Source organism: Exiguobacterium sp. UBA5002 (assembly GCF_002396765.1).
Taxonomy (GTDB): Bacteria; Bacillota; Bacilli; order Exiguobacteriales; family Exiguobacteriaceae; genus Exiguobacterium_A.
Map to the genome: position 1 here is coordinate 17,260 of NZ_DGYQ01000016.1, position 54,910 is coordinate 72,169.

General features: G+C 47.8%; 57 protein-coding genes and 2 pseudogenes. 34 read left to right on the forward strand and 25 right to left on the reverse strand.

Annotated elements, in window-relative coordinates; genetic code table 11:
* Positions 1–102 (reverse strand): annotated as a pseudogene (locus tag B4C70_RS03175) (general stress protein); the annotation flags it as partial.
* Between the two features lie 163 nt (positions 103–265).
* Between B4C70_RS03175 and B4C70_RS03180 the strand changes: the two are divergent.
* On the forward strand, positions 266–1,276 hold the full coding sequence (locus B4C70_RS03180; protein WP_035408770.1) for an LLM class flavin-dependent oxidoreductase: 1,011 nt from the start codon (positions 266–268) through the stop codon (positions 1,274–1,276).
* A gap of 19 nt (positions 1,277–1,295) precedes the next feature.
* On the opposite strand, the gene B4C70_RS03185 is transcribed toward B4C70_RS03180, so the two are convergent.
* Positions 1,296–2,567, reverse strand: coding sequence for an MFS transporter (locus B4C70_RS03185; protein ID WP_290776925.1), 1,272 nt, complete (start codon positions 2,565–2,567; stop codon positions 1,296–1,298).
* A 117-nt stretch (positions 2,568–2,684) separates the two neighbouring features.
* On the opposite strand from B4C70_RS03185, the gene B4C70_RS03190 reads away from it, so the two are divergent.
* Positions 2,685–3,875, forward strand: coding sequence for a helix-turn-helix domain-containing protein (locus B4C70_RS03190; protein ID WP_290776926.1), 1,191 nt, complete (start codon positions 2,685–2,687; stop codon positions 3,873–3,875).
* 29 nt (positions 3,876–3,904) lie between these two features.
* Here B4C70_RS03190 and B4C70_RS03195 read toward each other — a convergent pair whose 3' ends face one another.
* Complete coding sequence (locus B4C70_RS03195; protein ID WP_290776927.1) at positions 3,905–4,084, reverse strand: hypothetical protein; 180 nt, start codon at positions 4,082–4,084, stop codon at positions 3,905–3,907.
* 89 nt (positions 4,085–4,173) lie between these two features.
* The gene (locus tag B4C70_RS03200) at positions 4,174–5,607 is read right to left on the reverse strand and encodes a C40 family peptidase (protein ID WP_290776928.1); all 1,434 of its coding nucleotides are present in this window, start codon (positions 5,605–5,607) and stop codon (positions 4,174–4,176) included.
* A 194-nt stretch (positions 5,608–5,801) separates the two neighbouring features.
* Here B4C70_RS03200 and B4C70_RS03205 point away from each other — a divergent pair.
* Positions 5,802–7,514, forward strand: a pseudogene (locus tag B4C70_RS03205) (ABC transporter ATP-binding protein).
* Positions 7,515–7,638: 124 nt separating this feature from the next.
* Entirely contained in the window at positions 7,639–8,499 is an 861-nt protein-coding gene (locus tag B4C70_RS03210; RefSeq protein ID WP_290776929.1) for a DUF4003 family protein, read from the forward strand.
* An 80-nt stretch (positions 8,500–8,579) separates the two neighbouring features.
* On the opposite strand, the gene B4C70_RS03215 is transcribed toward B4C70_RS03210, so the two are convergent.
* The gene (locus tag B4C70_RS03215) at positions 8,580–9,827 is read right to left on the reverse strand and encodes a lysine N(6)-hydroxylase/L-ornithine N(5)-oxygenase family protein (RefSeq protein WP_290776930.1); all 1,248 of its coding nucleotides are present in this window, start codon (positions 9,825–9,827) and stop codon (positions 8,580–8,582) included.
* Positions 9,828–9,903: 76 nt separating this feature from the next.
* Entirely contained in the window at positions 9,904–11,034 is a 1,131-nt protein-coding gene (locus B4C70_RS03220) for a S1C family serine protease (RefSeq protein ID WP_035408750.1), read from the reverse strand.
* Positions 11,035–11,239: 205 nt separating this feature from the next.
* Between B4C70_RS03220 and B4C70_RS03225 the strand changes: the two genes are divergently transcribed.
* Complete coding sequence (locus tag B4C70_RS03225; protein WP_035408747.1) at positions 11,240–11,590, forward strand: DoxX family protein; 351 nt, start codon at positions 11,240–11,242, stop codon at positions 11,588–11,590.
* Positions 11,591–11,628: 38 nt separating this feature from the next.
* On the opposite strand, the gene B4C70_RS03230 is transcribed toward B4C70_RS03225, so the two are convergent.
* Positions 11,629–12,393: an SGNH/GDSL hydrolase family protein gene (locus B4C70_RS03230; RefSeq protein WP_290755500.1), complete on the reverse strand. Its 765-nt coding sequence runs from the start codon at positions 12,391–12,393 to the stop codon at positions 11,629–11,631.
* A gap of 126 nt (positions 12,394–12,519) precedes the next feature.
* On the opposite strand from B4C70_RS03230, the gene B4C70_RS03235 reads away from it, so the two are divergent.
* Positions 12,520–13,440 (forward strand): ABC transporter ATP-binding protein, encoded by a 921-nt coding sequence (locus B4C70_RS03235; protein WP_290776931.1) that lies wholly within the window; start codon positions 12,520–12,522, stop codon positions 13,438–13,440.
* Complete coding sequence (locus tag B4C70_RS03240) at positions 13,433–14,431, forward strand: ABC transporter permease (protein WP_290776932.1); 999 nt, start codon at positions 13,433–13,435, stop codon at positions 14,429–14,431. Before B4C70_RS03235 ends, B4C70_RS03240 begins: the two co-directional genes overlap by 8 nt.
* A 35-nt stretch (positions 14,432–14,466) precedes the next feature.
* Here the strand turns inward: B4C70_RS03240 and B4C70_RS03245 are convergent, their stop codons facing one another.
* On the reverse strand, positions 14,467–14,994 hold the full coding sequence (locus B4C70_RS03245; protein WP_290776933.1) for a hypothetical protein: 528 nt from the start codon (positions 14,992–14,994) through the stop codon (positions 14,467–14,469).
* Between the two features lie 508 nt (positions 14,995–15,502).
* Between B4C70_RS03245 and miaA the strand changes: the two genes are divergently transcribed.
* Both miaA and hfq read left to right on the forward strand, forming a co-directional pair.
* Positions 15,503–16,429, forward strand: coding sequence for a tRNA (adenosine(37)-N6)-dimethylallyltransferase MiaA (gene miaA, locus B4C70_RS03250; RefSeq protein ID WP_290755507.1), 927 nt, complete (start codon positions 15,503–15,505; stop codon positions 16,427–16,429).
* 48 nt (positions 16,430–16,477) lie between these two features.
* Entirely contained in the window at positions 16,478–16,726 is a 249-nt protein-coding gene (hfq, locus tag B4C70_RS03255) for an RNA chaperone Hfq (protein ID WP_023467753.1), read from the forward strand.
* 149 nt (positions 16,727–16,875) lie between these two features.
* Here the strand turns inward: hfq and B4C70_RS03260 are convergent, their stop codons facing one another.
* Positions 16,876–17,847, reverse strand: coding sequence for a tyrosine-type recombinase/integrase (locus tag B4C70_RS03260; RefSeq protein ID WP_290776934.1), 972 nt, complete (start codon positions 17,845–17,847; stop codon positions 16,876–16,878).
* A gap of 139 nt (positions 17,848–17,986) precedes the next feature.
* On the opposite strand from B4C70_RS03260, the gene hflX reads away from it, so the two are divergent.
* The 6 genes from hflX to B4C70_RS03290 all read left to right on the forward strand — a co-directional run bounded on the left by hflX (position 17,987) and on the right by B4C70_RS03290 (position 23,043).
* Positions 17,987–19,228, forward strand: a complete 1,242-nt coding sequence (hflX, locus tag B4C70_RS03265) for a GTPase HflX (RefSeq protein WP_034785946.1) — start codon at positions 17,987–17,989, stop codon at positions 19,226–19,228.
* 2 nt (positions 19,229–19,230) lie between these two features.
* On the forward strand, positions 19,231–20,508 hold the full coding sequence (locus B4C70_RS03270; protein WP_035408732.1) for an aminotransferase class I/II-fold pyridoxal phosphate-dependent enzyme: 1,278 nt from the start codon (positions 19,231–19,233) through the stop codon (positions 20,506–20,508).
* Between the two features lie 141 nt (positions 20,509–20,649).
* Positions 20,650–21,048, forward strand: a complete 399-nt coding sequence (locus tag B4C70_RS03275) for a MerR family transcriptional regulator (RefSeq protein ID WP_023467758.1) — start codon at positions 20,650–20,652, stop codon at positions 21,046–21,048.
* A gap of 45 nt (positions 21,049–21,093) precedes the next feature.
* Complete coding sequence (gene glnA, locus B4C70_RS03280; RefSeq protein WP_290776935.1) at positions 21,094–22,440, forward strand: type I glutamate--ammonia ligase; 1,347 nt, start codon at positions 21,094–21,096, stop codon at positions 22,438–22,440.
* 116 nt (positions 22,441–22,556) lie between these two features.
* The gene (locus B4C70_RS03285) at positions 22,557–22,793 is read left to right on the forward strand and encodes a (4Fe-4S)-binding protein (protein ID WP_290776936.1); all 237 of its coding nucleotides are present in this window, start codon (positions 22,557–22,559) and stop codon (positions 22,791–22,793) included.
* Positions 22,768–23,043: a GNAT family N-acetyltransferase gene (locus tag B4C70_RS03290; RefSeq protein WP_035398130.1), complete on the forward strand. Its 276-nt coding sequence runs from the start codon at positions 22,768–22,770 to the stop codon at positions 23,041–23,043. The genes B4C70_RS03285 and B4C70_RS03290 overlap by 26 nt, the downstream gene beginning before the upstream one ends.
* A 313-nt stretch (positions 23,044–23,356) precedes the next feature.
* Here the strand turns inward: B4C70_RS03290 and B4C70_RS03295 are convergent, their stop codons facing one another.
* The gene (locus tag B4C70_RS03295) at positions 23,357–23,683 is read right to left on the reverse strand and encodes an AzlD domain-containing protein (protein ID WP_035408727.1); all 327 of its coding nucleotides are present in this window, start codon (positions 23,681–23,683) and stop codon (positions 23,357–23,359) included.
* On the reverse strand, positions 23,662–24,363 hold the full coding sequence (locus B4C70_RS03300) for an AzlC family ABC transporter permease (protein ID WP_035408725.1): 702 nt from the start codon (positions 24,361–24,363) through the stop codon (positions 23,662–23,664). Before B4C70_RS03300 ends, B4C70_RS03295 begins: the two co-directional genes overlap by 22 nt.
* A gap of 154 nt (positions 24,364–24,517) precedes the next feature.
* Between B4C70_RS03300 and dhaK the strand changes: the two genes are divergently transcribed.
* Genes dhaK through dhaM form a run of 3 tightly spaced genes read left to right on the forward strand, consistent with a single transcriptional unit; the run spans position 24,518 to position 26,474 of the window.
* On the forward strand, positions 24,518–25,486 hold the full coding sequence (gene dhaK, locus B4C70_RS03305) for a dihydroxyacetone kinase subunit DhaK (protein ID WP_035408722.1): 969 nt from the start codon (positions 24,518–24,520) through the stop codon (positions 25,484–25,486).
* A gap of 24 nt (positions 25,487–25,510) precedes the next feature.
* Positions 25,511–26,113, forward strand: a complete 603-nt coding sequence (gene dhaL / locus B4C70_RS03310; RefSeq protein ID WP_214855366.1) for a dihydroxyacetone kinase subunit DhaL — start codon at positions 25,511–25,513, stop codon at positions 26,111–26,113.
* The gene (gene dhaM / locus B4C70_RS03315) at positions 26,106–26,474 is read left to right on the forward strand and encodes a dihydroxyacetone kinase phosphoryl donor subunit DhaM (protein ID WP_035408716.1); all 369 of its coding nucleotides are present in this window, start codon (positions 26,106–26,108) and stop codon (positions 26,472–26,474) included. Before dhaL ends, dhaM begins: the two co-directional genes overlap by 8 nt.
* An 87-nt stretch (positions 26,475–26,561) precedes the next feature.
* Here dhaM and B4C70_RS03320 read toward each other — a convergent pair whose 3' ends face one another.
* The 5 genes from B4C70_RS03320 to lexA form a co-directional block, all read right to left on the reverse strand.
* Positions 26,562–26,882 (reverse strand): hypothetical protein, encoded by a 321-nt coding sequence (locus B4C70_RS03320; protein ID WP_290776937.1) that lies wholly within the window; start codon positions 26,880–26,882, stop codon positions 26,562–26,564.
* A gap of 78 nt (positions 26,883–26,960) precedes the next feature.
* Entirely contained in the window at positions 26,961–28,463 is a 1,503-nt protein-coding gene (gene glpK / locus B4C70_RS03325; protein ID WP_214855371.1) for a glycerol kinase GlpK, read from the reverse strand.
* Positions 28,464–28,506: 43 nt separating this feature from the next.
* Complete coding sequence (locus B4C70_RS03330; RefSeq protein ID WP_035408708.1) at positions 28,507–29,208, reverse strand: MIP/aquaporin family protein; 702 nt, start codon at positions 29,206–29,208, stop codon at positions 28,507–28,509.
* A 186-nt stretch (positions 29,209–29,394) separates the two neighbouring features.
* Positions 29,395–29,865 (reverse strand): metal-binding protein, encoded by a 471-nt coding sequence (locus B4C70_RS03335; RefSeq protein WP_035408706.1) that lies wholly within the window; start codon positions 29,863–29,865, stop codon positions 29,395–29,397.
* A gap of 31 nt (positions 29,866–29,896) precedes the next feature.
* Positions 29,897–30,511, reverse strand: coding sequence for a transcriptional repressor LexA (gene lexA / locus B4C70_RS03340; RefSeq protein WP_023467770.1), 615 nt, complete (start codon positions 30,509–30,511; stop codon positions 29,897–29,899).
* Positions 30,512–30,719: 208 nt separating this feature from the next.
* On the opposite strand from lexA, the gene yneA reads away from it, so the two are divergent.
* From yneA to B4C70_RS03375, 7 genes are all read left to right on the forward strand, one after another.
* The gene (yneA, locus tag B4C70_RS03345; protein WP_231925710.1) at positions 30,720–31,010 is read left to right on the forward strand and encodes a cell division suppressor protein YneA; all 291 of its coding nucleotides are present in this window, start codon (positions 30,720–30,722) and stop codon (positions 31,008–31,010) included.
* A 45-nt stretch (positions 31,011–31,055) separates the two neighbouring features.
* Positions 31,056–31,709, forward strand: coding sequence for a YneB family resolvase-like protein (locus tag B4C70_RS03350; RefSeq protein WP_290776938.1), 654 nt, complete (start codon positions 31,056–31,058; stop codon positions 31,707–31,709).
* A 113-nt stretch (positions 31,710–31,822) separates the two neighbouring features.
* Positions 31,823–32,059, forward strand: coding sequence for a DUF896 domain-containing protein (locus tag B4C70_RS03355; RefSeq protein ID WP_035398122.1), 237 nt, complete (start codon positions 31,823–31,825; stop codon positions 32,057–32,059).
* A 256-nt stretch (positions 32,060–32,315) separates the two neighbouring features.
* Positions 32,316–34,304, forward strand: coding sequence for a transketolase (gene tkt, locus B4C70_RS03360; protein ID WP_290776939.1), 1,989 nt, complete (start codon positions 32,316–32,318; stop codon positions 34,302–34,304).
* 124 nt (positions 34,305–34,428) lie between these two features.
* The gene (locus B4C70_RS03365) at positions 34,429–34,659 is read left to right on the forward strand and encodes a YneF family protein (RefSeq protein WP_012370001.1); all 231 of its coding nucleotides are present in this window, start codon (positions 34,429–34,431) and stop codon (positions 34,657–34,659) included.
* A gap of 120 nt (positions 34,660–34,779) precedes the next feature.
* Positions 34,780–36,531 carry an ABC transporter transmembrane domain-containing protein gene (locus B4C70_RS03370; RefSeq protein WP_214728014.1) on the forward strand — a complete coding sequence of 584 codons (1,752 nt, stop codon included), beginning with the start codon at positions 34,780–34,782 and terminating at the stop codon, positions 36,529–36,531.
* Positions 36,528–38,291, forward strand: coding sequence for an ABC transporter ATP-binding protein (locus B4C70_RS03375; protein WP_058705250.1), 1,764 nt, complete (start codon positions 36,528–36,530; stop codon positions 38,289–38,291). Before B4C70_RS03370 ends, B4C70_RS03375 begins: the two co-directional genes overlap by 4 nt.
* A gap of 56 nt (positions 38,292–38,347) precedes the next feature.
* Here B4C70_RS03375 and B4C70_RS03380 read toward each other — a convergent pair whose 3' ends face one another.
* The 3 genes from B4C70_RS03380 to B4C70_RS03390 form a co-directional block, all read right to left on the reverse strand.
* The gene (locus tag B4C70_RS03380) at positions 38,348–39,244 is read right to left on the reverse strand and encodes an SH3 domain-containing protein (RefSeq protein WP_290776940.1); all 897 of its coding nucleotides are present in this window, start codon (positions 39,242–39,244) and stop codon (positions 38,348–38,350) included.
* 303 nt (positions 39,245–39,547) lie between these two features.
* A complete protein-coding gene (locus B4C70_RS03385; RefSeq protein ID WP_290776941.1) occupies positions 39,548–39,967 on the reverse strand; it encodes a hypothetical protein in 420 nt (139 codons plus the stop codon).
* A 73-nt stretch (positions 39,968–40,040) separates the two neighbouring features.
* A complete protein-coding gene (locus B4C70_RS03390) occupies positions 40,041–40,235 on the reverse strand; it encodes an aspartyl-phosphate phosphatase Spo0E family protein (protein WP_023467779.1) in 195 nt (64 codons plus the stop codon).
* Positions 40,236–40,457: 222 nt separating this feature from the next.
* Between B4C70_RS03390 and B4C70_RS03395 the strand changes: the two genes are divergently transcribed.
* Together B4C70_RS03395 and B4C70_RS03400 are read left to right on the forward strand one after the other, a co-directional pair.
* Positions 40,458–41,156, forward strand: coding sequence for a cytochrome c biogenesis CcdA family protein (locus B4C70_RS03395; protein ID WP_023467780.1), 699 nt, complete (start codon positions 40,458–40,460; stop codon positions 41,154–41,156).
* A 16-nt stretch (positions 41,157–41,172) separates the two neighbouring features.
* Positions 41,173–41,652 (forward strand): CcdC family protein, encoded by a 480-nt coding sequence (locus B4C70_RS03400; protein WP_149427051.1) that lies wholly within the window; start codon positions 41,173–41,175, stop codon positions 41,650–41,652.
* Positions 41,653–41,693: 41 nt separating this feature from the next.
* Here the strand turns inward: B4C70_RS03400 and B4C70_RS03405 are convergent, their stop codons facing one another.
* Positions 41,694–42,119, reverse strand: a complete 426-nt coding sequence (locus B4C70_RS03405; RefSeq protein ID WP_290776942.1) for a DUF2621 family protein — start codon at positions 42,117–42,119, stop codon at positions 41,694–41,696.
* Between the two features lie 91 nt (positions 42,120–42,210).
* Here B4C70_RS03405 and B4C70_RS03410 point away from each other — a divergent pair, with 91 nt between their 5' ends.
* Positions 42,211–42,534: a hypothetical protein gene (locus B4C70_RS03410; protein ID WP_023467783.1), complete on the forward strand. Its 324-nt coding sequence runs from the start codon at positions 42,211–42,213 to the stop codon at positions 42,532–42,534.
* A gap of 43 nt (positions 42,535–42,577) precedes the next feature.
* On the opposite strand, the gene B4C70_RS03415 is transcribed toward B4C70_RS03410, so the two are convergent.
* The 3 genes from B4C70_RS03415 to B4C70_RS03425 all read right to left on the reverse strand — a co-directional run bounded on the left by B4C70_RS03415 (position 42,578) and on the right by B4C70_RS03425 (position 45,455).
* Positions 42,578–43,882, reverse strand: coding sequence for an LD-carboxypeptidase (locus B4C70_RS03415; RefSeq protein WP_290776943.1), 1,305 nt, complete (start codon positions 43,880–43,882; stop codon positions 42,578–42,580).
* A 26-nt stretch (positions 43,883–43,908) separates the two neighbouring features.
* Positions 43,909–44,922 carry a hypothetical protein gene (locus B4C70_RS03420; RefSeq protein ID WP_290776944.1) on the reverse strand — a complete coding sequence of 338 codons (1,014 nt, stop codon included), beginning with the start codon at positions 44,920–44,922 and terminating at the stop codon, positions 43,909–43,911.
* A gap of 122 nt (positions 44,923–45,044) precedes the next feature.
* Positions 45,045–45,455, reverse strand: coding sequence for an RrF2 family transcriptional regulator (locus tag B4C70_RS03425; RefSeq protein WP_290776945.1), 411 nt, complete (start codon positions 45,453–45,455; stop codon positions 45,045–45,047).
* 140 nt (positions 45,456–45,595) lie between these two features.
* On the opposite strand from B4C70_RS03425, the gene B4C70_RS03430 reads away from it, so the two are divergent.
* Entirely contained in the window at positions 45,596–46,393 is a 798-nt protein-coding gene (locus tag B4C70_RS03430; protein WP_290776946.1) for a hypothetical protein, read from the forward strand.
* A 56-nt stretch (positions 46,394–46,449) separates the two neighbouring features.
* On the opposite strand, the gene B4C70_RS03435 is transcribed toward B4C70_RS03430, so the two are convergent.
* A complete protein-coding gene (locus tag B4C70_RS03435) occupies positions 46,450–47,694 on the reverse strand; it encodes an MDR family MFS transporter (protein ID WP_290776947.1) in 1,245 nt (414 codons plus the stop codon).
* 402 nt (positions 47,695–48,096) lie between these two features.
* Here B4C70_RS03435 and B4C70_RS03440 point away from each other — a divergent pair, with 402 nt between their 5' ends.
* The 3 genes from B4C70_RS03440 (at position 48,097) to B4C70_RS03450 (ending at position 51,473) form a co-directional block, all read left to right on the forward strand.
* A complete protein-coding gene (locus tag B4C70_RS03440; protein WP_035408673.1) occupies positions 48,097–49,677 on the forward strand; it encodes a peptide chain release factor 3 in 1,581 nt (526 codons plus the stop codon).
* Between the two features lie 125 nt (positions 49,678–49,802).
* The gene (locus B4C70_RS03445; RefSeq protein ID WP_035398102.1) at positions 49,803–50,264 is read left to right on the forward strand and encodes a general stress protein; all 462 of its coding nucleotides are present in this window, start codon (positions 49,803–49,805) and stop codon (positions 50,262–50,264) included.
* 120 nt (positions 50,265–50,384) lie between these two features.
* Positions 50,385–51,473, forward strand: coding sequence for an MBL fold metallo-hydrolase (locus tag B4C70_RS03450; RefSeq protein ID WP_290776948.1), 1,089 nt, complete (start codon positions 50,385–50,387; stop codon positions 51,471–51,473).
* A 165-nt stretch (positions 51,474–51,638) separates the two neighbouring features.
* Here the strand turns inward: B4C70_RS03450 and B4C70_RS03455 are convergent, their stop codons facing one another.
* Positions 51,639–52,877, reverse strand: coding sequence for a purine/pyrimidine permease (locus B4C70_RS03455; RefSeq protein ID WP_149427056.1), 1,239 nt, complete (start codon positions 52,875–52,877; stop codon positions 51,639–51,641).
* Positions 52,878–52,984: 107 nt separating this feature from the next.
* Between B4C70_RS03455 and B4C70_RS03460 the strand changes: the two genes are divergently transcribed.
* Positions 52,985–53,806 (forward strand): LysR family transcriptional regulator, encoded by an 822-nt coding sequence (locus tag B4C70_RS03460; protein ID WP_290776949.1) that lies wholly within the window; start codon positions 52,985–52,987, stop codon positions 53,804–53,806.
* Positions 53,807–53,837: 31 nt separating this feature from the next.
* On the forward strand, positions 53,838–54,910 hold a 1,073-nt coding region (locus tag B4C70_RS03465), incomplete at its 3' end, for an RtcB family protein (RefSeq protein WP_290776950.1).

Below are 54,910 nucleotides of genomic sequence, written 5' to 3' on the forward strand. Positions count from 1 at the left end.
GAGTCCTTCTGCTGAAATCGTCGTCAGCATCGCTGTCTCGATTTTATCGATCAGTTTCTTGACCGTTTCGACTGCTTCTTGATTCGTAGTATGGGTTGACATGTAGCTCCACCTCATTCGTTAGATTTTTATGCTCACGTAAGGATTGTTCCCTGAATTTTAAAATAAAAACGTCCCCATGACAGAAAGAAGCAGTTTCGTTGCACGGTACAACGTGGAGGCGTACAGTGTAAGTACGCATTCGAAAGAAAAAGGAGAGACATATATGAAACTTAGTATTTTAGACCAATCCCCGGTCTCTAAAGGACAATCCCCATCTGATGCCTTACACGAAACGGTCGAGCTCGCGAAAATCGCGGACGAACTCGGTTATCATCGCCTGTGGGTATCCGAGCACCACTTTGCAAAAACACTAGCCGGTTCGAGTCCGGAAGTCTTGATCGCGTATATGGCAGCCGTGACAAAACAGATTCGCCTTGGTTCAGGCGGTGTTATGTTGCCACATTACAGTGCCTACAAAGTTGCGGAGAACTTCCGTGTCCTCGAAGGACTTGCTCCGAACCGGATTGATCTCGGTCTCGGTCGGGCACCGGGCGGTATGCCGCTTGCGACGCGTGCGTTACAAGAAGGTTCGTCGCCACGGTTTGGTGGAGCTGATTATGGTGAGCAACTTGATGATCTCGTTGATTACTTGAAAGACGGGGCACCTGCCGGACATCGGTTCGCGGGACTCGTCGCAACACCAGAAGTCGATACGACACCAGAAGGCTGGTTGCTCGGATCAAGTGGTGGTAGTGCCTTGAACGCCGCACAACGCGGATTCGGATTTGCCTTTGCTCACTTCATCAATGGACAGGGTGGTCAGGAAGTAATGGATTACTATCGTCATAATTTCATGGCGACGTCGTTTAATGAGACACCACAAACACTCGTTTCGATCTTCGTGACATGTGCCGAAACGACGGAAGAAGCAGAACGTTTGGCGTCAAGCCTTGATTTATCTCTGCTCTTACTCGAAAAAGGGGTCTCGTCAACAGGAACGCCGACACCGGAAGAAGCAGCAGCGTATCCGTATACGTTCCAAGATCAGTTCCGGATTGCTGAAAATCGGAAACGGATGATCGTCGGTAACCCGGAATCCGTTGCGAAACAATTACAAGAGCTTGCCGATTCATATGGAACGGACGAAGTGATGATTGCTTCGATGATCGCAGACAAACAAGCAAAACAACAATCATTAAAATTAATCATGGACGCTGTCAAAGCGACAGTCTGATTTATACGCACGTCCTTTCTCACGAAGTGAGGGAGGACGTGTTTTTTGCGTCTACTACTGGAATGCGTTCGGATACGATGTCTTTACGCAATCGGAAGAATCCGAATAACGCTGCACCGAACAAGCCGACTGTACCGACTGCAAGTAGCACGATGATAGACACATGATCACTCAGTAAACCAAATAATAGGGTACCAATCGGCATCATCGCCATGGCGACCGATTCCAGGACACCGATGACACGTCCGAGGTAAGCTGGATCGGTCTGTTTTTGAACGATGAGCTGTAGTGGGATGTTCATCCGTAAGACGAGCATGCCGTCGATGAACAATAGAATCATGAAAAAAGGTAATAGTAGAGCAGATGGAACATAGCCGAGTAGGGCAAGTGCAGGAAGCGCATAACAAGAGGCGATTAAAAAGAGCGACTCGAATATCGTCCGTAACGGACGTTTCACGGTAAAGCGAGGTAAGGCAAGAAGCAACGAAGCGACAAGAAGACCAGCACCCAGTGCGGACTCGACTAATCCAAACCGAAATGGCGTGAATTGCAGTCGATCGAGCAAAACGATTGGTAACAAGATTTCGAAAGCGACAAAAAAGAAGTTCAGGACGATCGCCATCAGGACGAGTGTCGTCAATACCGGTTGACGGAACAGATAGCGGTAGCCTTCTTTAAACTCCGAGACGAAAGACGGAGTATTAGTAGTAGCCAGAGGAGAGGTATCCACTGCAAGAAAGCGGAGACGGCTATTCCACCAGGCGGCAGAAGCAAACAGGAGAAACGGTAAGATCAAGAATTGCGTGATGGAGACTGTGGCGATAAGTAATCCCGCAACGAGTGGTGTAGTGATCGTTGAGGTCGATTGAATCGTCGAGAAAAGCGCGTTCCCGCGTTGTAACTCCTCTTCTGCTACGAGTCGCGGTAACGAGCTTGATAAGGTGACGGACAGGAACGTCGACAGGCTCGTCAAGAGCACACTCGCGACGATGTAATGAATAGTATGTAACGGAGCTTGTAGCGAATAGAGCAAGAGTCCAAATAAGACGAGTGCACTTAGACTCTCGGTCGTGACGATGATGCGTTTCCGATTCCAGCGATCAGCAAGGACACCAGCAATCGGTGAGAGCAAAATCCGTGGCACTGATCCTGCAAGCAGGACGAGAGCAAACTGAAAACCAGACGATGTTTCCCGTAAGACGGTCAGTCCGGCGACGAACGTGAATAGACTAGCCGCAAATAACGAACAAAACTTTCCGAATAAGACACGCTTTAAATTAAATGACATCATGTTCACTCCTTTAGAGTTAAATTTTATTGAACTTTAGTGTAGAATAAAGGAGTGGAAGAAAAATGTAAAGATAAAGTTCAATATAATTTAACTTTTATGATAAAAGGAGTGACCAGTGTGTTAGGGGAACGTATCAAACAGATCCGAAAACAGAAAAAAATGACGCAAACGGATGTTGCGACCGGTATCATCACGAAGTCGATGCTCAGTATGGTTGAGAATGGGAAGGCGACACCGTCTGTACCCGCATTACAGGCGATTGCTAGGCGATTACAGGTGACAGTCGAAGAATTAATGCTCGATCCGCGAGATGTTCAGATGCGGGAACTCATCGAAACAATCCGTTCACGGCATACCCCATATTTTTCAGACGAAAAAATTCAGGAACTTCTAGAACCTTACTTGGTTCCGGAAACGACTTCCTATTGGCAAGGGCAGGTCTACCATAAATACGGCGATGCCCTCCGAGCGTCTGACCCGGAGCTTGGTTTGACATATTACGAGAAAGCAGAGCGAATTTTTCAACTGCTCGGTCGTCAAGATGAGCAGTTGCTCGTTCAGATCTCGACAGTCTATTTTTTATTCAATCTCAAACGGACGAAGGAAGCGTACGAGCTGATCGAAGCAATGGATGTACCACGCGAGATTCCGCTGGCGCCGAAAACCTATTTAAATTTCCAAATCCTTCGTGCGCTACGGGCGAGTTTGTTTGATGATCATTACGCAGAAGCGATTGCCTTATTGCGTGAAGGGGTTCAGTACATGCGGGAGAAGGATGTCTATTATCATGTCATTTCGTTTCAACGTTTTCTTGGACTGTTTTTGTATCTGGAAGGAGAAATCGAACAATCACGGCAAGAGTTTGATCGATTGGAGCAGTTTTTTGCCTTTAGTGAAACGACTGCCGTCGGACGGATCGAAGTCGATTTGACGAAAGGACTCATCGCGATTTTTGAAAACGATACGAACGGCATGCAAATGGTGTGGGAAAGACTCGTCACTGTGGCGATCGATGATGCGAAACATTACATCGGACAACTCGAAGTCCATCTCCTTGTCAACGGCATCGAATTACCGAATCAGACGCTGCAGCAGAGCGTCGATAAGATATGGGAGATGCAAGATGCGTGGCTTGCCGCAAGTGGATTCGACCAAGCGATGATGTTACAGACGCTTGTACTAGCGATGCAACGAGGGATTGGTCAGGAACGGCTGGAGGATGTCTTGCGATTGAAGGATAACCTTCAAAGTGAACGCCTCAAAGGCGATCTTGAGCGAGAGATACAAGCGTTCGTTAATGTTCAATGACGAAAAAACAGGCATGAAGCGAGTGCGCTTCATGCCTGTTCGTGTGAAGATGTCGTTCTTCTGAAAATCAATAAGACGCATGCGGCGACGGAAACGATAAAGTGATCGATATAGACGTCTCCCGTCTGGATATAATGCAAGAGCATCGAGCCACCAAAAATCAATAAGGCAGGAAAGAGAAGTCGGACATAAAGTGTTTTGTAAGACATGCGGACACATCCTTTCCATATCCAGTATATCCAAAAGAGAAGCGGTAAGACAAAAAAACATCCACCCCAAGGGATGGATGAAAAATGTCTTAAAGTGATTTAAAGCCTAACAGTTTTTGTGTCCAGTACCGTTCTGAAAGACGACTGATGCCGAGTGATGGTGTGTTCGCATGGATGAACTGATCGTTGTTCAACATGATGCCGATATGCGTCGGACCAGCGGCATACGTGTTTTCGAAGAAGATGATATCGCCGCGTGCCGGTTGACGCAGTTTCGAGAGCTTCGCCCCAAGATACCGGTCATCATTCCAGTAACCGTTGACGTTCGTCCGTCCGACAGAATAGCCAGCGGCATTCAACGTGTAGTTGATGAAGCCAGAGCAGTCGAAGCCACCGTTGACTGGATTACTAGATCCCCAAACGTATGGTGTTCCGAGATATTGTTGCCCAATCGAAATCGCACGTTCCATCAATGTCGAACCGGGAACGGTCGTCACAGGTGGTGTCGTCGGAGTGACCGGAGGCGTCGTCGTGACGGATCCCGTCGTGATGTAACTCTTCGCGACGTAGTAGAGACCCGTTCCGATCTTGATCTGGTACCAGCCGCTATCTTTACCTGTCGTTTCACCCGTGACATTGACTGTCGAACCGTGTCCGACTTGTGTGAAAACTTTAGACGACGTCGAAGGCAACGTACGGACATTCAGACCGGTTGGGGCGTTGACGCGATACGTCTTCGAGGCATCAACTGGTGTCAAAGAGACTCCAGGCGTCGTCGGCGTTGTTGGTGGTGATGCTTTTGTTGAAGCTTTGACATAGGTCGAAGCGACATATGCTTCTTTTCCGTCAAGCTTGACTTGGTACCATGAATCAACGGCGCCTGTGACATCAAGAACCGTCTGATGCGGTAATGTCTTGTAGATTTTTGCGTTCGTCGCTGCAGCAGTCCGTGCGTTCAAGCCTTCCTTCGCATTAACCGTGTAGACTTTTGATCGATCAACCGCTTTAACGACTTTTTTGACGGGAGTCGTTGCGGGTGGTTTTGAATCTGTCGTGACGTTCGACGTCTTTTTGCTGACTAACGTCGCATGGACATAGGCCGTTTGTTTCTTATATGTGATTTGGTACCAATCACCTGATTGTTTCTGAACAGTCAAGACAGTATTCTTTGCCAGTTTTCCGAGTGATTTCGAACTCGTCGTTGCTTTTTGCCGGACGTTGACGGCATCGGTGTTCGTTATGTAGGTCGTAGTTGTCGGAGCCTTTTCCGTCGTTGCTTTGACGTATGCTGAAGTAATGAAAGCTGGTTTCGACTGATAGCGGATTTCATACCAGCTGTTGACTTTCTTGACAGCTGTCAGCTTCGTACCTTTTTTTAGCGTCGTGATGACCTTCGCGGAAGTCGAGGCAGCCGTGCGAATGTTGACGTTATCCGTCAAAGTCAGTGTCGTTGACGCGGCTGAAACCGGAATTGTGGTACCGACCAAAGCGAGCGTCGTGAGGGCGAGAACGGTCTTTTTCACGTGACATAGCTCCTTCCAAGAGATAGGTAAAAATCGTTGTTACCATTTTGTCATAAAAAGTGCTGATTCCCCTGAATTAAAAATATAATTTTTGTCTGGAAAACTGTAATACCGTTTTTCAAAAAATGAACAGGTAGAAGGAGTATTTTCAAAAAAGTTCAAGTACACTAGAAGTACTCGGAAGGAGGCTACACATGTTACACCGTTTTTATCAATATTATATCCCACATAAACGTTTATTCTGGCTCGATTTCATATCTGCCTTATTCGTCGGGGTATTAGAACTTGCTTTTCCACTCGCAGTCCAGTGGTTCATCGACTCCTTGTTGCCAAACGGTGAGATGAACTGAATCATCCTCGTCAGCGTCGGATTATTAGCGCTCTACGTCATCAGTACGCTGATGCAATTCGTCGTCAACTATTTCGGACATAAGCTCGGGATTAACATCGAGACCGATATGCGTCGTCAGTTGTTTAGTCATGTCCAGAAACAGTCGTTTCGTTTCTTTGACAATACGAAGACGGGTCATATCATGAGCCGGATCACGAATGATTTGTTTGATATCGGGGAACTAGCCCATCATGGTCCGGAAGATGCGTTCATTGCCGTCATGACCTTGCTTGGTGCATTCTCGATCATGTTGACGATCAATGTGCCGCTTGCCCTCGTGACGATCATCGCCGTACCATTCCTGATCTGGCTGATCAGCTATGCGAACGTCCGGATGAATAAATCATGGGACCGGATGTACGGTAATATCGCGGAAGTCAATTCACGCGTCGAGGACAGTGTTTCCGGTGTCCGTGTCGTCCAGTCGTTCACGAACGAAGCTTACGAAATCGAGCGTTTTGAAAAAGACAACGCGACGTTCCGTCAGTCGAAGATCAATGCCTACAAGGTCATGAGTAAGAGCCTGTCCGGCATCTACTTGACGACTCGTTTGATGACACTTGCCGTCTTAGTCGTCGGTGCGTACTTGACACATCGCGAAGCCTTAACGGCAGGAGAACTCGTCGGCTTCATTCTCTACATGAATATCTTATTGAAGCCAATCGATAAGATTACGGCATTGCTTGAGATGTATCCGAAAGGGATGGCTGGCTTTAAGCGGTTCCTTTCGATGATTGATGAAGATGCATCTTTACCTGATGCGCCAGATGCGCTCGTTGTTGATCGCTTGAACGGTGGCATCACGTTCAAGGATGTCGCATTCGGATATGAAGCGGATCGTCTAATCTTAGAACACATCAATCTGACGGTCGAACCTGGTCAGACGGTCGCATTCGTCGGAACGTCCGGGGCAGGGAAGACGACGATCTGTTCGTTGATTCCACGTTTTTACGATGTTCTAGATGGCGCAATCACGATTGACGGAATCGATATTCGGCAGATGACGAAGGAGTCTCTGCGACAACAAATCGGGATCGTCCAGCAAGATGTCTTTTTGTTCTCAGGGACGATCGCTGAAAACATCGCCTACGGTGATTTGAATGCGACGCACGAAGACATCGTGCAAGCGGCAGAACGTGCCCATCTCGGTCCGATGATCGCGGATCTACCTGATGGGTATGCGACACAAATCGGCGAACGGGGACTCAAATTGTCGGGTGGACAAAAGCAACGACTCGCCATCGCGCGGATGTTCCTGAAGAACCCGCCGATTCTGATTCTTGATGAAGCGACGTCTGCCCTTGATACAGAAACGGAAGCACTGATTCAAGAATCGCTTGCCGAGCTGTCTGAGAACCGGACGACGCTCGTTATCGCCCACCGTTTAGCAACGATTCGAAATGCCGATAAGATTTTCGTCGTCACGAAGGACGGCATCGTCGAAGAAGGCTCGCATGATGAACTAATGGATCAAGGTGGTTACTTCTCCCGTCTGTTAGAGAGACAACGAGTTTGAATCAAATTGAAAGAATGAGAGGCGACGGACATGTTCTGTCGCCTTTTTTTGTTCGTCTAAAAATAAGGTTGTACAAACCAATTTTAGGGAAAACGATTTATAGAAAAGAAGGCGAGGTGGAAGGATGTACGGTCAATTCTGTGAGAACTATGATGAGAGTTATCCCGTCTTACGGGAGGAATCGTCACATGATTTCCATCGTTTTTTTGCGCTGTCCTACACGATTCATGATACCGTTTTTGAACAGAATGTCTACGAACGGCTGATGCGGACGATCAAACATAAGACGTCGCGTTTTTCAGCACTTCGGAGCCGCTATACACCGTTACTTGTCGCCCATGTTCAATTGAATAGCACGGATCCCGATGTTCTCATCGAAGAAATCATCGTCGCGGAAAAGAAGATTAAACATCGCTTGATTCGTGATAAAGGAGTCCGCCCATTTTTTGCACTCAACGAAGTGCTGAACCGGCGACAAGTGATTGATGCGTTCCCTTACATGGAGCGCTTGCATGCGACACGACCTCATCTAAATGCCGCGAAACAATACGTCGTGACATCGACCTTGCTTGAACAGCACCCACTACCAGATACGTTTTTAGAACGCGTTGATACGTTTGAAGAGTGGCTTGCGCAATATATGGAACGGACGAGTGAACGTGTCATTACGGCGCAGATCTTAGCAGCGCATCCGGATGCGTCAGCGCAACAAGAACGAATCGTTGCTTGGCGGGAACTGTTAGAGCGAAGAGAAATCATTATTTGGGATCGTTTAATGCCGATTCTTGCGTTACTGCCTACAATGGAACGTGTCGACTGGATTTACGTGACCCGGATCGTCGACCGGGAGCGGGCACGGAATCGATTTTCAGACGAGGTCAACTGGTTGATTGCCTTTCATCTGTTACTAGCTAAATCAGGTGTGACACGGGTGCAAGCTACGTTATTGTTACTGGCTGCACTAGAACTAACGAAAAAACCGTGACGTGAAGCATTGAAATAGACAAAACGGACGAGGTATGGTGCGCACCATACCTCGTCCGTTTTACTGTATGCTCATCTGACTTAATCAAACGTCGTAAACGTCGCATGTTGTTCGACCGGATAAAGTTCCGTACCGGCGACAGCGTTCAAGATCAACTGATTCCGCGAAACAGACATGCCGAGATTATCAGCTGCTGGACCATGTGACAGCTCTAAATTAGCGGTTGCGTAAAGATGATGCGCCGTCTCGACGGAACGCACGATTTGATAGTCTGCGTCGACTTTCCAAGCGTTGGGTGCTTCGAACACGATATCGAGTCGATCAATGAAGCTTGGAAGGGATGGCGAAAAGCCGGTTGCCGCGATGACAGCATCTGTTTTAGACGAGCGTTCATCTTCGAGCTCTTGATGTTGCATCGCGATCGTGAACCGTTCGTCATAGGTAATCTTTTTCACTTCAAGATTTGCGCGAATCGCGACTTGTTGCTGTTCTTCTTCCGTCAAATCATAGAGGTGGGCATAGATCGATTGCAGGGTCTCTGGACTGATGCCGTTCTGAGACCGGGCGAATTTCTTGACCGACTCTTGTCTTACTTTGAGTGGGAGTTGGTTGAAATACATCACATAGCTCGGTGAAAAAATTTCTTCTCCGAGTTTACCGGTCTCGAGTGTCTCAAACAGTGTCGAACGCGCAATCCATTCGAGTTCAGGACGCTCTGGAGCAGGTGTCGTCAAAAGATCAAGGAAGATCTCGGCGGCACTTTGACCGGAGCCGACGATACTGATTTTTTTGCGCTGCAACAGTTCTGCCTTGTTCATGACATACTGTGTATTGTGAATGACACGCTCGTCAAACGTGTCTGGAATCGTGGGCTTTGAGCCAGTACCGATGACGACGTTCCGTGCTTCGAACGTTTCCCGTTTCCCGGTTGTGACATCTTCGACGAGGACCTCAAAACTATCACCGGTATCTTGCACATCGACGACGCGGGTTGAAAATCGTAAATCATTAAGCTGTGTCGCCACCCAGCGTAAGTAATCATTGTAACCTTGTCTTGAAATCAGAAGTTTTTCATAGAAGTAAAACGTGTGGAGACGTTGGATCGATCGTAAGTAATTAAGGTAAGAAAATGCGCTCGTCGGATCAGCAAGTGTGACGAGATCGGAGATGAAGCTTGTCTGCATCATCGAATCCTGAATCATCATGCCGGGATGCCATGAGAATTGTTCGCTTTCGTCAAAAAATAACGTTTTTAAATCTGTCGGATGAGCCAGTGCGCTCAACCCTAAATTCATCGGACCAATGCCGATGCCGATTAAGTCATACATAGAAAAAGCCTCCCAATTCGATATTGTTCTAAAACAATACCCGAAAAGGAAGGCGGACGAAACGTCAGGCTGAAGTTTACAGCTGGTCGGTCGTCGTTGTTTTCGTCTCGACCGTCATCGTTTTTCCGTCACGGATGATTGTCAGTGAGAGTGGACCGTCTGATTTGATGAGTGCCGTTTTGATATCGACGAATCCTTTAATCTCGGAGTCGTTGATTTTCGTGATCACGTCACCTGTTTTCAGTTTAGCCGCAGCAGCTGGACTGTTCGGTTCGACTGACATGACGACGACACCTGTTTTTTGACTGTCTGGTAAGTTAACTTGATCTTTTAAATATCCAGCAGGGAACGCCGCCACATCTTGTAAGGAAACACCGAGTGTCGGATGTTCGACTTTACCGTTCGTCTCAAGTTGTTTAAGGATTGGTAATGCATCATCGATTGGAATACTGAAACCGACACCTTCAACACCCGACTCGGCAATTTTCATCGAGTTGATACCGACGAGTTGTCCTTGTTCATTGATCAAGGCACCGCCTGAGTTACCAGGATTGATCGCGGCATCCGTCTGGATGACCGTTGTATTAAAGTCGTCTTGTCCATCGTTATTCGTATCGACCGGTACAGTCCGGTCTTTCGAACTGACGATTCCGCGGGTAACGGAATTTTGGAATTCACCAAGTGGATTACCAATCGCAAGGACAGTCTGTCCGGCTTTTAAGTCAGCCGATTTCCCGAGTGTGATGACGCCTGGAACGTCGTTTGCGTCGACTTCTAACACGGCTAAGTCATACGTTTCGTCACTACCGAGTAATTTGGCTTGAAGTGTTTTACCGTTGTTAAGTGTGACATCAAGTTTTGACGCGCCATCGACGACGTGGTGGTTCGTAATGATGTATGCTTTTCCATTCTCTTTTTTATAAATGACACCAGATCCCGAGCCGGCAGCTGCTTCTTTTTGCGACATCGCATTACCGGTTTGATAATTCGTCACCGTTACAACGGATTTTTGAGCAGTGGCGACTGCATTCGTCACTGGATCATTCGACGTCGTCGAGACTTGTTTTGGCATTCCGTTTGAGAGTGGTGTGTCCGCGACCTGTTGCTCTTGATCGAGTAAAATCGGAAACGCGATCGTTGCCGTCAGAACGGCACCGATGATTCCTCCAGTCAATCCAGGTAAAAGTCCTTTTGTTTTTCCAGCCATAAGTCGTCATCCCTTCCTGTATGATTTCTGACTTCATCATAGCAAATGAAGTGACTTATCACCTGATTACGGGAGACATTCCGAAATGACTCATCATTCCCCATAATTCGACGACAATTTCTAAAAGTTGAGATAGTCGGATCAGTTCGATACACTGAAGCTGTTTCGAATGAATCCGTAAAGTGGAAAGAGAGAGTGAATGATCATGCTATTACGTCTAGTCTATGGAGCAGGATTATTGTTTGCGGGAGTTGGTCATTTCCGCAACGAGAAAGGGTTTGTCAGCATCATGCCGTCGTTCATTCCGTTTAAGCGCTTTTTCGTCCAAGTAACGGGTGTGATCGAGATCGCTTATGGTCTCATGCTGTTGACAGGAAAAGGAGTACATCTCGTTCGTAAGACGCTTCCGGCCTTTTTGTACGCGGTCTTACCGGCAAACGTCAATATGGCCGTCAATCCGAAGCCGGTCAATGGGAAGCGCCTTCCATCATGGTTGCTCTGGACACGTTTGCCGCTTCAATGGGGACTGATCGCCTTGGCCAAACGCCTGAAATGAATCGGAACAAAAAGCCGCCGAAATGGCGGCTTTTTGTTTTAGAAACGTTTATTGACAGCAAGTAATGCGGCTTTTGCGATCTCTTCATAGGTAGAGTCGTTCGGATGGAACTGATCGCTTGATAAATCACGTTTGACGTCGCGAACGAGATTGAATGTGTCGATGATTTCGACGTCATATTCAATCCCGAGCGTCCGGGATTTAGCATTCCAGTCTTGCACGATCGCATCGAACGCCTCACCGTTTTCCGTTGCCCGGAAAGGATTATAAAGTCCGACGTAGAAGATGACAGCATCCGGATTTTGTTCGCGCAGAATCCGGAACGTCTTTCTTAAGTTGTCTTGAGCCGTCGTAATCGTCGCGGCCGTTTTCTTTGCATCGAAATTCGTGACACCTTCGCCACGATTGAACAAGTCATTTCCGCCGATCGTCACCGAGATGACTTTCGCTTGACTGACTGAGCGTAGGACTTCTTTTTGTTTGAGTTGTTTTAATAAATTTTCCGTCCGGGCACCACTGACGGCAAGATTCTGAAAACGCTCGACCGTGTTCGCTTTGACAAGGTCACGTCCGACAAGAGCAGCATAACTATTTCCGTTAGATGCTCCGACACCACGCGTCAAGGAATCACCAAGCGCGACGTACGTTCCGCCTTTTTTGACAGGTTCTTCCTTCGTTGGTGTGAGGACGGCACGCTTCGGTGGATTGACGACATCACTATAGGCGTTGACGAAACCGTAACCAAACAGCGCGGTCAGTAAGAGTGAAACGGTTAAAAACAGGGACCAGCGTAATCGCTTCATGAACGTTCCTCCTTCTAGGTTCTATCCTGATTGTAGCAAATGTAGAAAGAATGTGCGGAAATGAAGTGTTCTGACAAGTCAAATGATTCATTATTCCGCTAGAATAGACAATAAGAGGTGAGAGACGTGAAACCAACAGTTAAATTAGAAGGTGTAACAAAGGTGATCGGAAAAAAAACGATCATCGATAATATCTCGTTTGAAATTCAACCGGGTGAGGTCTTCGGATTCCTTGGACCGAACGGGGCAGGGAAAACGACGACGATCCGGATGCTCGTCGGACTGATCAAACCGACGTCCGGTAAAATCACAGTCTGTGACTTCGATGTCCGCAAACAGTTCGTCCAAGCGATGGAGCGGATTGGTTCGATCGTTGAGAACCCGGAGTTGTATAAATATTTGACAGGTCGTGAAAATTTACAAGTCTTCGCCCGGATGTTACCGAATGTCGACGAGGCAAGGATTCAGGAAGTCATCGATCTCGTCGATTTGACGGCGCGGGTCGACGATCAAGTCCGGACATACTCACTCGGGATGCGTCAGCGTCTCGGTATCGCCCAAGCACTACTCGGACGACCAAGCGTCTTGATTCTCGACGAACCGACGAATGGTCTCGATCCGATGGGGATTCGGGATTTGCGTCAATTCATCCGCCGGCTCGTCGAGGAAACGGGACTGTCGGTCCTCGTCTCGAGTCATATTCTCGCTGAAATCGAGATGCTCGCCGATCGTGTCGCGATCATGAGTTACGGTAAAATCGTCCAAGTCGGAACGGTCAAGGAGCTGGTCGAGTCGCTTGCTCCTGGTGTTGATTGGCGTGTCGACGATGCCTTCAAGGCGAACGAGATTTTATCGACTTCTGATTTAGTCCAAGTATCCGAAGTCGTCGATGCGAATACGGTCCATACCTTGATGGATGCTAGTAAGACGCCGGCACTCAACAAGCAGTTGCTTGAAGCAGGTGTTGAAGTTTGGACGATCGAACGGAAAGTCCAGACGCTTGAAGATCTGTTCATCACGTTGACGGGAGGAGATCACATTGCGTAATCCGAACATGATCGGTCTCGTCCGAAATGAAGTGACGAAAATCGCTTCAAAACGTCGGTTTGCTGTCGTTGCGATCATCCTCATCGTCCTCGTCTCAATGTTTACGTACGCACAGTATCGAGACATTCAAGAACAGATCAAAAAGCAAGGAACACTCGATTGGCGGGTTGAACTTCAACAAGATATCGTCGATACACAGAACCGTCTTGCTTCTAGCAGTATTCAAGATGAGTTCCGTCAGTTCCTTGAATTCGACCTAAAACAAAACCAATACTATCTCGATAACGACATCAATCCGAATTATCCGGGAGCCCCGACGTTCATCCGGATTTTCTTCTCGCAAGGATTGACGTTGATTTTACCGCTGTTCATCATCGTCATCATGGCGGACATCGTCAGCGGGGAACAAAATGACGGAACGATCAAGACGTTGCTGTCGCGACCGGTCCGGCGTTGGAAGATCCTCATGGCGAAATGGTTGACGGTGTTACTTTATACATCGATGCTGATGGCATTGACCGTCATCGTCTGTTATGCGATATCCGGAATAGTCCTCGGTTATGACGGCTGGACCGCACCGATCTTGACCGGATTCCAAGCTTCACCGAGCGGAACGTTCTCGACTGAATTCGTGCATACGTTACCGATGTGGGAGTATCTGTTGATGGCGGTCGGTCTAGCCTGGATCGTCACGGCGGTCGTCGGGACGATTGCCTTGATGGTCTCCGTTCTCGTCAAGAATACGGCGACAGGCATCGGGATCATGATGGCAGTTTTGATTTCCGGTACGTTACTGACGACGCTCGGTTCGAGCTGGACGAGTTCGAAGTATCTCGTCAACGTCAACTTTGGACTGATTAACTACCTTGATGGTCAAGCGCCACCGATCGAAGGGATGACACTTCCGTTTTCGCTTGCTGTCCTCGGTTGTTGGACGGCCGCGGCACTAATCGTTGCCTTCTGGAACTTCACGCAAAAAGATATGTATTAAGACAAACGGGTCCACCTGAAGAGGGGACCCGTTTGTCATGATTTATGAGGCAATTTGTCGTATGTTTCCATTATTTTTTGATACTGAAGCTGTGTCGGTATGGAAGCGTCTAATTTTAGAACAGGGGAAACCGACCGTTCCATTTGCAGTTGGTGTTCCGCGAACGTGCCGATCATCTTCGGGTCCGTCGCTGTATGATACGTCCGGCACCAGTCGAGGAACTCATTTGATCCTGAAAAGTCAGGATAACGTGCTGCTTCGCGTGCGATGAGCCGTTCCATCCGGAGCGATTCGTCGAGCGACAGGAAGACGAGCAAGTCCCGATTGGTGAAACCATCCGGGTGCCAGGCGAAGACGGAACCGGAGACGACGTAATCACGGTAAGTCAGTATATCTGCTTCATACATGGAAAATCGCTCGGAGACGTCACGTTTTTCAGTGAACTTCATATCTTTCCAGAGATAATGGTCGGTATCGATCCACGCAATCCGTTCCGATTGTCCGATGAATGCACCTAGTGTACTTTTTCCAGTACCAGACCCACCAATGATATGAATGCGCACGAGAACCAGCTCCTTTCGAAATAATCTACTAGCACACAGAACAGGCCCGGGCATGATGCCGGACCTGTTCTGTGGAAGAAGGAAATCTTCCTATGTCGCCTCGTGCCAACACAAGACATGGAATCGAGAGGCAGTGCCTCTAATAGGAAGCCGATGCAGGTCAGCCTCCGCGCTACGTACCAATCGTACTTTTATCATACTGATTCCAAGAATTGGTGTCAAACCTGCTCGAAAGGGTTTACAAACCATTCAAACCGTCAAAAGAGAGAATAACGATGACTAGAGGAGGAACGACCATGGCAGATTGGGGCATCATGCTGACAGGCGTCGTCATTTGTGGATGGTGCATCTTTAGTGCCATCTATGACGATTTCATCCGTCGCGTATAAGACAAGTAAGTGTGGAACCGTCCAAGGAGAGCGGTTTTTTTGTGGATTTTTTTAATCCGAGTAAGTGGCTGTGGTACACTCGAATCAAAAATGAAAAGATAAAGAATGGGTGAAGCAGAATGAAGAAACAACCAGTTATCGTCATCGTCGGACCGACGGCAGTCGGAAAAACGAAGACAGGCATTGAACTCGCAAAACGACTAAACGGAGAGGTCTTATCCGGAGATTCGGTTCAAGTCTATCAAGGGATGGACATCGGATCGGCAAAAGTGACGACCGAAGAGATGGAAGGAGTGCCGCATCATCTGCTAGATCTCGTCACACCGGACGACGAGATGAGTGTAGCCCGTTTTCAGACGGTTGCCCGAGCGACGATTGATGAGATCGCAAGCCGTGGTAAGTTACCAATCATCGTCGGCGGAACAGGTCTTTACATCCGATCGATTTTATATGATTACCAGTTTACTGAGCAGGCAGAAGATCCAGCCCTACGGACTGAACTCGAAGCGTATGCGGCGACACATGGAGCAACTGCACTACATGATCAGTTAAAAGAACTCGATCCGGTGCGCGCAGAAGCGATTCATCCGAATAACATCCAGCGGGTCGTTCGGGCGATCGAGGTCGCGCGGACTGGTCAGACGCAAACGACTGGCAGTCAACCCGCACTTTACGAGAGTTTGCTGTTCGTTTTACACATGAAAGACCGGGATCGTTTGTATGACCGGATTGATCAGCGGGTAGACATGATGGTCGACAGTGGCCTTCTAGAGGAAGTGGCGCGTCTGGACGCTGCCGGGTATCGACAGACGAAGGCGTTGCAAGCGATTGGTTATAAAGAGATGTTACCTGTTCTTGACGGAGCACCACTCGATCCTGCTGTTGACATGCTAAAACGGAACACACGACGCTTCGCCAAACGTCAATTGACCTGGTTCCGTCATCAATTTGATGGCGTTTGGGTAGATATGGGAAAGTTTTCATTTGAAGAAACGTTCAAAATTATCTATGATAGAACTGTAGAGTTTCTGAAAGCGGTTAAATAAGAGTTGCCCGAAGACAGAAACAGATAAAAAGAGGGGGCACGGGGAATCATGAAAGCGACATACAACATTCAGGATGTCTTTTTAAATCAATTACGGAAAGATGCAGTCCCAACGACGGTTTTCTTAATCAGCGGGTATCAATTACGGGGGCTGATCAAGTCATTTGATAACTTCACGGTCATTTTGGAGTCAGAAGGCAAACAGCAATTAATCTACAAACACGCGATCTCGACGTTCGCACCAGCGCGCAACGTGACGTTATATGAGCAAGAAGAGACGCAAGAAGTTTCTCGCTAATGAAAAAGACGACCGGGGGGTCGTCTTTTTTTAGGTTTCATTCAGGTGTGGGTCGTATTAAAAATTCGAGACGAATAACGAAAGAAGAATGACGCTTCGCAAGTGAAGTGAAAAATGACAGCTACTTCACTTTCAGCGTAAATGTGTCATTACAGTAATGGTGTCAGTTCCTCGACCGCCTCTTCATAACGTCGAAGCGAGACATCCTTATAAAGACACGTCTTCTGCAGGCGTTCTTCCTTCGTCATCTCGTCCTGATACGTTTTTAGGATGAAGCTGTTGCGTAACATCGACGGTGTCAAGACCCGCTTGTTGTCCGACCGTTCATTCAGCTGACGCATCATCTTCGTGATCATGACGATCGACAATTGCTTCGGTGCATTCTTACTGTAAACCCAGCGGAATGTCATCCGGGCGAAGTCGAAGGCGACGAAAAAGGGGTCAGTGCTGTGATAACGGGGGCGGACTGGCTCCGGAATCGTCTTCAAGTAACGCAACATGATATCTTGATCTTCCCGCTCGAGATGGAGCAGGTAGCGGTTGCCGAGTCGATCGTGGACGGTCATCTCTTGCTGGGCGAAGTTGAGATCGTGCATCTTTAAGCCGATGATGTGATGGACGCGTAAACCGTAGCGATAAAACAGGCGGAGAATGAGTTCGTTTCGATCGATCAAATACGGACGGGCTTTCAATTGATGTTCCGTCAAGCCGCGATCGGATTGATTCGTTCGGACGAGTTGCTCGTATTCCTTAAAGGAAGCGACGTGTTTTGCCGTTAATTCGTGCGTCGGTTGTGCGTATTCAATCAGTTTCGTCTTCGTTTGTCGAATTTGATAATTGACTTGATTGATGACGGTGACGATTCGGGCGACCGTCGCTTGTTGGTAGAGTTTCTCTTCGATCAAGTACTCATTGATGAACGTCTTCCACGTCTCGATCGAAATCGCCTTGAAATCATCGATCGTCTCAAGTGGTTGATCGACATCCGTCATATAGCGGTGGACTTCGATTAAATCGTACCGATAGCGCCGGACGGTCGAAAGTTGTCGTCCGCTTGTCGTTAAATAAAATAGGTAGCGTTCAATGAAATCTGGAAGCGTATACGACTGTTCGCGTGCCATCGTTTTCCTCCCTTTCGTAATGGTGTTTCTTCCATCATAAACCGAACGGATGTTTCCTGTCCAAAAAAGTTCAGACGAACCGGTGGCTGTGGTATGATAAGGGGCGCAGTACGTCTTTACTCGTGAAAGGAATGATATTATGTCAGAACGCGTCATCGTCGTTGGTTGCCAGCTCCCCGGTGTCCCGGATCATGTCTATGAAGAATCGGTCGCGGAGCTCGAAGCACTCGTAACGACTGCGCATGGTGTCGTCGTCGGTCGTTTGGATCAAAAACGACAAGCGATTGACCGCCGTACGTTCATCGGAAAAGGAAAGGTTGAGGAACTCGTTGCGTTAGCAGACGAACTTGAACCTGATTTAATCATATTCAATGCTGAAGTCACGCCCGGTCAAATGAAAAATATCCGGATTGCCTTATCAGACCCGGAAGCGATCAAGTTGATCGACCGGACGCAGTTGATCCTCGATATCTTCGCTGGACGTGCCCAGTCACGCGAAGGGAAATTGCAGGTCGAACTGGCACAGATGAGTTATCTGTTGCCACGTCTTGCCGGGCAGGGAACACAACTGTCACGTCTTGGTGGCGGAATTGGAACACGTGGACCAGGTGAGTCGAAACTCGAGACGGATCGTCGTCATATCCGGCGCCGCGTCGATGAGATTTCGAAACAACTCGAGACATCCGTCGCGCATCGTGCCCGTTACCGGGAACGTCGCAAAGAGAACCAGACGTTCCAAATCGCACTCGTTGGTTATACGAATGCTGGCAAATCCACGATCTTCAACCGGTTGACTCAAGCCGACACATACGAGAAGGATGAGTTGTTCGCGACGCTCGATCCGTTGACACGTCAAGTTGATTTGCCGGAAGGTGGGCAAATCCTCCTGACGGATACGGTCGGTTTCATCCAAGATCTTCCGACGAAGTTGATCGCAGCGTTCCGCTCGACCCTCGAGGAAGTGCTGGAAGCGGACTTGATCCTCCACGTCGTTGATGCGTCGAGTGAGCATTATTTGAATCAGATGCAGACGACGAACGATGTTCTCGATGAACTCGGTGCCGGTGACATCCCGCAGCTAGAAGTCTACAACAAGAAGGATCAGCTGAACCGCTTGTTTACAGGCGGGAAACTGTTGATCTCTGCACTTGATCCGCAGGACATCGAGCGTTTGATTGAAGAGATCGAACGTTCAATCAGTGAGATCCTCGAGTATCTCGAGATCCGCATCCCGGTTGATGGTTTTGCTCATTACAATCCGGCAAAGGAAGTCATGATGAACTTGAAGGAATCGTTCGAAGAAGATGGTTCTGTCATTCTAAAAGGTTACTTGCGTAAAGATACGCGTCTATACGCGACATTGAAACAATACGAGGTGTAAACATGTTTTCAGAATTAACCCATTACGAAACGCTTCGTCCGCTCATTGACCGGGCGGAGGAACAGATCGCTCCGTACGTCAAGAAGGCGCAAGAGGTCGCGGAATACAATCAATTCCGTGTCCTCGATGCGTTCCGACGTCACAAGGTCAGTGATTTTCATTTCATGCCGTCAACAGGCTATGGCTACAACGATGAAGGACGCGATACGCTCGAACGCATCTATGCCGACGTCTTCGGTGCGGAAGCCGGTCTTTGTCGTCCACAAATCATCAGCGGCACCCACGCGATCGGTATCGCATTGTTCGGTTTATTGTTGCCGGGCGATGAACTGCTCTATATCACAGGAAAACCATACGACACGCTCGAAGAGATCGTCGGAATTCGTGGTGACGGACGCGGTTCATTAAAGGAACTGGGCGTCCACTATGATGTCGTCGAGATGAAAAACGCCGAGACGATCGACGTACCGGCCGTTCTCGAACGGATCACACCGCAGACGAAGGTCGTCGGGATTCAGCGTTCAAAAGGGTATGCGACGCGACGCAGTCTACCGGTTAATGAAATCGGTGAAGCAATCGCCGCCATCAAAGACGCTCATCCCCATGTCTTGATTTTCGTCGATAACTGCTATGGTGAATTCGTCGAGACGATCGAACCGACGCACGTCGGGGCGGACTTGATGGCAGGGTCGTTGATTAAGAATCCGGGTGGTGGTCTTGCGAAGACTGGCGGTTATCTCGTCGGTCGAACGGACTTGATCGAACGGGCATCGTTTCGGATGACGACGCCAGGGATTGGCGCCGAAGCCGGTCCATCGTTATCCGCACTTCCGGATATGTATCAAGGTTTCTATATGGCACCACATACGGTTAGCCAAGCGTTGATGGGTGCGATGTTCACGTCAAGCATGCTCGGTCAGTTCGGCTTTGACACGGCACCGCACCATACGGCAGAACGGACGGATTTGATTCAATCGGTCTCGTTCCATGCGCCGGAGCCGATGATTGCCTTCTGTCAGGCGATCCAAGCTGCTTCACCCGTCAATGCGCACGCGTTACCGATTCCGGATTATATGCCGGGATATGCGGACGATGTCATCATGGCAGCAGGAACGTTCGTACAAGGCTCATCGATCGAGTTGTCAGCGGATGGTCCGATCCGTGCACCCTATACTGCATACGTCCAAGGTGGTTTAACGTATAGCCACGTCAAGATCGCGATCATCTCAGCCGTCAATCACTTGATGGAAAAACAATTAATTCCAGAAAAAAACGTTTAATACTAGCATATCTCGTGAAAACGACCTCTGAACGACTTCGAGTAAAGTGATTAAAAAAGTTGTGTTAACTTTTCTTACATCGCTTGACAAGTTGCCTGACAGAGGTTTATTCTCATGGAGTAAGGAAAAAGGAGGAACCACATGGCAGACTCATCACGCCAGTCCAAGCCACTATTTCCCATCGGAGTCGTTCAAGAGTTGACCGCGTTATCTGCCCGCCAGATCCGATATTACGAAGAACAGGGACTGATTAAGCCGGAGCGGACAGAGACGAAGCGTCGCCTCTATTCGTTCAACGATGTCGATCGCCTGTTGTCGATTAAGGAATACCTGGATCAGGGACTGAATATCGCAGGGATCAAATTGATTTTTGAAAACGATCTCGTCAAACGCGAACGCGTTGCGGAGAGCGTCGTCGAGACGCGTCCGGAACTATCTGACGGCGAATTGTATAAACTCCTGAAAAATGAATTGAAGGAAGCAGGACGACATGGAAAGACGTCGCTCATCCAAGGTGAGCTCGGGCGTTTCTTCAAGTAAGGACCTGTAACCATATAAAAACGAATCGGAGAGGGGATTTGTCACATGACACGTCGCAACATTACACGAGAAGACATTTTGAAAATCGCTAAAGCTGAGGATGTACGCTTCATTCGCTTACAGTTCACAGATATCCTCGGAACGATCAAGAACGTTGAAATTCCAGTAAGCCAATTGGAAAAAGCACTTGATAACAAAATGATGTTCGATGGTTCATCGATCGAAGGATTCGTCCGGATCGAAGAATCAGATATGTATCTCTTCCCAGACTTAAACACATGGGTCGTCTTCCCATGGACAGAAGATGGAACAGGGAAAGTTGCACGTTTAATCTGTGACATCCATAATCCGGATGGCTCGCCGTTCGCAGGAGACCCACGTGGTCAGCTCAAACGGGTACTTAAAGAGATGGAAGAACTCGGTTTCACATCATTCAACGTTGGACCAGAGCCAGAATTCTTCCTCTTCAAGAAAGATGAAAAAGGTCGCCCGACACTTGAATTGAACGACCAAGGTGGATACTTCGACCTCGCACCAGTCGATCTTGGTGAAAATTGCCGTAAAGAAATCGTCATCGAGCTCGAGAACATGGGCTTTGAAATCGAAGCATCACACCACGAAGTCGCTCCAGGTCAGCACGAAATCGACTTCAAATATGCGGATGCGATCACGACGGCGGATAACATCCAAACGTTCAAACTTGTTGTCAAGACGATTGCGGCGAAGCACAACTTGCACGCGACATTCATGCCAAAACCACTCTTCGGTGTCAACGGATCAGGAATGCACGCGAACATGTCGCTCTTCAAAGGCAACGAGAACGTCTTCTTCGATGAAAGCAACGAAGATATGCAATTGTCGGATGATGCACGTGCCTTCACAGCAGGTATCCTCAAACACGCTCGTGCGTTCACAGCGGTTTGTAACCCGACAGTCAACTCATACAAACGTCTTGTTCCTGGCTACGAAGCGCCTTGCTACGTCGCATGGTCAGCCCGTAACCGTTCACCACTCGTCCGTGTTCCTGCAGCACGTGGACTCTCGACTCGTATCGAAGTTCGTTCAGTCGATCCAGCAGCGAACCCGTACCTTGCGCTTGCGACATTGCTCGCTTCAGGTCTTGATGGAATCAAGAACAACTTGAAAGCACCGGCTCCAATCGACCGTAACATCTACGTCATGGACAAACCGGAACGCGTTGCGAACGGAATCGATGATCTTCCATCAACACTCAGCCACGCACTCGAAGTCTTGAAAGCGGATGACGTCGTCATGCACGCTCTCGGCGATCACATCGCAGAGCACTTCGTTGAATTGAAAGAAATCGAATGGGATATGTTCCGGACGCAAGTCACGGAATGGGAACGCGATCAGTACATGGTCTTGTTCTAATCCAACTCAAGCACTTCTGGACTTTTGTCTGGAAGTGCTTTTTTCATGTCGTCGACAGGGATTGAGTCAAGGATATGGAAAGATACAAGAGTACAAAGAAAGGGAGACGATATATCATGAAAAAAGGATATGAAGGCAAAGAGATCACGGTCTATTTTGATTCGGAAGTCTGCATTCATTCCGGTCATTGTGTACGAAGTCTACCGACCGTCTTTGATGTCAAACGGCGTCCTTGGATTGAAGCGGACGGGGCGCCGGTGGAAGACGTCATGCACGTCGTCGATGGTTGTCCAAGCGGCGCCTTATCTTACGAACGGAGGGAAGCAAATGGAGCTGAAACGAGCGGAACGTAAAATCGAAGCCCATCAGGAAGGTGAAGTGATTGGAGAAATCACTTACAGCGATACGAACAACGGCATGTGGATCATCGATCACACGTATGTTGATCCCGCGCACCGGAACCAACAGATTGGGGAACAACTTGTTGCCGAGATCGTCAACTGGGCACGGGAAGCAAACGTCAAGCTACTGCCGTTATGTCCGTTTGCGAAAAAAGAGTTCGAACATCAATCGGATTATCAGGACGTACAAGCAAATACGTGATCATAAAAATCTCCTCCGGTCTCTCAAGACTAGAGGAGATTTTTTCGAGTCATTGTTTGTGATCTCTGACTTTCATTTTGCGAGAAACAACCATCGCACCGAAATAGGCGATGATGTACAACACGACCAGTCCTTGTTTTAGCATATAAGGTAGATCCATTTGATTCACAAGTAGAAAACTAGCGCACGATAAAATTAAAAAGGGTATTAGCCACTTGTTCGGCACATCAGCACCTCCTTCACTATCTATGTATTTCCATTTTAAGGATAACATAAAATATTTACCGAAATATGTTAAAGATGAATAACTTGCTTACAGATAAATCCGTAGAAACGCCATCGTGACGACACCGGTGATGACCGTCCAAGAAAGACTTTTACTGAAAATCGCGACTGCCATCGTCGGTAGGGCGGCGAAGACATGAAGCGTCGAAATCGTCGGGAACGCGTTGTCTTGCGCGATAAGTAAATTTTGAAAGAAGAGGGCGCCAAGCAGGCAGACGGGAATGAACGAGAGCCATTCCGTTACAAGGCGCGGTAACGTCAGTCCATGAAGGACGAGAAACGGTAAGATACGTGGAATCCAAGTGACGAGTCCACAAGCTAAAAAGAGACCGATTAATTCTGGGCGGATTTCCATCGTGTGATCACGACTCCTATACTAGCGCCACCGAGTGTCGCGCAAAGAACGGCGACTTCCGCAGAAAAGTAGCGCATGGTGATGTAAAGCAAAAGTAAGACGATCAATAAGAGGCAACTATTCACGGCAATGCGGGTACGTTCTCCTTCAAATTGTAAGTACAATAAACCGATGAACATCGCCGTCAGAGCAAAGTCGAGACCGAAGCGCTCGGGATCAGGAAACCAGCTACCGACAAGTGCACCGAGAACGGTTGCGATAATCCAGCTAAGATACGCGGTCAGATTTAAGCCATGCATGAAGGACGGTGAGATCTTCCCTTTTTGCGCAGTATTCATTGCGACAGCGAACGATTCATCCGTCAGTAACGTCCCAGTACCGAGTCGATCACGAAGGTGGCGTGTCTCGACGTGCGGAGCGAGCGTCAGACTCATTAACAAGTGCCTGAGATTGACGATGAATGTCGTCAGAATGATGGCAGAGGCGGGACTATTCAACAGCAAGAGACTCGTGATGATGAATTGAGCGGCGCCGGCATAGATGAAGACGGACATGAATCCGACTTCAAGAGGGGATAAGCCGGAGGCACGACCGACGATCCCTGCGGAAAAGCCGATGCCGATATAGCCAAGGACGGTGGGTAGACAGGCGCGGACACCTGCTTGAAAGGCTGATGACATTCGATTCCTCCTCTTTTTTAAGAGCATAGCATTCATGTGGAATATCGTCACTAACTGGTCAATATTTTCATCGTTTTTTTCGACATACTCGACTTGATTTGGTGGTAAAGAGTAAGTGGTACGGCAAAATCAGTTAGGTAAAGGAGCGTTTTTCATGCACAAATTAATGAAAGATTCGAACCGGTTCGTTTCAGACATGGTCGACGGACTCGTACTTGCTCACCCTGATTTGTATAAAAAAGTCGAAGGTGTTAACGTCGTTGCACGGAAAGTACCACTGGACGGAAAAGTCGGTCTTGTTTCTGGTGGGGGAAGCGGTCACGAACCGGCACACGCTGGATTCGTCGGGGACGGTATGCTTGCTGCGGCTGTTTGTGGGGAAGTGTTCACTTCACCGACACCCGACATGGTGCTTGAAGGTATCAAGGCAGCTCATGGGGGAAAAGGTGTCCTACTCGTCGTCAAGAACTATTCAGGTGACGTCATGAACTTCGATATGGCGAAGGAACTTGCTGAACTCGAGGATATCGAAGTCGATACGGTCGTCGTCAATGATGACATCGCGATCAAAAAGGAAGAGGATCGTCGTGGGGTCGCGGGAACTGTCTTCGTCCATAAGATTGCCGGTGCTGCAGCGGCAGAAGGAAAATCACTAAGTGAAGTCAAAGCAGTTGCGGAAAAAGTCATCAAGGGCGTTCGTTCGATCGGAATGGCACTCTCACCATGTTACATGCCGGAGAGCGGAAAGCCAGGCTTTGAGTTGCATGATGACGAGATGGAGATCGGAATCGGGATCCACGGTGAAAAAGGACTTGAACGAAAAGCAGTCGCTTCCGTTGATGCGATCGTCAAAGAGTTGCTCGATCGTTTGACGAAAGAAGTACCAGACAAAAAAGTCGCCGTCATGGTGAATGGGATGGGCGGAACACCAGAATCCGAACTGTACATCACGTATAAATATGTCGCGGAAGAACTTGAGGCGCATGGTTACGAGATTGCCCGCTCATTCGTTGGAAACTATATGACATCGCTTGAGATGCACGGGTTCTCAATCACGCTCTTACCAGTGGATGATGAACTGCTCGGATATCTCGATGCAGAAACGAAAGCGATTGGATTCTAATTCAAATAAACGGGGTGTAAAAACATGAAGTTGACGACGGAACAGTTGCAAAGCGCGCTCCTCAAAGCAGCGGAACAGATCGAACAGCATAAGGATGAATTGACGGACCTTGACCGGGAAATTGGTGATGGAGATCATGGAATTAACATGTCGCGTGGCTTCCAAGCAGTCCAGAAGACGCTAGAAGAACACGGCGAATATGAGGATTTAGGAGCTTTATCCAAAGAAGTCGGGATGACGCTGATCAAAACGATTGGTGGGGCATCCGGTCCTTTATACGGGACAGCATTCGTTAAGTTCGCCGGTGCATTCAAAGGGAAAACAGAAGTCGAAGGTGCAGAGCTTGCAGACGCTTTCCGCGAAGCGACGGAAGGGATCAAGTCGCGCGGAAAGTCAGAATTCGGTCAAAAGACGATGGTCGATATCTGGACACCGTTCCAAGAAGCGCTCTCGCAAGAAGGGGACTTGAAAGCGGCAATCGATCAAGCACTTGCTGATACAAAAGCGCGTATCGCAACGAAAGGGCGCGCGTCCTACTTCGGTGAAGCGACGGAAGGCGTCCAGGACCCAGGTAGTTTATCGAGTGCTTTGCTACTCGGCGAAATCGCGGAGGTGCTTCATGGTTAATCTTGTACTCGTTTCTCATAGTGAAAAACTCGCGGCTGGGCTGAAAGAACTGTTGGCAGAGATGGCACCGGATACGCCAGTCTTAGTAGCAGCCGGTCTTGAAGATGGTAGCATTGGAACAGACGCGACACGAATCGAAGAAACACTGAATACACTAGACGACGATGGAGTCGTCTTAACGGATATCGGTTCTGCGACGATGAACACGGAATTAGCACTTGAATTATACAGTGGCGAACGGACGGTACGTTTTATCGACGCACCACTCGTCGAAGGTGCTTTTCTAGCAGCTGTTTTAAGTGGACAGTCGAAATCCGTCGATGAGATTGAAGACGGATTAAAAAATGAGTTTGGCAAATAAGTAATAAATCCCCCATCGCGAATAGGCGAGGGGGATTTATTTCAATTACTTCTATTCATATTAAAACTTGGTAGAGAGTCTCATGAATCAAAACGACTGGAGCCATTTTTCTAACCACTCTCTAGGCAAATGAATTGTAGCTAAATCAATGGTCTGTAATTCATTTAGAGTATAACTGTTAGCAAGATACATATCCCATTGTGCATCGATATCGTTTGCTACTTCAGTCGCTTGTTCACTTAATGGATAAGTTCCACGTCCGTCAGTTGCAAGATGATAGTAATCATTATGGTAGACGTCAATCATATACCGGTAACACCAATCTGCCAATTCTTCATGTGTGATGTTGCCATTTAGTGCGGCCAAAATGTGCTCTTTTAGCTGTTGATCAGAATAAATGGTATTCATGAGGCACCTCACGCTATATTTTCTATAAGATATCAAAAACCCGGTCCCTCTGTAAAAGGGATCGGGTTATTAATTAACTTATTTCGATGGTTTAAAGACCATTGTCGCTTCCACTGCTTTTTGCCATCCAGCATAGCGTTGTTCACGATCGTCTTCTTTCATCTCTGGTTTAAACTGATGATCGAGCTTCCATTGTTGTTTGATTTCCGCTTTATCTTTCCAGTAACCGACGGCTAATCCAGCAAGGTAGGCTGCACCGAGTGCTGTCGTTTCGTTGATTTCTGGACGATCGACAGGAACGCCGAGGATGTCCGATTGGAACTGCATCAAGAAGTTATTGGCTACAGCACCACCGTCGACACGAAGTGTTTTCAGTTCGATTCCAGAATCTTGTTCCATTGCTGTCAATACGTCGCGTGTTTGGTAAGCAAGTGATTCAAGCGTTGCCCGAACGAAGTGCTCCTTATCAGTTCCGCGTGTTAATCCGAAGATCGCCCCACGAACATCTGAATCCCAGTACGGCGCGCCGAGACCAACGAAGGCAGGAACGACGTAGACGCCGTCTGTTGAGTCGACTTTCGTTGCGTAACCTTCTGAATCTTTCGCGTGTTTCAACATACGGAGTCCATCACGGAGCCACTGGATCGCAGAACCAGCGACGAAGATAGAACCCTCAAGCGCATATTCGACTTTTCCATCAACGCCCCAAGCAATCGTCGTCAGGAGTCCATGGTCAGAAGAAACGGCTTTCTCACCCGTGTTCATGAGCATGAAACAACCAGTACCGTATGTGTTTTTCCCTTCACCCGCTTCAAAGCATGTTTGACCGAAGAGTGCGGCTTGTTGGTCACCAGCGATCCCGGCGATTGGCACTTCGTAACCGAAGAAGTGATACGGTACCGTTTTGTCGTAGACTTCACTCGACTGACGAACTTCTGGCAACATCGAAGCAGGAACACCGAGGATATCGAGTAACTCTTCATCCCATTTTTGTTCGTAGATGTTATACATCAATGTTCGTGAAGCGTTCGTGTAATCCGTGATATGCGTTTTTCCACCAGACAGTTTCCAAACGAGCCACGTATCGATCGTACCGAAGAGTAATTCACCGTTCTCTGCTTGCTCACGCGCACCTTCGACATTATCAAGGATCCATTTGACTTTCGTACCAGAGAAGTAGGCATCAATCAGAAGTCCTGTTTTATCACGGAACTTCTGGTTCAAGCCTTGTTCTTTTAAGTCGTCACAGATACCAGACGTTTGACGCGATTGCCAAACGAGTGCGTGATAAACCGGTTTACCTGTTTCTTTGTTCCAGACGACTGTCGTTTCACGTTGGTTCGTGATTCCGATTCCGGCGATTTGCTCAGGTTTGATATCTGCAGTTCCGAGTGCTTCTGCCATGACAGCAAGAATTGAACCCCAGATTTCGTTTGCATCATGCTCGACCCAGCCTGGTTGTGGGAAGTATTGCTTGAATTCCCGTTGTGCCGAGTTGACGATTTTCCCGTCGTGATCGAAGATGATCGCACGTGAGCTTGTCGTACCTTGGTCGAGTGCTAGGATATACTTGTTTTCCATTTCGAAATCCCCCTTGAGCGGTATGTGTTAGTGAGACGTGATCTTAGTAGATCAATTGATAGATGAACACGGCAAGCGCTCCACCGATGATTGGACCGACGACTGGAATCCATGAGTAGCCCCAGTCAGATGAACCTTTATTCGGAATCGGTAAGATAGCGTGTGCGATACGCGGTCCAAGGTCACGGGCCGGGTTGATGGCATATCCTGTTGTACCACCAAGTGATAGACCGATGACGACGACGAGTAAACCGACGATAAGTGGTTTTAAGCCGTCACCGAATGTCGTTAAACCGAGCGCCAAGATACCGAAGACGAGAACGAATGTCCCGATGATTTCAGAAATCAAGTTCGACGGCGTATGGCGAATCGCTGGACCTGTTGCGAACACACCGAGTTTTGCAGCTTGATCATCAGTCGCTTCAAAATGTTTCATGTAATGAAGCCAAACGAGAATGGCGCCGATGAAAGCTCCGACAAGTTGTCCGGCAATATAGACAGGAACGTCTGCCCACGGTAAATCAGAGTTTAAAGCAAGTGCAATTGTTAAAGCAGGGTTCAAGTGCGCTCCACTCTCAGCAGCGACGAATGCTCCTGTCATGACGGCAAGACCCCAAGCGAACGTGATGACAATCCATCCGCTGTTTTCGGACTTCGTCTTTCTCAAGACGACACCGGCGACGACACCATCCCCGAGCAGAATGAGGATCATCGTACCGATCATTTCTAGTACAAAGTTATTCATGCAAAACCCCTCCCTTTGGATTAAAGCAAATAATGGTCTTTCTACTTTAAATTACTCCGATTTGATAACGTTTTCAATACATATAATTGAAATATAGGAATGGAAATTTTTTATTTTAATGTTTAAAGATACGAAAAATTGGATAGGAAAACACCTCGTCTTGCCTGCAAGCAAGCAAAAGAGGTGTTAACGACGACGCTTTTTTCTTTTTTTAGGTCGAAACCAACTACTGGAATAATCTAGTAGGATATGAATTGTACTCGCCACCATGATACCAATGACAAAAGCGGGTAGGGAAGCGAACCAGGAATCGATGGTCTCTGACGCGATGACTTGAAAATACAAGCTGAGAAATAATAAGGGAATCACAAGTGCAGCACTATAAAGGAGTCGAATGACATCCCCAATGATCAATCCGTGTGACCAGATCGAGCGGTGGGGCATGATCTTCACATAAGGCATCCACAGGACTCGAAATGGTCCAAAGCGATAATACGGTTCTGACTTTAAATCGAGGTCAGGTGACAACCAAAGCGTACCGACAGCGATACCGATGGCAGTCGGTAACCAATCGGTTTGTTGCGTTGCGACCGAATACGCAACGTAACCCGTCAGTGCGACGGTATTGACGGTATCATGTACATTTCCTGAAGGCATGAAAAAAGACCAGTCGTAACTGGTCCCTCCGTCAATGAATCGTCCGATACACGCCGATTACCTTACCAAGAATGGAGACATTATCGAAATACATCGGATCCATCGAGTCATTTTCTGGTTGTAGACGTACCTGTTGATCTTCTAAGAAGAACCGTTTCACCGTCGCTTCGCTATCTTCGGTCATAGCTACGACGATTTCTCCGTTTTCTGCTGTGTTTTGTTGGCGTACGATGACACGATCGCCGTCAAGAATACCTGCGTTAATCATCGATTCACCATCGATCGTCAACATGAAGACCGTTTCGTTTCCTACATAATGTGCAGGAAGCGGGAATTGTTCTTCGATGTTTTCAATCGCTGTAATCGGAAGACCAGCTGTGACTTTCCCGATGACGGGAACATGAACGATGGCTTCCGTGATTTCTTCAGGCTTATCCAGCAATATCTCAATCGCACGTGGTTTCGTCGGGTCACGGCGAATCATTCCCCGTTTCTCGAGTCGATCCAAATGACCGTGTACCGTCGAGCTAGACGCGAGTCCGACTGCTTCTCCGATTTCACGAACTGATGGTGGATACCCCTTCAGTTTCACTTCAGAGACGATGTAGTCGAGAATCTCTTGTTGGCGCTTAGACATTTTCCGCATACGAATTGCCACCTCTTTCTGGATTGAATTTTGAAATGTAAGAATATATGTTTCTAAATTCACTATAACATAGAACAAATGAGCGTACAAACAATTGTTCGACATTTTGTGTTGACCGAACACGGGTTCTGTGTTTATTATGAGTTATGCGAACAATTGTTCCGCGAACGTTTATTCTAACTCATTCATTTCATATTTGGAGGGATTCATGATGATTCATACGATTCGTACTCATGCTTTTTCTATTCTCTTCTATGCATTAAGTATTGCCTTCGTGATCTTTTTACTCACACCACGCCCGGATGAAAAAGTGGCTCAACTAATGACAGCTTCCGTTACGGTCGATGAGAACGCTACAGTCGAACAAATTGCTGAAGTCTACAATGACGGTTCGATGTCAGATGAGGAATACGTCAACTGGTTGATTAAAAATAATGATGTCGAGACAAAACATGTCATCTCAAAAAGCAAAATCGTTGTACCAATCGCACAACAATGACAAAATGGAAAAGTTGTGAAAGAACGAACAGGGATGTGAGGTACGATGAAGGTCGTGATTTATTGTCGAGTATCGACCGAAAAAGAAGCACAAGATAGTTCGATTGAACGCCAACGGATGGAGCTTTCGAAGGTTGCTTCTCAAAAGGGATTTGATGTCGTGGACATCGTCTCTGAAAAAGAGAGTGGATATGATGTCGATCGGGAAGGGATGCTGACGGTTCTTGATCATGTGACACGTGACGCGGTAGATGCGGTCCTCGTGACGGATGATACACGGATTGGTCGTGGGAATGCAAAAATCGCTATTTTGCATACATTCAAAAAACATGGGGTCCGCTTGATGACGCTTGATTCAGATGGAGAATATCAACTTGCGGATGCAGAAGCGATGGTCCTTGAGATCGTCTCACTCGTGGAAGAATACCAACGGAAACTGCATAATGCAAAAATCGCCCGTGGCATGCGGCGAGCAGTCGAACAAGGTTTTCGCCCGGAACGAAATCTCAATCGTCAAGGAGAGAACGCAGGACGTAGTCGAAAAGACGTACCGATCGAAGAAATTGTACGTCTTCGAGAACTCGGATTGACGTTTTCTGATATCGCCATCACCTTGCGGGGGATGGGGCATGATATTTCAAAAGCAACGGTCAATCGTCGATATCTTGAATACCGCGAACTGACACCTAGCCCGGAATGAGAAGCAAGTAACCCGTCGACTGACGCGGTTAACTTGCTTTTTTTTATAAGCTCTTTTACAGTAAGAATACAATTGAACAACTCAAGTTTGAGTCATAAAGAAAGAGGGATTCCATGTTATCACAAGAACAATTAGATCGAATCAATGCATTAGCGAATAAATCAAAAGTCGAGCCGTTATCAGAAGCGGAAACGGCAGAGCAAAAAGAATTACGTGCAGCGTATCTCGCAGCATTCCGTGGATCGTTCAAAAACCAACTCATGGGCATGAAAATCGTCGATGAAGAAGGAACGGACGTAACACCAGAGAAATTGAAACAAGCACAAGAAGAAGAACGGAATAAACAATAATCGTTTGTTCCTTCTATAGAAGAAAGAGGTTTCGCGTTAAGCGGACCTCTTTTTTGTTTAGCGCTGTTAGATGAGGAAACATTGCACGATAGCAATACATCTTAATAACGATCTTTCATCAATTCATGCATCCTGTATGAGTCGATAGAACGGCTATAGATAGCGCATTCATTTGAATGTGACATACTATTTAGAAAAGTTGTATCACATTTAAGAGTGTGCTAAAATGAGTAGGAATTTGTGAAAAAGAGAGAGGATGATTGTTTTGACGAACATGACGACAGTAGAACAATTAGCAATTAATACGATTCGTACCTTATCGATTGATGCCGTACAAAAGGCGAATTCGGGTCACCCAGGTATGCCAATGGGAGCAGCGCCGATGGCATTCTCGCTTTGGGCGGATCATATGAACCACAACCCTAAAAATCCAGAATGGTTCAACCGCGACCGTTTTGTACTTTCAGCCGGACACGGTTCGATGCTTCTCTACTCACTCCTCCACCTATCGGGATATGATCTATCAATGGATGATCTTAAATCATTCCGTCAATGGGGATCAAAAACACCAGGTCACCCGGAATATCGTCACACGGCTGGTGTAGATGCGACGACAGGTCCACTTGGTCAAGGGATTGCAATGGCAGTTGGTATGGCGATGGCAGAACGTCATCTTGAAGCAAAATACAACCGTGACGATCTCAATGTCGTCGATCACTTCACATATGGAATTTGTGGAGATGGAGACTTAATGGAAGGTGTCTCAGCTGAGGCGGCTTCACTCGCAGGTCACCTTGGTCTTGGTAAATTGGTCGTATTGTACGATTCAAACGATATCTCACTTGACGGCGATCTCGATAAATCATTCTCTGAAAACGTCCAGAAGCGCTTCGAAGCGTACAACTGGCAAGTCATTCGCGTAGAAGACGGAACGGATATCGATTCGATTTCGAAAGCAATCGCGGCGGCAAAAGCAGAGACGACAAAACCAACGTTGATCGAAGTCAAGACAGTCATCGGCTTCGGTTCACCGAACAAGTCAGGGAAATCGGCTTCTCACGGTGCACCACTCGGTGAAGCGGAAATCAAATTGACGAAAGCTAGCTACATTTGGGATCACGAAGAGTTCTACGTCCCTGAAGAAGTCAAATCATTGTTCGACGAGCGAATCGTCCAACGTGGTGCTTCTGCGGAAGACGCATGGAACGAAACGATGAAACAATACGAAGCAGCGCATCCAGAATTGCATGCGGAACTCGTTCGCGCAATCGCAAACGAATTGCCAAGCAACTGGGAAGCAGATCTTCCGACGTACGACTTGTCATCGAAAAAAGCGACACGTCAAACGAGTGGTGAAGTCTTGAACGGTCTTGCGAAGAACGTTCCGACATTATTCGGTGGTTCAGCTGACCTTGCAGGATCGAACAACACGATGCTCAAAGGCGAAGCAGACTTCGATATCGACCCAAGCGGTCGTAACATCTGGTTCGGTGTACGTGAATTCGCAATGGCTGCGGCTGTCAACGGTATGGCCCTTCACGGTGGCGTCATTCCTTACGGCGCGACATTCTTCGTCTTCTCGGATTACCTCCGTCCAGCTGTTCGTTTAGCAGCATTAATGGGACTTCCATCAATCTTCGTCTTGACACACGACTCGATCGCTGTTGGGGAAGATGGTCCAACACACGAGCCAGTCGAGCACTTGATGAGCTTCCGTGCAATGCCGAACGTCACGATCTACCGCCCAGCAGACGGAAAAGAGACGATCGCAGCATGGAAAACAGCGGTTCAAGCAAAAGACAAACCGACACTTCTCGTCTTGACACGTCAAGCTCTTCCTGAACTGGAAGGTACGACGACAGAGGGCGCTGAAAAAGGTGGTTATGTCATCGCTGGTGACGTCACGAAAGCTGATACGCTCTTAATTGGTACGGGTTCAGAAGTTCACCTTCTTGTCGAAGCACAAAAAGAACTTGGTGAATCAGCAGCTGTCGTTTCGCTTCCATCATGGGAAGTATTCGAAGCACAGTCAGCAGAGTACAAAGAATCAGTTCTTCCGAAACACATCACGAAACGTGTAGCGATCGAAGCAGGGGCTTCACTCGGTTGGTACAAATATGTAGGAACAGAAGGACGAGTCATCGGAATCGATCGTTTCGGCGCATCTGCTCCTGGAGACTTCCTCTTGAAAGAATACGGCATGTCTGTTGAGAACGTATTAGCGACAGTCAAGCAACTCGGATAATCACTTCCGGAAAAAACGGGTCCGATCTTACGTCGGGCTCGTTTTTCATCTATTATCATCTATGCAAACAATTGGAATTATAGTATAGTAAAAAGCGACGTTTTAAGTTAGAGGAGGAAGCAACTTGGCTACATGGATTTGGATTTTAATTGCCCTTCTTTGCTTGGTAGCAGGTGTCGCCCTTGGTTTCTATATCGCTCGTCGATACATGATGAACTACTTGGAGCAAAACCCACCAATCAACGAAGATATGATTAAGACATTGATGATGCAAATGGGTCAAAAGCCATCACAAAAGAAAGTCAACCAAGTGATGCGTTCAATGAGTGGTTCAATGAAATCACCTAAAAAATAAGCTGTACGAAAGGGGACCAAATGGTCTCCTTTTTATTTGCTATTTTTTAGAAAGAGAACTAATCTAAAATGTGAGACTATTTAAAATAATCATAGGATTTAAAAAAGGGGGGAGACTTGAATGGGAGTCTTCAGGAAACTCGGTTGGTTTTTCCGACGAGAATGGAAAGCGTATAGTCTTGGGGTCGTCTGCTTGATTTTTGTAGCAGCGTTAGAACTCATTCCACCGAAGATCATCGGGACGACAGTCAATGGTCTAAGCGAGGGGAGCTTGACGAAGAATGATTTGATTCGTCTAGCAGGTACATTGTTGCTCATCGGGGTCGCGACGTATTTCATTCGTTATTTTTGGCGTTTTCATATCTTTGGGGCATCGATTCGTCTCGGTCGATTGTTACGCAGTCAACTGTATGGTCATTTTTCAGATTTGGATCAATCGTTCTATAAGAAATATCGGAGCGGAGATTTGATGGCGCATGCGACGAACGACGTACAGGCGGTATCGATGACAGCGGGTGCCGGTATTCTAACGCTCGTCGACTCGGTGACGATGGGGAGCTTCGTCATCATCACGATGGTTACGACGATCAGTTGGAAATTGACGCTCGTATCACTTCTACCGATGCCGCTGATGGTTTACTTAACGTCACGCTACGGGAAAATGTTACATTCGCGTTTTCATGACGCGCAGGAAGCCTTCTCCGACTTGAATGACAAGGTCGCGGAAAGCATTAGTGGTGTCCGTGTCTTAAAAGCAACAGGAGAAGTGGAGTCTGATGTACAGACGTTTACGGATCTATCGGATGACGTCGTCCAAAAGAACCGTCGTGTCGCAAAAATCGACGCGCTGTTTGACCCGACGATTTTTGGATTAGTCGGTCTATCGTACATCATCGCTGTCGGATACGGTGCGTATCTGTTACAACAAGGCGAAATCCGAATCGGTGACATCGTCTCATTCACTACATATCTTGGTTTATTGACATGGCCGATGCTCGCCTTCGGTTGGTTGTTCAACATCGTCGAACGTGGTCGTGCTTCTTACGATCGGATCGAGCGGATGCTTGCGATTGAACCGGAAATTAAAGACGCAAAAGAAGCAGCAACGAGTGTTTCCTCACCAGAACTCCATGTTGGGATTGAGCGTTTCATCTATGATACGCAACCGGTCTTACAAGACATCGATGTGACGTTGAAGCCCGGTAAATCGCTTGGCATCGTCGGGAAGACGGGTGCCGGGAAATCGACGTTCGTTCGCTTATTGTCTCGCGAATACGACGTCAAACAAGGCGCCATCACGATTGGTGGACGAGACATCAAACAATTGACACGTGACACCGTCCGTCGTCAAGTGGCGATCGTTCCACAGGATCATTTCTTATTCTCGGCGTCGATTGCCGACAATATTGCTTTTGCAAAACCGGATGCATCAATGGAAGACATCATGGAAGCGGCACGTATTGCAGCGGTTCATGATGATATTCTTGGATTTAAGGAAGGGTACGCGACGATGGTCGGGGAGCGTGGGGTGACGTTATCCGGCGGTCAAAAACAACGGATCTCGATTGCCCGGGCATTATTAGCAGACTGTCCGATTTTAGTGCTCGATGATGCCTTGTCTGCGGTCGATGCCAAAACCGAGGAAGCAATCATCCATCACTTCCGCACGGCGGATCACGATCAGGCACAAATCATCGTTGCCCATCGCCTGTCGGCTGTGTCGCATACCGATGAAATCATCGTCCTTGAAGACGGTCGGATCATCGAACGGGGCACGCATGAACAGTTACTCGCCCATGACGGTTGGTATAAAGAGACGTACGATCGCCAGCAACTAGAATCACTTGTCGAACAAGGAGGGCGTTCCGAATGAATCATGATATCAATGAAAAAGCCGTCCTGAAGCGATTGCTTGATTTCGTCAAACCGTTCAAAAAGCAAGTCAGCATCGCCTTCATCCTGCTATTCATTACGACAGCGGCAAAACTCGGTGGACCATATCTCGTCAAGATTTTCATTGATGAATACGTCGCACCGGGTACGTACCCAGTACAGGAAGTCGCACTTTTGTTTACAGCGTACTTGTTACTGCATACGACAGGGATCATCGTCGATTACTTGCAAGCGTTCGAATTCCAAAAGATTGCCTTGCAAGTCATTCAACGCTTACGCATTGATGTGTTCCGTCATGTCATGCACCTACGGCTTGCCTATTTTGACCGGACGCCTGCCGGAGTGCTCGTGTCCCGGATCACGAACGATACGGAAGCGATCAAGGAGCTCTACATCGGTGTCTTGTCGACATTCGTACAAAGTGGTGTCCAGTTGATCGGAACATATATCTTCCTCTATCTACTAGAGCCGCGACTCGCGACGATTGCATTACTGTTGTTACCATTGTTTTATTTCATCATTTGGATTTACCGAAAGTATTCGACGAAGTATTACGCGGAAGTCCGCGATTTACTATCGAAAATCAATGCCCAACTGAACGAATCCATCAACGGTATGGCGATCATTCAACAATTCCGCCAAGAAAAACGCTTGATGGCAGAGTTCGAGGAGACGAACGTCGCCCACCAGAATGGCCGTTATAAGAACTTGAAGCTCGATAGTTGGTTACTGCGACCAATCATTGAACTGTTACTCGCCATTTCAATTGCGACACTCGTAACGTATTTCGGTGTCCTATCGTTCTCACAAACGGTCCAAGTCGGTGTCGTCTATGCCTTCATCAGCTACATGGAGCGGATCTTCCAACCGGTTCAGCAAATCATGCAACGGTTGTCCGAGTTCCAGCAAGCTGTCGTCTCAGCAGACCGTGTATTCAAGGTCCTCGATACGGATGAGCCAGAACCAACGAAACAACTCGAAGGGGATGCACGAGTGTCGGAAGGACATATCGTCTTTGAAGACGTGCGCTTTAGTTATGACGGAGAGAAGGATGTCTTGAAAGGGATTTCGTTCGAGGCGAAAAAAGGACAGACGATTGCGCTCGTTGGTCATACGGGAAGCGGGAAAAGTTCAATCATCAATATCTTGATGCGTTTTTACGCGTACCAATCGGGTCGGATCTTGATCGATGGTCAACCGCTTGAGCAGTTATCAGAAGAAGAACTACGACAGCATGTCGGACTCGTGTTGCAGGATTCATTCTTGTTCACGGGAACGGTCGCGGATAACATTCGATTATTCGATAGTTCGATTTCCTTTGATCGTGTCGAAGCAGCTGCTAAATTTGTACAAGCGGACGGATTCATCAATCAACTCGACCAGCAATATGACAGTCCCGTTGCGGAACGGGGGGCGACGTTCTCAGCTGGGGAACGTCAGTTGATCTCCTTCGCACGCACGATGGCGCGGGATCCGAAAATCCTGATTCTTGATGAAGCAACCAGTTCGATTGATACGGAGACAGAGGAGAAAGTACAAGTCGCACTTGAACGGATGCGTCAAGGGCGGACGACGATTGCTATTGCCCATCGTCTATCGACGATTCAAGATGCAGATTTGATTCTTGTATTGCATCAAGGGGAAGTGATCGAGCAAGGAAATCACCAAGAATTGATCGCACAAGATGGTCTGTATAAGAAGATGTATCAACTGCAATCCGGTCATGTCACGGTCTCTTAAATAAAGACATAAAAAAGCCTGCCAGGCGGTCTCGCCCGGCAGGTTGTTTGTTTTGATTAGTAGACTGTAACTGTGACGTTTTGGCGTCCCCAGTTGAGTGCTTCTTGTTGTGAACCAACGAGAAGGTCAAGTTTGTTACCTTGGATTGCGCCACCACGGTCGAGTACGATTGCTTCACCAATGCCTTCGATGTGCATACGTGTACCGATCGGGTATTGTGAAGAAGCTGCTACGATACGCATACCATTGTACGTGATCGTATTCGTAACGTCATAACCGCTTGCTGTCAACGCACGACCGTTGTAAAGTCGGCTACCATTGTTAGATGGGTCGTTCGTGTAAGCAGTGACGTTCATTGTCACTTTCGTACCTGATTTTGCAGGTATCGATTGTTTTGTTGCAGTTGCTGGTTTAGCAGCTGCTTTTGGTGCTGGCTTCGCAGCTGGTTTAGCAGCAGGTTGTGCTTGCGCTGCTGGTGCTTTTGATACGCCAGCGAGTGAAGTATAGTCGCTGTGTACGTAGCGTGTTTTACCATCGATTGTTGTTTTGATCCATGCACCAACTTTAGCTTCTACGTTGACTTTTTCGCCTTTGTAGAGGTTACCGACATCTTTCGAGCTTGTCGTTGGTTGTGTGCGGACGTTTAGTACTGCCGTAGTAACTGTCGCTTTTTTAAAGTCGAATGAGCCTGCTGCAGACGTATACGCACCATGGACATAACGTTTTTGACCGTTAACTGTTGTTTTGATCCATGCGCCAGAACGTCCTTCGACATTTAATGTTTGACCTTTATATACATTGCCTACGTCTGCTGATGCAGTTGTAGGTGCTGTGCGTACGTTGAGTACTGGTGTATTTACTGTTACGGTTTCTGAGGCAGCCTCTGTCTCTTGGGCAAATCCTACTGATAGAGCTGTTGCTGCAAGACCGGCAGCGAAAACTGCTTTTTTCATTATTGATGTCCTCCTGACATATGCTGTGTTTACTGTTCCTACTTTACACGGCAAATCTGACCTGTGCGTTTACAGGTCAATGTCATTCGAGTTACAAACCGAGCTTTTGTGACAACAAGATTGCAAAAGAGCAGTTTTTGTCATCTATAGGAAATACTGATTATGAAAAACGGGTGTTTATAGGTCTTTAGGCTTACTGAATATAAAAAATTCGCACAATTCAACAGAAAAAAGCCTTAAAAATAGAAATTGTGGAATCCTTCTATCGTCTGATGATGAAAAAGTGAAACGGATGATAATAGATCAATACTTGACGATCGTCGTCACACCGAACGCTGTCAGATAAGAACGATGGTACAATTCCTGCATCCAACCATCAGCGGAGAGCTGAAACGTGCCGTGAATCGTTTGGTACGTTCGCTGGCGAATATTGATTTCAATCGGCTCTAGTAGCGGAGTGGACGGTAGATGGTCATGCATGCTGTCATTTTGATTTTCGATATAGAGCAGCTCGAGGACATCTCCTTCCTCCATATAACGCTGTAGATAAATCATGAACTCCCACTGATCAGCACCTTCGATCGTATACAAGTAGGGCATCGTGAATCGTCCTCGCTTCAATGAGACGTATTCAAGCGGTTCGACTTCATGTACGTATAATTGAGAGAGATCGTCAGGTATAAAGAGGGGGCGAGAACTAGCAATGAATGTAAGAGCGGACATAAAGCACCTCCATCAGAAATAAGAAACCATAAAAAAGTCAGCATTCATACTCGAATGCTGACCAAATCGTGCATTAAGATAAGAGCGGTTCGTTCGAACCGTGAATGGTGTAGTTTTGGACTGTCCGTGAATATTCTAAAAGCAGGACGTCAAGTTCATGGCTAAGTTGTAAAACACGCGGGGAGGTGAAGCTGGACTGGTCAGCTTGATGATATAGTTCGCTACGTTTGGCTTCGATGGCTAACGTCAATAGTTGTTGTGTCGTCATAGCAGTTTCCCTTACATTGGTGTCGTATCCATATTCTAGCAAGTCCATTTACTAGGCGCAACGAGATTTCAGTAAAATCGACGAAATGTAATTTTTTTGTAATTTTGGCGGACACGAATCTTTTGCAACTTTCTGTGAGATAATAGGTGCTAAATGCAGAGGAGTTTGGCAAAATAGAGGAGGAACTTCTTCTATAGTAGTAAAGGAAAGGGGATGCTCATGATGGAGCTCTCGTTATGGTTAGCGTTTGGAGCAGGATTATTATCTTTCGTCTCTCCATGTACGCTACCACTGTATCCTGTGTTTCTCTCATACATCACAGGCGTGTCGGTAACGGATTTAAAAGAACGGGGCGTACGAGAAAAGCGATCCTTGTTTCATACGTTAGCGTTCCTCGTTGGTTTTGCGATGGTATTCGTTGTACTCGGTTTATCGACATCGTTGTTCGCAGATGTCTTTATCACATATCGGGATACGTTACGGATGGTTGGGGCACTCGTTATCTTCGTATTTGGGATTGTTCTCGTCGGATTATGGCAACCAACATTCTTGATGCGTGAAAAGAAACTGAATCTCGGGGAACGAAAAGGAGGATACGTCGGGACGGTACTCGTCGGAATCGGTTTTGCAGCCGGTTGGACACCGTGTACAGGTCCGATTCTCGCAGGAGTCATCGGATTAGCTGCGACCAATCCGAGTCAAGGCATGTTCTACATGCTCGCGTATGTCCTTGGCTTCTCGATTCCGTTCTTATTGATGGCGTTCTTCGTCGGTCGTTCGCGCTTGTTTGTGCAGTATAGTCTGAAATTAACGAAATTCGGGGGAGCCTTGATGATGGTGTTCGGAGTCATGCTGTATTTTGATGGCTTGAGTAAATTCGCAGCATGGATGAGTGACATCGTCGGATTCACTGGATTTTAATCAAGGAAGTGATCGGATGATTTGGATATCAACTGGGGTAGCGCTCGTCATGGGATTGCTGATCAGCTTCATTCGTGTGAAGGCATCAGCAAAACCGACGAATGCTAAAAAAATCTTGATCCCTCCCTTTGCGATGTCGACGGGTATGCTACAGTTTTTATACCCAGCATCCCGTCTGACATGGACGGAAGTGGCAGAAGCATTGCTCATTGGAGCCATCTTCAGCATCTTTTTGATCAAGACATCCAATTTTTATGAAGCAGAAGGGCAGATTTATTTGCAACGTTCGAAAGCTTTTTTCATCGTCTTATTCGGTATCTTATTCATTCGGACGGTTGCGAAGTTCTTCATCGGCGGGCAGATTGATATTTTCGAAACGGGCGGCATTTTTTATCTCGTCGCATTCGGAATGATCGTCCCTTGGCGCTTCGCGATGTATATGAAATACAAACGAGTCAAGTCGGGCACCGTGCCGGTTGCTCACTTACCTCACTAAAAAACCGCTGAAGGCGACTTCGGCGGTTTTTCGTGCATCTTTCAATTTTGGAAGTATAATGCGTAGTCTCGCCAGTCGATGGCGTGCTCCGTTAGTGCTTTTTTCAAGAATTTATGATCGCGTTTCGGTGTCGCAGAAATATACCCTTTGACGACCAGTTCGGATGTCATCTCTGTCGCCCGTTCTTCAAGTGCGAACTGTCCGATCCGCCCGGCAATCTTGCGGCGTGCGACATCACGAAATGCCGATGGAACCGGCATGACGAGAGCATTCAATAACTCCATCGTCTCATCCGTCCAAAGGTGTCGTGTTTTGTCGATGTACTCAACTTCCCAGTCCATCATCGATTTACCGTCTTCTTTCGGTAACTTCTTGAGGAACTTCCGGAACATGAAAAACCCGCCAATCGCCATGAGTGTAATCATGATAAAGCCCCAGAGCAGAATCCCGTTCATGAACCATTCCATGCGCGACTCATCCCCCTTTCACATCAAATATAGATTAGCATAAATCAGGTGGACGTGCTATGATGAATGACGGAGAAAGTGAGGCGAAAGAATGCTGCAACCATACGTACAATTGGACGAGACCGGACAGCCCCGTAAAGGTGTTTTACCTGAAACAGCGGACGGTCGGATCGTTGAATTCTATTATGATACGAAGGGCGAAGAGATCACGGTCATCTTCGTCACCGTTCCGGCAGAAGATGCGAGCCGGAAGCGTGCCTTTACGGTCGGGAAAACGTTCAAGACGGTCTCGACACTCGAAGACTTCACGTTACTTCACTATGAATGGGCAAATGACCAGATTTTCGCAACACTTGAGATGTTCGCGGATGGGTCGAAACGTCAAATCGACGCTTCGAGATTGCTCGACTACTAAAAAAGAAGGAGATGCGGATTGCCGCGTCTCCTTCTTTTGATATTCAAGAAATATGAAGTCGGATGACCTCGTCATGCAGTTCAACCTGACCACCAATCGGAAACGTGAACAAAGGACTCGTATGTCCGAAGTCGACATTCGCAAGAACCGGTACGTGCTCTAGGACTGGATAGAGCGAGATCAGATACCGCAGATGCTCTTCCGTCATCTTCGTTGCGAGCTGGAAGCGCCCGAAGACGATCCCGCGAATCGTTTCGGCACCCGGTTGCGCCATCAATGAGGCGAAATCACGGGCGAACGTCGCTGGATGGACTTCGTAATCGTCTTCAAGGAATAAAACCGTATCCCGTAAATCAGGGAAGTGTGGTGTGCCTTGCAGGAGATTTAACGTACAAAGATTCCCACCGAGCAGTCGACCACTTGCTTGTCCCGGAGATAAGAGAAGTGGACCTTTGTTTGGTAACGTAATGACATGTCCGCGATCGTTATCACGCCAATGCACCGAAGGCTTGATCGTAACGGGATCCGTTCCAAACAACACTTGCTTGAAGTAATCGATCGTATAGGCGTCGCGATCACGGAAAGCCCGTAACATTGGTCCCGAGTACGTCACTAAGCCGGTATTCGTTAGAATGGCGTGACTGAGTGCTGTGATATCGGAGAAGCCACACAGGATTTTCGGATGTGTCCGAATCAATTCGTAGTCAAGTAAGTCGACAAGTTCATTCGTACTGAACCCACCGCGAACGCACAGAATCGCATCAACATTCGGATCAGCGAACGCAGCATGGAGGTCTGCAATCCGTAATTCAGGATCACTGGAACCGAACGGGTTGACGGCACGCGCATGTTGACTGATCGAAACACGTAATCCAAGTGATTCGAGGGTCTGGATCGCACCATCGATGATCTTCATCTCGACCGTCGAGAGGCTTGAGGCTGGTGCGATTAAGCGGACATGAGAACCATCCGTCAACTTCTTCGGAGTTAACGTCGGCAGGTGGGCAGCGATGATCTCCAAACGGTTACCGAAGGGATCAGCTGTGAAGAAACGACGACGTGGCGCAAGGCGTGTGTCATGCTCAACCGGATAACCGGCAGCTTGAAGAGCATCGCTCAAGGCTTCGAACGCAGCGACGGTTAATCCAGGATGCGCTTTTTTAGCAGGGGAGAATGGCTCCTCGATGCCGAGATGAAGTGCTGCACCATGATCCTCGAACCAGACACCACCACTGGCTTGAACACCAGCTGTTTTTTCGACTTCCTTCATATGTAAAAGCCCGGCATAAAATGCACGGGCGCGATCTTCTTCGTTTTTCGGCATAGCGAGCTGGACATGATCTAACATGAAGACACTTCCTTTACGAATGAGATTCAGGCAACGAACTGGGTGATCCGTTTTAGTTCACGTTCGACGAGGTTCAAGTAGAAGACACCTTCGATCCGGCGATCGAGAGACTGTGCAATCTCATAGAGATTCGTCCGAAGCGCTGCGAGATACGACGCTTCCTCACCAAGCGATTGACGATGGGCGAACGCATAGTGAGCGAGTAGGAACTGAAGATATCCACGATCAGTCAAGAACGGGATCAATTGTTTTTTCTCTTCCATCGACCAAGTATAGTTTGTATCATAATACATCTTCGCATACAGGTGATACGGTTCATCACCGCCTGTGAAGAGGGTTTCACCACGTTTGATTTCTTCAATCAAGCGTTCGCTCCAATCGAAGCGTTCTTTTTTGCGACTGAGGAACAACGGTAGGATGTATGGGTGAGCCTGATCCGGCATCCGCGAGCAACCGCGTTCATGCCGCAGTGCTGCATAAAGTAGCAAGGCACGATCTTCGAAGCCACGATCAATCGCATACGTCATCCGGCTGAATGCTTCACAGGACGGGCAATCACTGAGTTCGTCACTTGGCGCGTCAACCCATTCCGATAGATAATGATCGGCTTGTTCCTCGTCACCGAGTTTGCTGTAGACCATGAAGCTGATATAGTCACGTGTCCGAATAAAGCCATGCGCGTCACAGAAGTCGATGAAACGGTCGAGGTCTTCTTCGAGAAGCGAGACCGTCACATCTTCTTGTTCTGCCATATAGATCAAGTAGGACTTGTAGTTCCAGTACAAATCAAGTTCTTGTTTGGGAGTCAGTGTCATCTCATCTTTTCGGATCCATTCCATCAAGAGCGTGAAGGACACGAGAAACGATCGGAAGTGTCCTAAGTCAAATTGATTTTGTGAAAATGCCCATAAGGAGAGGAAGCGGAGTGAATCATCAGCTGTTTCCTCAAAGATGGCCCATAAGGCCTCACCGCGTGCAACGGAGGGTTCTTCTTCCTTTAAGCGAAGATATAAGAGATGGAGTTCTTCTTGAGGGTTCATCTGTACCCCTCCTTTCTTATATAAGTATACCACGAGCGTTTTGAGAAATCGCAATTGAGCGAGGGTGGAATAAAAAAAGATTCCGAACCGGCTCAATCGCGGTTCGGAATCATTTCAAGTATTTATGGATGAGTATCAGCTGTCGGATGTAGCAAATCATGTACCGTGTAACTATTGAGTACTTGATGGAACGCCGCAATGGCATCATCGAAGGCATCACGTGCCGGATTGAGCGAAGGGACCTCGTGAATACCTTCTTGCGGATCGAGAAAATGAACGGTTGGTTCAAACAGTTGTACGACGTCACCGATATGAATTGCATCTGGAGGACCTGCTAAGCGGAACCCACCTCCACGACCACGAACAGAATCAATCAGACCACTCTGTCCTAAACGATAGACTACTTTCATCAAATGATTCTTAGAAATGTCGTAACAATCCGCTACTTCCTGGATTCGGACTAAACGATCGGGATGGGCTGCTGCGAACAGCAGGGACCGAATCGCGTAATCCGTATAACGTGTCATGCGCATTTTCATCACCTACTTAACACACATACTAGGGGGGGACGCAAGCATTTACAACTTTCAATGTGCAAAAAATAAGATGCATTTTAGAGATTGTTTTTGAGGGTGGATTCACGCATAATGGACGGTGAAAGGTAGGTTAAATTATGCATTTCGATCAGGCATTACATCTTTTGCAACAGCTCGGTCCATCGATGGAGCAAAAGGGATTGCGGATCGCGACGCGCTTCTATAACTCGCTCGAGGCGACGTACGAAGAAGAATTGCGCGCGCTTCGAGAAGCGGGGGCTCAGGACGGAACTCGTGCCTTACGGATTTTACGCCTGAGTCAATTATTGAATCAGATTACAAACCAGCATGAATCGAGTGAACTGTTTAAATTGATTTTACTGAATGAAATCGATCAGACGAAATCGTTTCTGTTGACGTACCCGGACATCATCAGTCGTGAAATTCTTCAAGCTATTCAAATCGAATATGACCTTAAAGAAGATGTACCTTTGCTTCAAGCATGGGCAATTGTTCACCATCAACTCGTCGATACGTGCCGCCATTTTTGTAAATACCGTCATGCTGAAAACTGGCGTCAACAAGATATTTTGTTGATTGCAGAAGAACATCATCTCGGAGCCGTAATCGATGAAGCCAGGCACGCGCTCTTGAGTGGTCGAAAAACGACCTTGTTACATGTCTCAGCTGAGGAACTGGCAGAACGAATGTTAGCGAATGTCCTATCCTTGACGACGAAAGGGATGGTCGTTCATCACATTCATCAAGAAGGATGGGAACAACAGATGCACGAATTCTTGACGATGATCACGGCAAATGATCCGATCGTCTTCGTCAGTGGATCGACGAATTTCATTGAAGAAATCCAGCAACGACTTGATCCGTTACCGGTCCTGTTTGGTCCGTTCGTAGCGGCAAATCAATTACCCTCTTAACGAGAAAAGCGATGTGTAACGCTCTGACAAAAGTCGGAGCATGACACATCGCTTTTTTAAGCTGATTTCGTTAAGCGTTTTGCGCGTTGAATCGACCGGTCGAGTGCGAGATAGACCCCACCTGAGACACAACAGAGCAGTCCGACGAATCCGAGCGCAAAGTCACCTTTTCCGGTATCAAGGAATAACGATCCGAGAAGTGGTGCGGTGACGCCACCAATCAACCACTGGAGACTAGCGGCACCATTGTACGTTCCGCGGAGATGTTCTGGTGCGATCAAGGCGATGAACGTCATCTGGACAGGTGACATGATCATCTCGCCGAGCGTATAGAACGCATAAATCGCAAGCAATACCGTCACGAGCACGACATAACTCGTTCCGAGTGAGAACAGGTAAGACGGAACGAATGCGAGGAAAATCATGCCGATTCCGAAAATCGAGGCTCCGAGCAACATGACTTTTCCGAATGCTTTGCCGGACAAGCGAGCAGCGATCGGGAACTGGAACAAGACGACCATGATTCCGTTCAGTGCCATCAAGTAAGGGAACGGATTTTGTTTCGTTGGTAACCCCGGTAGTCCTTCTTTCAAGAAGACCGGTAACATACTCTCAACGAGGGCAAATCCCATCGAGATGAAGACACCCGCACCGATGAAGATTAAAAAGACATGATCCTTTCGCAATACAGTGAGCGGTGATACTTTGACTTCGTCCGTCTTTTCGATATAGTCCGGTTTCGTCTCTTCGATGAAGAAGTAGAGTACGATTCCGTACAGGAAAAAGACGAAAGCGGCAGAGTAGAAGATGAGTGAACGGTCGACGAACAGGACGGCACTTCCGAGAAGTGGACCGAATGCGGCCCCGACGTTATGTCCCATCCGCAGCAGACCGAACGATTCGTTCAGGCGTTCTGGTGGTGTGACGTCAGCGACCATCGCGCTTGCCGCCGGATGGAACAGTGAACTCGATAAACCGAGCAGCGCGTTCAAAGCGAGAAGCGGTCCGAATGAATCGGCGAACGAGAAGCCGATTAAAGCAATGACGTCACCGATGATTGAGAGGACCATCAGTGGTTTTCGACCGAATTTATCAGCGAAGTGACCACCGAGAACGGCGCCGACGAGCGACATGATCGGTCCGGTCGCCATGATGATACCGACCAAGAAGTAGGAATCGAGTCGATCCGCATAATAAAGAACTAAAAATGGTGCAATCATGAACATCATGATCCCAGTGATCGTTTCCCCGACGAACCGGATCCAGATGTTGCGATCAAGCTGTTTGAGTGCGTTAAACATAGTGAAAACCCCTTATATTCCGTTTTTAGACAATAGAAAAGACGGATACGCACAAATATGGGCATACCCGTCCTAATATAAGAGGGCAGCATGTACGTATACGCATACGCACACCCTGCTTAATTAAAAATTAAACGATTGGGTGACGTACAGTTGTAGCCGATACAAAGACAGTGTGGACAGATGTCCGGGCTTGATGGAATACCATTGTACGTCTCCTCCTTCTGTAATAGTGAACTTCCTTGTCATCGTAAAGAAGATCGTGATGAATTGTCAACCTTAAATCTGAAAATTGAGTCAATGAAGTGAAATGGACGAGACCTTGAAAATTCGGTATGATAGACTAGTTGCGAAAAAGATTGATCGGACTTTTGAATATATCGTTGAAAGGAACTACCATACATGACAAACATTCTACAAACGGAAGTCGAAAAGCGTCGGATTTTCGGCATCATTTCCCACCCGGATGCGGGTAAGACGACATTAACTGAAAAATTCCTCCTGCACGGAGGGGCAATCCGTGAGGCAGGTTCTGTCAAGGCACGGAAAAACTCGAAATTTGCGAAATCCGACTGGATGGAAATCGAAAAACAACGCGGAATCTCTGTTACGTCTTCGGTCATGCAATTCGAATACGACAAAAAGATCGTCTCGATCATGGATACACCAGGTCACTCGGACTTCGGTGAAGATACGTACCGGATCCTGACAGCGGTTGACTCAGCGATCATGGTCATCGATGCGGCGAAAGGGATCGAGTCACAAACGAAGAAACTGTTCCAAGTCTGTCGGATGCGCGGGATTCCAATCTTTACGTTCATCAACAAGATGGACCGTCAAGCGCGTGACCCACTCGAATTGATGGAAGAACTCGAAGAAGTCCTCGGCATCCCGTCTGTAGCTGTGACGTGGCCAGCTGGTTCAGGTCAACAGTTCGAAGGGGTCTATGACCGCGTCAAAGGACAATTCCACTGCTTTAAAAATGATCGCAAGACGATCGAACTCGGCGAGGAAGGTCTCGCAAACGAAGAACTCGCGACGACGATCAACTCGGAAATGTACGAGACGTTGATGGATGAAGTCGACTTACTCGACGGCGCAGGTAACGAATACGATGAAGAATTGATCGCAAAAGGTGAGTTGACTCCGGTCTTCTTCGGATCAGCCCTCGTCGATTTCGGCGTCACACCACTTCTTGAACATTACTTGAACTTGTCCCCTTCACCGACACCTCGTGAGTCGAATAAAGGGAAAGTCGAGCCGGCACAAGACTTCTTCAGCGGTTTCGTCTTCAAGATTCAAGCAAACATGAACCCGAACCACCGTGACCGGATTGCGTTCGTCCGTATTTGTACGGGTAAATTTGATCGTGGAATGGACGTCGTCCTGACACGGACAGGCAAGAAAATGAAACTGTCGCAATCGACACAATTCATGGCGGATGAGCGGGAAACGGTCAATGAAGCGTTCGCAGGAGACGTCATCGGATTGTACGATTCAGGCAACTATCAAATCGGTGATACGATTACGAACGGTGATCCATCATTGCAATATGAAGCACTCCCGACGTTCGCACCAGAACTCTTCTTGAAGGTCTACACAAAAAACGCCTTGAAGTCGAAACAGTTCCAAAAAGGTGTCGAACAGCTCGCGCAAGAAGGTGCGATCCAGGTCTACAAGACGGAATACAACGAAATCATCCTCGGAGCAATCGGACAACTCCAATTCGAAGTCTTCGAGCACCGGCTCAAAGGTGAGTATGGCGTTGACATCTTGAAGGATGCTGCGAACTTCCAAGTCGCGAAATGGATCAAGCCAGCTGAAGTCGCTGCCGTCAAACAATTGACGGATTCACGGACGGTTCTCGTCTACGACCGTTGGGAAAATGCTGTTCTATTATTTGCGAATGATTTCGTCTACGAGCGATTCGTTCAGAAAAACGAAGGAACCATCACATTGGTCGATTCACCGCAACAACTCTAAGTTTTTGACGGACTACTTTTCGAAGTGGTCCGTTTTTTCGTTCCTGAAATTTCGTTTGATGGCAAGCGAACAAGGGTAAAAACAGAGCGAGTTTGAATTCATATGAAAAAGGACGGTGTCATGTGATGGCGAAACGGTTTGTTGGAATCTATCAGGATCAATCGAGTCTGGAACGAAAAATCGAGGAATTGAAACAACAAGGGCATCATGATTCGGATTTTTCTGTCGTCGGTCGAGATGACGCGGCAGACGAAGCATCGGGTGCAAGTTGGATTGATCAGGTCAAATCAAAATTTTCTAAAGAACCACCGCTCCGCGAGACATTAAAACGTGTCGGACATTCGGACGATGAGGCAGAACGGCATTACGCAGAAGTCGAGCGTGGCGGTCTTGCATTGTTCGTCAAGGATCGAGATCACGATCATGACCACGACCATGAGCACCATCATCACCATGACCACGATCATGATCATCGGCACGATGATAACAAGGTCGAAAATCCAGGGAATAACGCCTATGAATCCAATCACCGCGGGGACGGTGAGAAGAGCGACCGGGCGAAGTGGAAAGCGGACGATCTCGACTAATACCTAGAAGTGAAGGCGCCATATCGGTGATCTTCACTTTTTTCTCGTGTCCGGAGTCGCAAAGCGAGATGTGTGAGGAATCGAGGTGCTATACTGAGAGCATCGAAGAGGTGATAAGACATGAAAAAAATAGTGACAGCTTTAGCAGGAATCGGTCTTGCCAGTGCTTGGTTCATCAACCGATACCCGGTGTTTGGGAAACGACCAAGCCGTGCAGAGCGGCGGAGTTTCGAGCGATCAGATCGTTTTGTCGACGGGAAGTTCAAAAATGAGATGGATTTCCAGTTGAAGATGGAATGGGACTCGATGAAAAGCATCTTAAAGGATTACGGACGAAACATTCCGAATCTGCGTCCTGTCAAAGCGTTACCGACGCTTCCGTATCAGCGACGTCAAGACGATAGTGAAGCACCACGCGTCACATGGTTCGGACATTCGGCGTTTTTACTCGAACTTGATGAACAAACGATTTTCTTTGACCCGATGCTCGGGCGCGCACCATCACCGTTCCCGAAACTGGGTGGGGGACGTTTTCAAACGACGCAGAAGGTTGATCTCGATCGCCTGCCGTTGATTGATGTCGTCGTCTATTCGCACGACCATTATGATCATCTTGATTATCCATCCGTCCTCGCCTTGAAAAATCGAGTCGGTCGCTTCATCGTGCCACTCGGGGTCGGTAGTCGTCTCCGTGGATGGGGTGTCTCGGCTGAGCGAATCACGGAACTCGACTGGCATGAATCGACGCAAGTCGGTGGCATCAAACTGACAGCGGCTCCTTCGCGCCATTATTCAGGGCGAAATGGTCTTGATCAATTTTCAACGCTATGGGCGTCATGGGTCATCGAAGGCTCGCAAAAGGTCTTTTTTAGTGGCGATAGTGGATATGGTCCACACTTTAAAGCAATCGGCGAACAATATGGTCCGTTTGATTTGACGATGATGGAATGTGGGCAGTATGATGTCCGGTGGTCCAATTCGCATATGTTACCGGAACAAACAGTTCAAGCACATCGAGATGTCAAAGGTCGCGTCCTGATGCCGATTCACTGGTCTGCCTTCATCCTCGCTTTTCATGCCTGGTTCGAACCGGTCGAACGGTTGCTCAAGGAAGCGAAACGCGATGAGATTCCGGTTCTGACACCAATGATCGGGGAGAGTGTGACACCCGAGAGCACGACACGAAAATGGTGGCGGGAAGTGCGTTGAGTAAAATAGCTTTTTGATTTTAATTGAATGAAATAAGAAAAAAGTAGCCTTTTCGAATCACATCGAAAAGGCTACTTTTTTAGATGAATAAACAGAAGAAATGTTCATCCTCGACTCTTACAGGAAAGCGAGGATGATGACATCGTCTGGATCGTACAATCTCATTTAGCTCGCCAATCGATCCGCTTGTTTCGCGCGACGGGAACGTACTTTTTCGATGATCTCGAAACCGAGCACAAGCATCGTTCCGACGAGTAACCCATTACTGAGGAACGGACGAAGTGTCAAAGGCAGAACTTCCGCGATGACGGTCGATTGTAACAAGATACTGATGCCGATGACGGCACTGATCGCAAACGCATGGCGGCGGCGACTGTTCTCCATATTACTTTCAGCAGACTGCCAGGCAATCAGAAACATGTGCGGCAATGTCGCAAGCAACGCGGCACTCGCAACGCTACGCGGTAATGTCGCGATGATCCCGATCAAGCTTGGGAAGAAACCAATCAGTGCGATGACGAGCGAGGCAATCAAGAACGGACGACGTTTCCGGCTTCCTGTTTGCGCGATGAACCCGCTCGTAATCGGTAAAGGCACCGGTACAAGCGTCGAGAAAGTAGCGGCGAGTAAATGAATGACACCTTCGATGGATAACCCTTGGTGGAGACGTCCTTGTTTTTGAAGCGTTGCTTCGACGGCACTTAAAGCGGCAATTAAATTGACGACAAGCAAAATCGCGAACGGAATCGCGACAAGGAATGCACTGCCGTCAAACTGTGGCCATCCGAACGGTAACGCTTGCGGTGGTGCGAACAAACTAGACGATGCAGGAAGCGACGGACGACTGACGAGCCAACCGACGATGATTCCGATCATCAAGGCAAACGGACGTAAGCGACTCGGTCCGAATTGGCTGAGTCCGAGTACGAGCAAGAACGTGATGATTCCGGCGAGACGTGTTGCCTCGACGGCAAGAACGGCACCGAGCATGACGCCTGTTAATTGAATACATAATAAGAGCAAAAACGTTCCGCTGACGAGCGGTGTGAAGACGGGTAATAAGTATTTCGTCCATCCTGTCAAACCGAGAATGATGAGGACGACGCCGGCAATGACGACGGCTGCCATCGCGATCGTAAAAGCCGTTTTTGAATCGACCGGTAATGCGGCGATGACGACGAAGATGCTGACCCATGATCCGGCAGGTCCCGATACGATCGGAAGCCGGTGGCCGAAGGCTCCGTGTAGGAAACAGGCAATCCCGCCTACAAAGAACGACCGTTGGACGAGAGCAGCTGTCTCGACTGAAGAGAGGTCGAACAGACTGGCGACGACGATTGGTAAAGCAATCGTGTTCGCGAGTAAAAAGACAATCCACTGGAAGGTAGAAGTCGTTTGTTTCATGAAAAAGCTCCTTTCTTAAACTTCAGATATTCCTGCATCATAGCATATGATTGATGTTATGATTCATATATCTTTATACACGAAAACATATGAAAGAGATGATGAATATGGATTTACGTCAGTACCGCTATTTTTGTGCGGTCGTCGAGGAACAATCCGTCACGCGGGCGGCGGAGCGCTTACGGATGGCGCAACCAGCCTTGACGCAGCAAATTCGGCGAATGGAAGAAGAGCTTGGCGTTCGTCTGATTGAGCGGGCAGGGCGCGGGATTCGGATTACCCCAAGCGGCAACCGCTTATATGAACGAGCAGTTTCTTTACTACAGTTCGAGCAGGAGACACGGATGGAAGTGAGCGACATCGAAGCCGGACGAACGGGTATCTTGCGCATTGGTGTGAACACATTATCAGCCAGTCGGCTCGTCGAATGGATTGAACGGATGAAACGACGACATCCTGGCATTATCTTACAAGTCCACCAAGGAGAATCGAGTGCGCTCATCGAACGGTTGAAAGAGCGGTCGCTTGATGCAGCGTTCGTCCGTCTGCCGATTGATGCGCAAGGGATCTCGATTGAATGGATGGAAGAAGAACCGTTTCATCAAGTCTGGCATCCGGATCATCCGACTGCGGATCTCATCATTCCGAGTCAGGAAGGACTCGGTGTCTTTCAGACGTTAAGTCAACGGCTCGGCGTCGTATCGCAAGAGACATGTTCCGATGTCTTGACGCTGATTGGACTTGTCCGCAGTGGACAAGCGGTGACTGTATTGCCGGAGAGTACGTTGCGGGAACTGGATATGACAGGACTGCACCAGACATACCTATCCGGTGCCGCAAGTACGACAGCCTTCGTCTGGTTGACAGAGACGGGACCGACGACACTGACGAAACAATTCATTGAAATCATGAAAGAAACAGCAGAATAATTAAATGGATAGGAAAGAGAGGAACGATCGTATGAAAACGATTCAAGGCACGTATGGAGAAGCAAAGATTTTCACGGATAACGTCGACGACCTGACGATTAAGCAAGTCACAGCTATGTTAGAGGAACAATTTGCGACAGACAGTCGCGTCCGGATCATGCCAGATTGCCATGCTGGAAAAGGATCTGTCATCGGAACGACGATGCATGTGACGGACGAGGTCGTACCGAATCTCGTTGGTGTCGATATCGGTTGCGGCATGTTATGTACACGACTTGCTGAACAACAACCAATCGATTATGCGAAACTTGACGCGACGATTCAGCGTCTTGTTCCAAGTGGCATGTCGGTACGTCAGCAAGCTCATCCATTGTCCGAACAGGTACCGTTTGATCAAGTGCTTGCACCGTTTAACGAGACGCGGGCACGATTATCAATCGGTACGCTTGGTGGAGGGAATCATTTCATCGAACTGAACCAGGATGCAGCAGGACAGCGCTATCTCGTCATTCATTCTGGTAGTCGCAATCTTGGGAAGACGATTGCCGAACATTATCAAGCAGAAGCGGAAACGGCACGCTTCCAATTTGACGCGGACCGAGTCATCGCCGAATTGAAGCAACAAGGGCGCGAGTCGGAGATTCAAGCCACCTTACAGCAATTGAAGGAAAAACGGTCTACGTTTAACAAAGATTTAGCATCTGTTTCTGGCGAAGCGATGGAGCGTTACCTCCATGATCTTAAGATTGCCCAACGATACGCAGCATTGAACCGTCAAGCGATGACTGAAGTTATTTTTGAAGCGATGGGATGGACGGTAGCGGATCAGTTCGATACGATCCACAACTATATCGATCTTGACGCGATGATTCTACGAAAAGGTGCCATCTCTGCAAAAGCCGGCGAGCGGGCAATCATTCCGATGAACATGCGTGACGGCTCCTTGATCGTCGTTGGAAAAGGAAATCCTGATTGGAACTATTCCGCACCACACGGGGCAGGTCGTATCATGTCACGATCAAAAGCATTCAAAACTGTTGAACTGGATGCGTTCGAAAAGACGATGACTGATGTCTGGTCAAGTTCAGTCGTCGCATCGACGCG

What these genes read in the sequence shown, in the direction of transcription:
- B4C70_RS03180 (WP_035408770.1), top strand. Translation starts at nt 266, where the DNA reads ATGAAACTTAGTATTTTAGACCAATCCCCGGTCTCTAAAGGACAATCC.
- B4C70_RS03185 (WP_290776925.1), bottom strand. Translation starts at nt 2,567, where the DNA reads ATGATGTCATTTAATTTAAAGCGTGTCTTATTCGGAAAGTTTTGTTCG.
- B4C70_RS03195 (WP_290776927.1), bottom strand. Translation starts at nt 4,084, where the DNA reads ATGTCTTACAAAACACTTTATGTCCGACTTCTCTTTCCTGCCTTATTG.
- B4C70_RS03210 (WP_290776929.1), top strand. Translation starts at nt 7,639, where the DNA reads ATGTACGGTCAATTCTGTGAGAACTATGATGAGAGTTATCCCGTCTTA.
- B4C70_RS03215 (WP_290776930.1), bottom strand. Translation starts at nt 9,827, where the DNA reads ATGTATGACTTAATCGGCATCGGCATTGGTCCGATGAATTTAGGGTTG.
- B4C70_RS03220 (WP_035408750.1), bottom strand. Translation starts at nt 11,034, where the DNA reads ATGGCTGGAAAAACAAAAGGACTTTTACCTGGATTGACTGGAGGAATC.
- B4C70_RS03225 (WP_035408747.1), top strand. Translation starts at nt 11,240, where the DNA reads ATGCTATTACGTCTAGTCTATGGAGCAGGATTATTGTTTGCGGGAGTT.
- B4C70_RS03230 (WP_290755500.1), bottom strand. Translation starts at nt 12,393, where the DNA reads ATGAAGCGATTACGCTGGTCCCTGTTTTTAACCGTTTCACTCTTACTG.
- miaA (WP_290755507.1), top strand. Translation starts at nt 15,503, where the DNA reads ATGAAGAAACAACCAGTTATCGTCATCGTCGGACCGACGGCAGTCGGA.
- hfq (WP_023467753.1), top strand. Translation starts at nt 16,478, where the DNA reads ATGAAAGCGACATACAACATTCAGGATGTCTTTTTAAATCAATTACGG.
- B4C70_RS03260 (WP_290776934.1), bottom strand. Translation starts at nt 17,847, where the DNA reads ATGGCACGCGAACAGTCGTATACGCTTCCAGATTTCATTGAACGCTAC.
- hflX (WP_034785946.1), top strand. Translation starts at nt 17,987, where the DNA reads ATGTCAGAACGCGTCATCGTCGTTGGTTGCCAGCTCCCCGGTGTCCCG.
- B4C70_RS03270 (WP_035408732.1), top strand. Translation starts at nt 19,231, where the DNA reads ATGTTTTCAGAATTAACCCATTACGAAACGCTTCGTCCGCTCATTGAC.
- B4C70_RS03275 (WP_023467758.1), top strand. Translation starts at nt 20,650, where the DNA reads ATGGCAGACTCATCACGCCAGTCCAAGCCACTATTTCCCATCGGAGTC.
- glnA (WP_290776935.1), top strand. Translation starts at nt 21,094, where the DNA reads ATGACACGTCGCAACATTACACGAGAAGACATTTTGAAAATCGCTAAA.
- B4C70_RS03285 (WP_290776936.1), top strand. Translation starts at nt 22,557, where the DNA reads ATGAAAAAAGGATATGAAGGCAAAGAGATCACGGTCTATTTTGATTCG.
- B4C70_RS03290 (WP_035398130.1), top strand. Translation starts at nt 22,768, where the DNA reads ATGGAGCTGAAACGAGCGGAACGTAAAATCGAAGCCCATCAGGAAGGT.
- B4C70_RS03295 (WP_035408727.1), bottom strand. Translation starts at nt 23,683, where the DNA reads ATGGAAATCCGCCCAGAATTAATCGGTCTCTTTTTAGCTTGTGGACTC.
- B4C70_RS03300 (WP_035408725.1), bottom strand. Translation starts at nt 24,363, where the DNA reads ATGTCATCAGCCTTTCAAGCAGGTGTCCGCGCCTGTCTACCCACCGTC.
- dhaK (WP_035408722.1), top strand. Translation starts at nt 24,518, where the DNA reads ATGCACAAATTAATGAAAGATTCGAACCGGTTCGTTTCAGACATGGTC.
- dhaL (WP_214855366.1), top strand. Translation starts at nt 25,511, where the DNA reads ATGAAGTTGACGACGGAACAGTTGCAAAGCGCGCTCCTCAAAGCAGCG.
- dhaM (WP_035408716.1), top strand. Translation starts at nt 26,106, where the DNA reads ATGGTTAATCTTGTACTCGTTTCTCATAGTGAAAAACTCGCGGCTGGG.
- B4C70_RS03320 (WP_290776937.1), bottom strand. Translation starts at nt 26,882, where the DNA reads ATGAATACCATTTATTCTGATCAACAGCTAAAAGAGCACATTTTGGCC.
- glpK (WP_214855371.1), bottom strand. Translation starts at nt 28,463, where the DNA reads ATGGAAAACAAGTATATCCTAGCACTCGACCAAGGTACGACAAGCTCA.
- B4C70_RS03330 (WP_035408708.1), bottom strand. Translation starts at nt 29,208, where the DNA reads ATGAATAACTTTGTACTAGAAATGATCGGTACGATGATCCTCATTCTG.
- B4C70_RS03335 (WP_035408706.1), bottom strand. Translation starts at nt 29,865, where the DNA reads ATGCCTTCAGGAAATGTACATGATACCGTCAATACCGTCGCACTGACG.
- lexA (WP_023467770.1), bottom strand. Translation starts at nt 30,511, where the DNA reads ATGCGGAAAATGTCTAAGCGCCAACAAGAGATTCTCGACTACATCGTC.
- yneA (WP_231925710.1), top strand. Translation starts at nt 30,720, where the DNA reads ATGATGATTCATACGATTCGTACTCATGCTTTTTCTATTCTCTTCTAT.
- B4C70_RS03350 (WP_290776938.1), top strand. Translation starts at nt 31,056, where the DNA reads ATGAAGGTCGTGATTTATTGTCGAGTATCGACCGAAAAAGAAGCACAA.
- B4C70_RS03355 (WP_035398122.1), top strand. Translation starts at nt 31,823, where the DNA reads ATGTTATCACAAGAACAATTAGATCGAATCAATGCATTAGCGAATAAA.
- tkt (WP_290776939.1), top strand. Translation starts at nt 32,316, where the DNA reads ATGATTGTTTTGACGAACATGACGACAGTAGAACAATTAGCAATTAAT.
- B4C70_RS03370 (WP_214728014.1), top strand. Translation starts at nt 34,780, where the DNA reads ATGGGAGTCTTCAGGAAACTCGGTTGGTTTTTCCGACGAGAATGGAAA.
- B4C70_RS03375 (WP_058705250.1), top strand. Translation starts at nt 36,528, where the DNA reads ATGAATCATGATATCAATGAAAAAGCCGTCCTGAAGCGATTGCTTGAT.
- B4C70_RS03380 (WP_290776940.1), bottom strand. Translation starts at nt 39,244, where the DNA reads ATGAAAAAAGCAGTTTTCGCTGCCGGTCTTGCAGCAACAGCTCTATCA.
- B4C70_RS03385 (WP_290776941.1), bottom strand. Translation starts at nt 39,967, where the DNA reads ATGTCCGCTCTTACATTCATTGCTAGTTCTCGCCCCCTCTTTATACCT.
- B4C70_RS03390 (WP_023467779.1), bottom strand. Translation starts at nt 40,235, where the DNA reads ATGACGACACAACAACTATTGACGTTAGCCATCGAAGCCAAACGTAGC.
- B4C70_RS03395 (WP_023467780.1), top strand. Translation starts at nt 40,458, where the DNA reads ATGGAGCTCTCGTTATGGTTAGCGTTTGGAGCAGGATTATTATCTTTC.
- B4C70_RS03400 (WP_149427051.1), top strand. Translation starts at nt 41,173, where the DNA reads ATGATTTGGATATCAACTGGGGTAGCGCTCGTCATGGGATTGCTGATC.
- B4C70_RS03405 (WP_290776942.1), bottom strand. Translation starts at nt 42,119, where the DNA reads ATGGAATGGTTCATGAACGGGATTCTGCTCTGGGGCTTTATCATGATT.
- B4C70_RS03410 (WP_023467783.1), top strand. Translation starts at nt 42,211, where the DNA reads ATGCTGCAACCATACGTACAATTGGACGAGACCGGACAGCCCCGTAAA.
- B4C70_RS03415 (WP_290776943.1), bottom strand. Translation starts at nt 43,882, where the DNA reads ATGTTAGATCATGTCCAGCTCGCTATGCCGAAAAACGAAGAAGATCGC.
- B4C70_RS03420 (WP_290776944.1), bottom strand. Translation starts at nt 44,922, where the DNA reads ATGAACCCTCAAGAAGAACTCCATCTCTTATATCTTCGCTTAAAGGAA.
- B4C70_RS03425 (WP_290776945.1), bottom strand. Translation starts at nt 45,455, where the DNA reads ATGCGCATGACACGTTATACGGATTACGCGATTCGGTCCCTGCTGTTC.
- B4C70_RS03430 (WP_290776946.1), top strand. Translation starts at nt 45,596, where the DNA reads ATGCATTTCGATCAGGCATTACATCTTTTGCAACAGCTCGGTCCATCG.
- B4C70_RS03435 (WP_290776947.1), bottom strand. Translation starts at nt 47,694, where the DNA reads ATGTTTAACGCACTCAAACAGCTTGATCGCAACATCTGGATCCGGTTC.
- B4C70_RS03440 (WP_035408673.1), top strand. Translation starts at nt 48,097, where the DNA reads ATGACAAACATTCTACAAACGGAAGTCGAAAAGCGTCGGATTTTCGGC.
- B4C70_RS03445 (WP_035398102.1), top strand. Translation starts at nt 49,803, where the DNA reads ATGGCGAAACGGTTTGTTGGAATCTATCAGGATCAATCGAGTCTGGAA.
- B4C70_RS03450 (WP_290776948.1), top strand. Translation starts at nt 50,385, where the DNA reads ATGAAAAAAATAGTGACAGCTTTAGCAGGAATCGGTCTTGCCAGTGCT.
- B4C70_RS03455 (WP_149427056.1), bottom strand. Translation starts at nt 52,877, where the DNA reads ATGAAACAAACGACTTCTACCTTCCAGTGGATTGTCTTTTTACTCGCG.
- B4C70_RS03460 (WP_290776949.1), top strand. Translation starts at nt 52,985, where the DNA reads ATGGATTTACGTCAGTACCGCTATTTTTGTGCGGTCGTCGAGGAACAA.